Below are 57,324 nucleotides of genomic sequence, written 5' to 3' on the forward strand. Positions count from 1 at the left end.
GTCGTATCGTCTCGCATGGTGGTGGCACCTCTTCTGTCGTCTGAAATCAGTGATTGGTCTTACTAATTTCAGCAGGTGGGTGCCGCCTCCTTCAATCGCTCATACACCAGAAATGAGCGTAGCTCTCACTAGAAGCAGAGTACCTCGAAATCGCTGATCCAGACGCGTTCGCTGATCGCGTTAAGGAAGGGTATATGCCAAACGCCGGGCAGGAAGCTCCATCTGTTATCTCTGTCAACATGCATGCTGCCAGCGCAGTGGTTCTCGAATTCTTGGCGCGCGCATTCCCGTTCCGGCTCGACGGTAACGTCGAGTTCGCTCGGGTCGAGTATGACCTAGCTTCGGAGGAGCGAAACCATGTTTCGGACGGAATTTTTGCTTCTGACTCCTCGAGTCTACTTGGCATAGGACTCCGCAGGCCTTTGCTTGACTTGCCGGCACTGGAGGACCCGGAATGATCGTTCGGCTTAAAGAAATCTTTGAACGGCTTGCAACGTGGTGGCGCGGTGATCTAAAAGTCCTTCAAGCAGAGGGGGATACGCTGCCGAGACGCATACCGCACGGGCGCCTTATTCATATGGTCGATGCGGGCGAGAGTTGGTCTGTAGGTTTTCAATGTCCGTGTGGTTGCGGCGACGTCATTGAGTTGCTCCTACTTAGAGCAGTGAGTCCGCACTGGACCCTCTCGGTAGACGGCCTCCGCCGGCCGACTTTGTACCCGTCTGTTTGGAAGGCCACCGGCTGCAAATCACACTTCTGGCTTAAAAATGGACGGGCAGTTTGGGCAGGGTCCAATCTTTCGGGACACTAGGAGATTGGGTTTAAGCAACTTTTTTAAGTCCGCTTTGGGTCGCTATCGGCCAGAAGCCGCCGTCGTGATAATCGATTCGGGTAGTTTCCAATGATGCTGGACACTCTGGATGGGTGCGCTACGTGATAGCAGGGTATGTTCGAGGCCCGGCTCGGAGTGCCGCTTTGGATTCGAAGAAAGCCTGTAGTCGTAGAGACAATCGACAACTACAGGCATGTTCTCGTCAGGCGGCAAGTTGCCCACCCGGGCCGAAGAACTCGTAATGCAGATCCTGTTCAGGCACGCCGCGTTCTCGCAGCAGGGCATGAACATGCTCAAGCATTGGCGTCGGCCCGCAGAAGTAATAGGCCGCTAGCTGTTCACCGACCATCTCGTCGAGTAGTGTTGCGTCGATCAGGCCCTCACTGTCGTGCAGCCCGGCGGCCCGATCGGCCTCGCGAGGCACGTCGTAGCGTACATGAACGCTGAGGTTCGGATGCTCGGTCTTCAGCGCGTTCAATTCGTCCGAAAAGGCCAGGACGGCGCCGTTGAGCGCGCCTTGAATAAAAATGATCGGACGCGTGCTGTTCGAGTTTTCAACGGCGGCGTGCAGCATCGAGATCACAGGCGTCACCCCCACGCCGCCGGCGATGAACACCAGCGCCTTATTATCGTTATCAGGGATGTCGAGCGTGAATTCGCCACAGGGCGGGCTGAGCTCTACGCGATCGCCGGCATAGATGCGATCGTGCACGTAATTCGAGAAGATGCCGTGCGGTGCCTCCTCCGCGGCTGCGGGCTCGCGCTTGACGCTGATGCGGTAGTAATCGCTGCCAGGCGGATTCGAAAGGCTGTAATTGCGCATGACCGTCTGGCCATTCGCGAGAGTCGCACGAATGGTTATGTACTGCCCCGGCGCATGGGCAGCTAACGGTTGGCCGTCCAGCGGCTTGAGATAGAATGACGCGATGTTGTCGCTGCTTTTCTCGCGCCGATCAACGATGAACGACTTGAAGCCGTGCCAGCCGTATACCGCGTCCTGGGTGCTGTAGATCTGTTTCTCGCGGGCGATAAATATGTCCGCCAGTACGGCGTAAGCCGCTGCCCATGCGTCGATGATGTCGTCGGTCGCGGCTTCGCCGAGCACTTCGCGAATCGAAGCGAGAAGGTTGTCGCCGACGATCGGATAATGCTCGGGCTGGATGCTCAGCGATGCGTGCTTCTGTGCGATCAGTTCGACGGCGTCGCCGAGCACGGCCGGGTTATCGATATGCTGCGCATACGCCAGGATCGCGCCGGCCAGAGCGCGCTGCTGGCTGCCCGAGTGCTGGTGCGCCGGGTTGAAATAGTCACGTACCTCCGGATTGACGCGAAACATCCGTTCGTAGAAATGCCGTGTCAGCGTTTCGCCGTGCGCCTGCAATACCGGTAACGTCTGTTTGACGATCGATTTTTGTTGATCCGTAAGCACCGTTGTCTCCAAAATAGGTAAGTGACATGCCAATTAATAATTGGTATGTTAGTTACCGAATTAAGAAAGTCAAGCCGTCATGCAACTGACCACACATACGGACTATTCCCTGAGGCTGCTGATCTATCTGGCGGTTCGAAAAGAGGGCATGCCGGCGACGGTTCAGGCGGCGGCCGATCGCTATTGTATTTCTGCGAACCATATGGCGAAGGTGGCTCAGACCCTTGTGCTATATGGCTATATCAACAGCCAGCGAGGCCGCGGTGGTGGGCTGTCGCTCGCAAAACCGGCGACCCAGATCAATATCGGTGCGGTGGTTCGTCGTACGGAAAATCTCAGGCTGCTCGAATGCTTTGGCCCGAACTCGACCTGTCCGATCGATCCCGCATGCCGGTTGAAGAATATTCTGGGCCGCGCGCAGACCGCGTTTCTTGAGGTGCTCGATGAGTATTCGCTGGATGCCCTCGTAACCAACGAAGACGAATTACGGATGTTGCTCGGCGGCGCGTAAGCGCCACGGCGGTTTCGGTTCACACCAGGCGGGAGCAGACCATGAGCCAAACACCGGGACAAAAGCGCAAGGAACTGACACCGGATGCCGAGCAGGCGTGGCGAACGTTCAGCAAGGCGGTATTTGCCGAGGGCGAACTCGATGCCAAGACCAAGCAGCTGATTGCCGTCGCTGTGGCGCACGTTACGCAGTGTCCACACTGTATTGAGGCGCATGCTCCGGCGGCCAAGCGAGCCGGCGCGACCCAGGGTCAGGTCATGGAAGCAATCTGGGTGGCCGCAGAAATGCGGGCCGGCGGCGCTGTCGCGCATTCACATCTTGCGCTGGATGCGTACGACAGCGCACCGGATGACGGCTAGATGTACGGCGCCTTGAAAGAACTGTTGGGTATCGAACATCCGATCCTGCTGGCGCCCATGGGCAACGTCTCAGGCGGTGCGTTGGCGGCTGCCGTGAGTCATGCGGGCGGTCTCGGCCTGATCGGCGCGGGTTACGGCGATGCGGACTGGTTGGATCGTGAATTTCAGAAAGCAGGCGAAGCGAGGATCGGTGTCGGCTTCATAACCTGGGCGCTGGCGCGCAATGCGTCTCTGCTTGATCTGGCGCTCGCCTACGAGCCCGAGGCGGTGATGTTCTCGTTCGGCGATTGCACGCCATTTCTACCCGCGGTGCGCAAGGCCGGTGCGAAGATTATCTGTCAGGTCCAGACGTTGGCGCAGGCGCGTGATGCCGCGGCTGCCGGCGCGGATCTGATCGTGGCCCAGGGTACGGAAGCGGGCGGGCACGGTGGGACACGGTCCACATTGACCTTGGTTCCGGCCGTCGTGGACGCCGTGGCGCCAACGCCGGTCGTCGCTGCCGGCGGTATCGCCGACGGGCGTGGACTGGCTGCCGTATGCATGCTCGGGGCTTCGGGTGCGCTGATTGGCACGCGGTTTTTTGCCAGCGAAGAGGCGCTGGGCCATGCCAACGCGAAACGCTATATTGTCGAAAGCCAAGGCGATGCAACAGTAAGAACGCGCGTGTTCGATATTGTGCGCGGCTATCCTTGGCCGGTGCATATCACCGGTCGCGTGCCGCTCAACCGCTTCTCGGAGCAGTGGCATGGGCGTGAAGATGCCTTGTCTGCCGATCTGGCCCATCAGCAGATACGCTACCGCGAAGCCGAAGCCGCGAACGATACCGATACCACGGTTGTGTTTGCCGGCGAGGCTGTGGATTTGATCGATACCATCGAGCCGGCGGCAGCGATCGTCGCGCGGCTCGCAAGCGAGGCGTACCGGCTGATGGGGATTCCTTCTACATCCGACGCGAAAATTGGGAGCGTGCGATGAGCCAGACATTCAAGGTTGGCGATCATGTCGCCTGGAATTCCGAGGCCGGTCAGGTCAGCGGGCGTATCACCAAGGTCCATACGCGCGATTTCGAATACAAGGGCCATATGCGGCGTGCGTCCGTCGACGAACCGCAGTATGAGATCGAAAGCGACAAGACCGATCATATCGCGGCTCACAAGGAATCCGCGTTAACGCGGATCGAGTAAAACAGCGCCGTGTCGAGTTCTGTCTTCTATACCGTCGGCCATTCGACGCGTACGCAGGAAGAGTTGATCGATCTGTTGGGCGTGGGCGGGGTCGATCATGTTGTTGACGTGCGAGCCATGCCGCGTTCGCGCACCAATCCGCAGTTCAATCACGATGTCTTCGCGATGAGACTCGCGGCCTCGGGTATCGGCTATGACCATAGCGAGGCACTGGCCGGTCTGCGCAAACGTTCGAAGACGGTCGCCGACGAGATCAACGGCTTTTGGCGCAACCGCAGCTTTCATAACTACGCGGATTACGCGCTGAGTACGCGCTATCAACAAGCGATCGAATCATTGATCGAACTGGGCCAATGCCATGTCTGTGCGCTCATGTGTGCCGAAGCCGTATGGTGGCGCTGTCATCGACGCATCATTGCTGATCACTTGCTCCATCGCGGCGAGCGCGTCTGTCATCTGATGAACAAGGATCGTATCCAGTCCGCCGAGATGACCTCGGCCGCACGTACCGGCGACAATGGCATGTTGATCTACCCCGCGGCCGAGTGAGTGCCGGGCCGCCTCGCTTATGCGCTAGCACGGCGATACCCATACGCGGGACGCCGAGCACGCACAATTTGATCGCCCGGCAGGCGTACCAAGCGTTGCGTCTGGTCGAACGCCTGCCTACCCTGTGTCGTCGAGGCCACGACCTCTCCCAGCTATGGGCCGGAAACGACCGGGACGACCCGGCACCGCAGGAGAGACGCGTGCCCTGGATCATATTGTTCGCTGCCGGCCTGTTGGAGATCGTCTGGGCGTTCTCAATGAAGCAATCGGCCGGCTTTTCCCGACTCACCCCGTCGGTCGTAACACTCGTTGCGATGGTGGCCAGTTTTGGTCTGCTGGCGATTGCGATGCGCACGCTGCCGCTTGGCACGGCCTATACGATATGGACCGGGATCGGCGCGGTGGGCGCGTTCTTCGTGGGCGTGTTGGTGCTCGGAGAATCGGCAAGCACACTACGCATTCTGGCGCTGATCCTGATCGTGGCTGGTCTTGTTCTGATGAAACTCGCGTCCGAAGGATGATCTATCGCTGAGACGCGGGCGTCCGCTCCGTCTGCTCATCGACTTTGGCGAGTGATTCCAGCGTTTCGTTCAAATCCAGCCGTCGCATCGCGCTGATCGCCACTTCCAGCGCGCCTTCGCCGCATAGCCCGGAGATCGAGGCGTCCTTGTAGCCGGCCAGTGCCGCTTCGATACAGGCATCACGCACGCCCGCGGCGATTGTCAGCTCATCGGTTTTCATGGCTAATCCCTTGGCGCGAGTCGCACCTAGCGATGGCGAGCTTCGGGTTGATCACGCACCTCGAGCACACGCAGCTTGAGCGTATCGCCGCCTGGCACCTGCCACTGGATCATCTGATCGACCGCAAGACCGAGCAAGGCGCTACCCACCGGCGCGAGTATCGATACCTTCCCAGGGCTGCCGTCCATATCCTTCGGATAGACGAGCGCGAGCTCGAAACGTTTTCCGCTGTCGACATTTTCGAACGCGATAGTGGAATTCATCGTCACCACATCGGCCGAGATCCCGTTCGACGCTACGACATGAGCACGGCCAAGTTCAGCCCGCAACTCGCGTATACCGGGCACGCTGTCGCCGGTTTTGTCGAGCAACGCGTCGATACGTTCGTAATCGGTTTCGGTAACGATGATCGGTGGCTGATCCATGAGGTTGTCCAAAGCTTGTCGCCTATCAGCGCGACTCTATGAGTGGGCTAACCCGTTATTAAAGCATAGTACAGGCGGTGCCGGAACAAGTCGTCGACAGGCAGTATCGCGGGCGCCGATTGGTTCTGATCCGTCGGGTTTCGACCGCTGGGGCTGCCATGAGCAGGCTTGCCGAACGTTGGCGTGCCGCATGGCACGTCAGCTCCTTCGCAAGCCGACCGGCGATAGTCTGCTAGGTACCAGGCAAAGCAATGCCGTCTTCATGCATACCGCGCCGATGCGCGGCGATGACCGCGCCGCGATCGATATAGCCCACGAGTTTGCGATCGTCCTCGCGGCTGACGACCGGCAGACGGCCGATATCGTGATAGAGCATTCGGCGTACGGCTTCACGCACCGTTTCGTCGGGATAGGCACGAACGACATCGGTTGTGCATATCGTATGCGCGGTCAACGGATTGGCCGCTGATTCCGACTGAGCGCGGAGCACGTCGCTGCGGGTGAGGATGCCGATCAGGGTCTTGTCGGCGTCGACAACGATCAGTGCATCGCTATGGCTTTGTGCGTCGGCTTCCAGGCCCAGGCGGGTCGCGACCGATGCCAGGGACGCGTTCGCGTCGATCGGCTCGGAGTGCGTCTGCATGACCGAAGCGATATCGGCGCGCTCGAGCGGGTCGACCTCGAATTCCTGGTTCACGCGCAAGCCGCGGCGCGCCAGTTTCTCGGTCATGATCGTGGTGCGCATGTAGAGAATGCTTATTCCGGTCGCGATCACGCAGACCAGCATCAGGGGCAGTATCGCGTCGTAGTTGCGGGTGATCTCGAAGGCGAAAACGATAAGCGCGAAGGTGGCGCGGGAAGCAGACGCAAACAGGGCCGCCATGCCAACCAGCGCAAACGCCGCCGGCTCGAGCGGAGCGCCCGGCAAGAGTGCGTTACCCGCGATTGCGAACAGCGCCCCCAGCGCCGCGCCGGTCATGAACATGGGGGCCAGCAGCCCGCCGGATGTACCCGAACCCAACGACACCAGCAGAGCCGCGGTCTTGAATACGGCGATCGACAGCAGTGCGGCGACCGCGAACTCGTTGTTGAGCACGCCCGTGATCAGGTCGTATCCCACGCCCAGCACCTCGGGCGCGAACAACCCGATCAGCCCAAGGCCCAGCCCACCCAGGGCCGGGCGCCAGATATCGCCGATCGGCAGCGCCTCGAACGCGTCCTCGACCACGAACAGCAGCTTGCTGAAACCCACGGCAACAAACCCGATCAGGATCGCGAACAGGACATACGCCGGTGCGTTGAAGGGCAATCCGAAGTCCACGGCATCCATCGCGAACAGCGGGCCGTCGCCGATGAGGGCATGGCGCAACGCGGTGGCCACGGCCGTGGCGATGACCAGGGGTATGAACGAGCGTGGCCGAAACTCGAAAAGCAACAGTTCGATTGCGAGGATCACGCCCGCGAGCGGGGTGCCGAAGATCGCGGCCATCCCGCCGGCCGCGCCACAAGCCAACAGCACCTTGCGCTCCGCTGCCGTTGTAGAAACCACTTGTCCGAGCAGAGAGCCCAGCGCGCCCCCGGTCTGGATGATCGGCCCTTCGGCGCCAAAGGGCCCGCCGCTCCCGATCGCGACGACCGTAGATATTGGTTTGAAGATCGCTACCCGCAGAGAGATACGGCTGTCGCTGGTCAGCACGGCTTCCATGGCTTCGGGGATGCCGTGGCCCTTGATCTTGGGCGAGCCATAGCGGGCCATCAGCCCGACAAGCAATCCACCGATGGCGGGCACGATGACGATCCACGCGCCAAGGTTATGGTCCGCGACGCTCGGCAGTTCAAACGAAACGGCTTGCATGAACGTGACGTTGAGCGCGAGCGCGATGAGGTTGAACAAGGCGTACGCGACCAGCCCCGCCAGCAAGCCGGCCACGCACGCAAGCACCGACATATGTACCGCGCGCAAACGTTCGTGGCGGCTCATGAAAGATTGATTGTTCACGGCGAGCGTAAGCAGAGGTTGAACGGATCGCAAATTCTGCCGGAGACTGATGTTGATTGCAGGTATTAATCGACGGACCGTAGCGTTGCGTTTCTTATTAAAGGTAGGATGATTGGTTAATAGGTCATATAGGAGAGATCATGAAGTTGGCCCAACTGTCGCGCGGCTCGCTCGTGGAGTTGGTGATAGACAGTCTTCGAGAAGCGATCGAAACGAAGCGGTGGCCCGTCGACGAACGCATTCCGACGGAGTCGGCCTTGTCCGAGCAGTTGGGTGTGAGTCGGAATACGGTCCGAGAGGCCGTACGCGTGCTGGCGCATGTCGGCCTGCTTCAGGTCCGCCAAGGCGATGGCACCTACGTGCGCGCGCAATGCGACCCGGGCGAAACCTTGCGCCGGATTGATCGAGCCGCGCTGCGTGATCGCATCGAAGTGAGGCTGACCCTGGAGGTCGAGGCCGCACGCTTGGCGGCCGCGCGACGCAATGATTCCGACCTGCGGGAGATGCGCTGCACGCTCGATGCCCGCCGCGACGCCGGCATGGATCTGTCTCAGCGCATCGATTACGACGAGCGATTTCATCACGCCGTAGTTGCCAGTGCGCGTAACAGTGCGCTCTCCGATCTTTACGCCTACTTCTCGCGCGCGATTCGGAACACGATCGAACGCACGGAGATCGATCTCGATCTGCCAGAGCCGACCCAGGCCGATCACGAAGCGTTACTGCAGGCGATCGAAGCAGGCGATGCAGAAGCAGCCGAGTCTGCGGCCCGACACCTCTTAACGCCGTCGCTGACGGCTCTGACATCCGAGCGTTAAACCATGCGTCGCTTTATCGATGGGTTCACCATGCTGTTGCTCGGCGCGATCGTGCTCGCCGCTTTTGTGCCCGCACGCGGCGACGCCGCGGACATGATGGGTGTGGCCGGGCAGGTCGCCGTCGCGCTGCTGTTCTTTATTCACGGTGCAGCGCTGTCGCGCGCGTCGGTGCTGACCGGCGCCGCGCACTGGCGGCTGCACCTGTTCATATTCGCGATTACCTTCGTCTGCTTTCCGCTCGTCGTACTGCCCATATCGGGGCTGGCACCAGTTTGGATACCACCCGAACTGGCACTCGGCTTTCTCTACCTTGGCGCCTTGCCGTCGGCGGTTTCTTCGTCGATAGCATTTACGGCAATGGCCGGCGGTAATGTGCCCGCGGCGGTCTGCAGTGCAGCGGCCTCGAACGTCTTCGGCATGATGATGACGCCGTTTCTGTTAATACTTCTTGCGCAGACTGCCGGCGGTGATGCATTCGCCGTGGGTGATGCCTTGCGGGATATCGTTGTGCAGCTTCTCCTGCCCTTTGCCGCGGGCCAGGCCATCAGGCCTTGGGTCGCCGACTTTATGGACCGGCATGAGGCACTTTCGTCACGCTACGATCAAGCAGTGATCCTGATGATCGTCTACGCCGCGTTTTCGAAGTCGGTGGCCAGCGGACTGTGGCACGACCTGCCGCTGGGTGCGATTGCACTCGCAATTGGTCTGTGTGCAGTTTTACTCGCGGCCATGATCGGTATCGCAATGGGCTTGTCACGGAGACTTGGCTTCAACCTCGCGGACGAGACCGCAGCAGTATTTTGCGGCTCGAAGAAGAGCCTGGCGTCGGGTCTACCCATGGCGAATGTTCTGTTTGCCAGCAATCCAGCGCTCGGTATGATCGTGCTGCCCATCATGGTCTACAACCAGATTCAGATCGTGGTCGGTGCGTTACTGGCCAAAGCTTATGCGAAACGCTTGCGACGCCAGACGGTGAAGGAGCCGGACACATAAGTCTCGTACGGTACGCTTGTGTGAAGAACTTATCCAAGAGGTATGTCCGCTTTGGGTCGCTACCTGATCACGGGTAATCGGTCGGATATTGACGGTTCCGGTCATCAAAAAGGAATCGTCATGGAGTATATCGACCAATGGAAAGGCACTTCTTCTAAAGGGTCCATCATTCCGTGGAACAAAGGCCGCCTAGTTGGTCCAAAGCCACCGCTAAAGCTCAAGGAGATCTGGGGCATTCGGGTACGGCTACAGCTTGCGACCCAGACGCGGGATCTCGCACTGTTCAACCTCGCGATCGACAGCAAGCTACGCGGGTGTGATCTGGTTAGGCTGAAGGTTCAAGACGTCGCGCACGGTGGCCGCGTACTGTCCCGCGCCGCGATTGTTCAGCAGAAAACGGGCCGACCTGTACAGTTCGAATTGACAGAGCAAACGCGTACCTCAATCGAAGCATGGATAAGCGCCGTCGCGCTGCGACCCAATGATTATTTGTTTCCGAGCCGGCGTCGGGTTCTCCACATCTATCCACGCGGCAATACGCCCGAGTCGTTAAATCGTGGGTTGAGAGCATCGGCCTTGATCCTCTCGAGTACGGCACGCACTCGATGCGTCGCACGAAAGCGACGCTGATATATAGTCGAACGCGCAATTTACGCGCCGTGCAGCTCTTGCTGGGACATACGAAGCTGGAAAGTACGGTGCGCTATCTGGGCATCGAGGTCGATGATGCGCTCGAGATGTCGGAGCAGACAGAAGTATAAAGGGCATCGCTGCCGAACGAGTTAGCTCTAGGCTCGTTCGGCGCGTACGCCTACCGGCCAAAAGCGGACTTATCGGTTACTCTTTTGTATCTAGGGAGAGCGACGGTTTGCGCTTGCATTATTCAATTTAACGGGACCGTGCCAGCTAGGGCTGCTCGAACCATTTTGTCCACTTCCAGTCTAGTTTGGCTTTGGTTCTTAAATATCGAATTGAAGGTGGTAAGCAGGATCGCCGACTAAGCACTTGAAGCGAGATGTTTTTTGTCGTCTACGTTGGCCTGGCTTGAAGTGCTTGAGCGTCAAGTGTCTGTTCGAACGCGTCGATGAAATGCGAGCGGCTGCGCTCGTTGCTGTGGATACGCCATAGCGGACGCGTTAGTTCCAGCGTGCTCAGCGGCACCGCCTGGATATCGCCGCGTGTGATGGCGGGCTGTGTTGCGAGCGAGGTTACATAGGCCAGGCCTGCGCCCGCGGCCACGGCGCGCAGCAGGCCTTCGGGCTCGTCCATGACGAATTCGGGGTGCGGCGGGGCGTGGCCTGCCATGGCTATGCCGTGCTCGAAGACCGCACGCGTGCCCGAGCCGCGCTCACGGCCGATCCACGGCCGCTGTGTGAGTTCGGCGAGTGAGACGCTGTCGAGATTCCAGTTCGCCGGGGCAATGATCTGGACGTGGTCGGTCTGCCAGTGTTCGGCATCGATATCGTCGCGTGTCGGCGGGCCTTCGATGAAGCCGACGTCGGCTTCGCCGGCGGCCACCCGGCGCTCGGCCTCCACGCTGTTGCCCGAGCGCATATGCACCCCGAGGCGCGGATGCGCGGCGCGCAGATCAGCCAGAATCGATGGCAGCAGATAGCGGGCGAGCGTGGTTGAGGCGGCAACGCGTACCTTGCCCACCAGATCGTCCGATCGCACCTGCAAGCGATCGGGCAGCGCGTCGAGCTGTGCCAACGGGTTTTCGATGAAGCCGCGTAGCCGACGCGCGTCGGCCGTGGGTTCGAGCCAGCGGCCGCGACGCTCGAACAGGGGAGTGTTCAGTCCGTCGGCGAGCTCGCGTAGCGTCTGGCTGACCGCGGCTTCACTGAGATGCACCCGCTCGGCCGTACGCCTGACCTGGCCAGTTTCCATCATGACGGCGAAGACGTGGAGCTGTCGGAGGGTGAACTTCACTTAAGTCATTCCTAAGTGTCATACAAGCAAGGTTTGATTGTAATGCATTGGGCGCCGGATCAAGGTAGAGCCTAGAAATCTAACGATCGACCGAATCACACGGTCTGTTTTCACCATGTCGACCGCGCCTCTGACGCACCTCAGCCACCCGCGTGAACTGATCCGTCATTTCACGCCGAACTGGTTCACCGCCACGATGGGCACCGGGATTCTCGCTTTGGCGCTGGCCGCGTTTCCGTGGGCGATACCGGGGCTCGCGGCGCTCGCCGAGGGCCTGTGGTTTTTCAATATCGGCCTGTTCGTGCTGTGCACGCTGCTTTACGCCGCGCGGTGGATTTTCTTTTTCGATAGCGCGGTTCGTATTCTTAACCACGGCGTGGCCTGCATGTTCTTCGGCGCCATCCCGATGGGTCTGATTACGCTGGTCAACGGGTTTCTAGTATTCGGCATCAATCACTGGGGCGATACGGCGGTGCGTATCGCGGCTGATCTGTGGTGGCTCGACGCCTTCATGGCGCTGGCCTGTGCCTGGTTCGTGCCGCTTTTGATGTTCACGCGCCAGGAACACGCGCTCGAGAATATGACGGCGGTGTGGCTGCTGCCCATTGTGGCCGCGGAGGTCACGGCCGGCTCGGGCGGGCTGGTGGCGCCGCATCTCGGCGCCACGGATGAAGCGCGCGCCATGATCTTTTTCAGCTATGCGCTGTGGGCGACGTCGGTCCTTCCGGCGATGGGTATTCTGGTCGTCCTGTTTCTGCGCATGGTCCTGCACAAGCTGCCGGGCAAGGACATGGCCGTCTCGAGCTGGCTGTCGCTCGGGCCACTGGGCACCGGCACCCTCGGTCTGCTCACACTCGGCAGCGCCGCGCCCGAAGTGCTCTCGCAACCCGCCATTGCCGATGCCGCCTACGGTTTCGGCATCATCGGCGGCGTCATTCTCTGGGGCTACGGGCTGTGGTGGCTGGTCGTGGCCATGCTCACCACGCTCGTGCAGCTGCCCATGGGACTGCCGTTCAACATGGGCTGGTGGGGGTTCACCTTTCCGCTGGGCGTGTATTCGGTCGCCACGCTCAAGCTCGCCGAGCTGACCGGCATTGCGTTCTACGAGGTGTTGGGCGGGCTGTTCGTGATCCTGCTCGCCGGTTTCTGGCTGCTGGTGACCGCCCGCACCGTGCCCGGCATCTATCACGGCTATCTCTTCCAGGCGCCGTGCCTGTCAAACGAAACCGGGCTGCACGATCCGGACGCGCCTGAGGCCGCGCGGTGATGCCTGTGCGCCACGCACGTGCTGTGCCGTACACGGCGGCGCATGAGCGCGGCTATGACTTCAGTTTTCGGCCGGCGTTTCCCGGGTGCCGGCACGGCGCGGCGCCCGCGGCCCGCTCTTTTCCGCTCTCTCAATACAAGAACAATCAGGCATCGCCTGCGCGATCTGATCGTCGAGAAAGCCTATGCTGAACGAAAATTCCGATACCGAACGTCCCATGCCCCGCTGGGCCAAGGTGCTCGACCAAACCACCTGTATCGGCTGTCATGCCTGCACCACGGCCTGCAAGGCCGAGAACGAGGTGCCGCTGGGTGTCTCGCGGACCTATGTGAAGTCGGTCGACGTCGGCGAGCATCCCGATGCGCGCCGGGCCTTCCAGGTCACGCGTTGCAACCAGTGTGTGGATTCGCCCTGCACGGATGCCTGTCCGACCGGCGCCATGCACACTCGCCCCGACGGCATCGTGGATTTCAACAAGGACATCTGCATCGGCTGCAAGGCCTGTATCGCGGCCTGTCCGTATGACGCGATCTTCATCAACCCGGAAGACAACTCGGCCGAGAAGTGCAACTTCTGCTCGCACCGGATCGACTCCGGGCTGGAGCCGGCCTGTGTGTCGGTCTGCCCGACCCAGTCGATCATGGTCGGGGACTTGAACGACCCGGAATCCCGCGTCGCCCAGATGGTCAACCGGGATCCGGTATCCGTACGTAAGCCGGAAAAAGGCACCCAGCCCAAGATGTTCTACAAGGGCGCGCATCAGGCCACCCTCGACCCACTCGCCGCGGCTCGTCCCGATGGGCCGAACTATGCCTGGGCGCAGGCGCCGCAGAATTCGGGTGCGTTTAACGACGGCACGGTGCCCGCGGGTAACCCCCTCGGTGGCAATTCCTCGGCCGCGGCCAAGCTATCCTACGACCAGCCGCACAAGCGACCCTGGGACTGGCGCGTCTCGGCTTATACCTGGACCAAGAACGTCGGCAGCGGAATTTATCTGCTGGCACTGATGCTGGTAGCGACCGGGCTGATCGAGCCGAGTAACCCGCTCTGGCGCTGGGTCGCACCCATTGGCGGCGGCTTCTTCGTGGCCGTGACCTGTCTGCTGCTTGTGGCCGATCTGTCCCATCCGTTCCGGTTCTGGCTGATCTTCTGGCGCCCGCAATGGAACAGCTGGCTGGTGAAGGGCGGGGTGATTCTCGTGGCCTACAGCACGCTGCTGGCTGTCCATTTCGTGCTGAGCATCTTGGGTTTCAATACCGTAACTGCTTGGCTCGGCCTCATCGGCGCGCCGTTGGCCGTGGCCAGCTCGATCTATACCGCCTGGCTGTTCGGCCAAGCCAAGGCCCGCGATCTATGGCAGAACCCGATGCTGGCCCCGCACCTGCTCACCCAGGCGATGGCCGCCGGCTCGGCGATCGCGGTGCCGTTTGCCATGATCTTCGCCAATGAGGCGGCCGTGGATTTTGCCTGCTGGTGGACAGCCGGCGCCACACTGCTGCATCTCGCGTTCGTGGCCAGCGATTTCGCCTCGCCATCGCCCAGCGAACATGCTCGAGTGGCCCACTACGAGATGACGCGCGGGCGCTTTTCACGGTTTTTCGCTGCCGGCGTGGCGCTGTCGGTGATCGGCCTGGCCGCGCCTTGGCTGGGCGTCTGGGTCTGTGCCTTCGCATTCCTCGGTCCGCTGGCCTATGAGCATGCTTTCGTCCAGGGCGGCCAGGCCGTGCCGCTGGCCTGATTGTTCGGAGTAAAGACGATGAAACCAAGCCATCTCATCAAGACGCTCAACAAGCGTATTGCGGCCTTTCGGGCTGATACGGAGGCCCGCGGCGAGACGTTCTATCAGGGACCGAGCCGGATCAACCTGGCCGGTTTCCCGCCCAAGGAACACTGGGACGACTGGATCGCGCTCGAGCCCGTCAAGGGCACAGGCAAGCGCCGCGAGAAGCACTATATGCTCGTGCCGACCACCTGCTTCAACTGCCAGTCCTCGTGTGGCCTGCTGGCCTACGTGGATCGAGAGACGATGGAAGTCCGCAAGTTCGAGGGCAACCCCGAACATGCTGCCTCTCGTGGGCGCAACTGTGCCAAGGGGCCAGCCACGCTCAACCAGATCACCGACCCGGACCGCATCCTCTACCCCATGCAGCGCGTGGGCGAGCGCGGGGAAGGGCGCTGGAAGCGCATATCCTGGGACGAGGCACTCGACCAGCTGGCTACGCGCATCCGTGCGGCGATCGTCGAGGATCGCAAGCAGGAGGTGATGTATCACGTCGGCCGCGAGGGCGAGGATGGATTCACCGAGTCCATTTTCCAGGCCTGGGGCATGGATAGCATCAACACCCATACCAATATCTGCTCGGCGGCCGGGCGCACGGGGCATCAGTACTGGATGGGGTTTGATCGGCCGTCCAACGACTTCGCCAATGCCGAAGTCATCCTTCTGACCAGCGCGCATCTGGAATCCGGCCATTATTTCAACCCGCATGCCCAGCGCATCATCGAGGCCAAGAAGCGCGGCGCGCGGCTCATCGTGGTCGATGTGCGGATGTCCAATTCGACCACGCATGCCGATCACTGGGTCTCGCCGTATCCGGGCAGCGAGGCCGCGATCTTCCTGTCGATCGCCCGGCATCTGATCGAAACCCGAACCTACAACCGGGATTTCGTCGCCCGCTGGTGGAACTGGCGCGAGTTCATGGCGGCGCGATATCCCGATGATCCCGACACCTTTGAAGCGTTCGAGGCGCGGCTGGCGGAAACCTACGCCGAATACACCTTCGAGTATGCCGCCGCCGAGGCACGTATCGATGTCCGCCAGTTGGTGGCGGTGGCCGAGACGGTGGCCGGCGCCGGCACCAAGCTCTGTACCCAGAACTGGCGTTCGGCTGCGGCCGGCAATCTCGGCGGCTGGCAGGTGCCACGCACCTTGTTCCTGCTCAATGCGCTGATGGGTGCGGTGGCCACCGAGGGCGGCATGGCGCCGAACGCCTGGAACAAGTTCGTGCCCAAAAACCCGATGGACACCGAACATCCGGACTGGTGGAACGATCTCATCTTCCCGGGCGATTTCCCGTTATCGGTCAACGAGATGTCGTTCCTGTTGCCGCATTTCCTGAAACAGGGCCGCGGCAAGCTCGATACTTATTTCACCCGCGTTTATAACCCGGTCTGGACCAACCCGGGCGGCTTTGACTGGGTCGAGGCGCTGTCGGACGAGTCCAAGGTGGGCCTGCACGCCGCCCTCACCCCCACCTGGAACGAGACCGCCCACTTCGCCGATCTGGTGTTGCCGATGGGTCATGCCTCCGAGCGCCATGATCTGGTGTCGATGGAAACCCACGACGGCCGCTGGATCTCGTTCCGCCAGCCGGTGGCGAGAGCGGCCCGCGTGCGGCTTGGCGAGACCATCACCGACACGCGCGAGACCAATCCCGGCGAAGTCTGGGAAGAAAACGAATTCTGGTTCGATCTCACCTGGCGAATCGACCACGACGGTAGCCTGGGCATCCGCCAGCACGTCGTCTCCAAGACCGACCCCGACCGGCCGATGACCCAGGACGAATACTACGCCTGGATCTTCGAAAACTCGGTGCCGGGCCTGCCCGAGGCCGCCGAGGCCGAGGGGCTGTCGCCGTTGGCCTATATGCGTCGCTATGGCAATTTCCAGGTCGGCCTGGGCCCGGATCAGCACTATGAAGACGAAATCGTAGGCGACGCGCTGGGCGAGGCATACACCGATGGACGCGGGCGCGTCTTTACCACGGCGGCGGTCGATTATGGCGACGGCCCGACGCCGGAAGCCGACGCCAAAGGGCGTTTGCCGGTCGGCGTAGAGATCGACGGCGCGGTACGGCGCGGTTTCCCCACGCCGAGCGGGCGGCTGGAGTTCTATTCGGCCACACTGGCCGCCTGGGGCTGGCCGGAATATGCGCTGCCCGCCTATATCAAGAGTCATATCCACGCCGACAACCTGGCGTCCGACCAGATGCCGCTGGTGCCGACGTTCCGCCTGCCCACCCAGATCCATACCCGCGGGGCGAACTCGAAGTGGCTGGACGAGCTGGCCCACAACAATCCCGTCTGGATGAACCCGGACGACGGCAAGCGCTTGGACGTGGCCGACGGGGATCTCATCCGGGTGCACGCCGATTTGGGCTATTTCGTCGGCCAGGCGTGGATCACGCCCGGTATCCGCCCCGGCGTGATCGCCTGTAGTCATCACATGGGGCGCTGGCAGTTCACGCCCGGCGGCAATCGTGAACAGCGCACCATGGAAACCGATATCGCCCGCGCCGGCGACGATTGGACGCTCACACCCGTGGCCGATCACTCGCCCATGGCGCCGCAGGAAGGCCAGGATGCCGCCCGGGTCTGGTGGACGGCCGTGGGCGTACACCAGAACCTGACCTTCGGCGTGCATCCGGATCCGATCTCCGGCCAGCACTGCTGGCACCAGGGCGTGCGCGTGACGAAGGCAGAAAGCGGCGACCAGCCCGGCCAGGTCCATGTCGATCGGTCGAAATCCACCGATGTCTTCTACGAGTGGATGGGGCGTACGCGGCCGGTGGTCACGGTATCGCCGGACGGCAACCGTCGCCCGCGCTGGATGCTGCGCCCGATGAAGCCTCGCGGGGATGCCTACAAGCTGCCCGAGGGGTCGGCATGAATCCCTTGAGTGCGCCCTCGGCCGATCTCTGGCGGCTGCTGGCCCGTGCGATGGATACGCCGACCCGCGAACATATCGGGCTGTTCGACGCACTCGGCCTGGCCGCACCCGAGGCGCTCGAGGCCCTGCAGGCGGCCCACGCCGAGGCGTTTGTCACCCAGTGCGCGCCTTATGTGTCGGTCTATGTCGGCGAGACCGGCCAGATCGGCGGCGAGGCCGCTGCCCGTGTGGCCGATTTCCGGCGCCTGCTCGGAGCCGAGGTCGACGCCGATGCCTCGGATGCCATCGCCGACGTGCTGGCCGACTATGCCGATCTCGTGGCACTGGCCGCCGACGATGCCCAAGCCGCGCATGCCCGAGTGGCCCTATTTTGGGAACACATCGCCCCCTGGGCCGGCGTATTCGCCGATGCACTGATCCGCAGCGCGCCGGCGCCCTACGATGGCTGGGCCGGGCTGTTCCAGGCCGCTCTGGGCGCCGAGGCCGTGAATCTGCCTGCACCTACGGCGCTGGCGCTGCACCTGCGGGCGGCGCCCGGATGGCAACCGCCCGCAGACGACGCCACCCACGCCGATGTCGCGCGTGCGCTGCTCGTGCCCGTGACCACCGGCGTCGTACTCACCCGCGCGGATCTGGCCACGGCCGGTGCCGAGCTTGGCATCGCCTTGCCGGTCGGCGGGCGGGCGTTTTTGCTCGAGACCCTGTTCCGCGCCGATACGCCGGCCACTGAAGCCTGGCTGGCTGGCGAAGCGGCGCGTCAGGCCGACGCGCGGGCCGTCGACGTCGAAACCTTGGGCGAGACGGCGCGTTTCTGGGTCGAACGGGCCTTTGCCGCGGAAGAGCGCCTGTCCGCGGCCGGCGATCGTCGTCTCGGCCCGCGCGCCGCGCACCGAAACACGCGCGGGCACGGAAACGCCTCCAATGAAGCGTCAACGCCCGGCCATGAGGAATTGATGTCATGAGTGAATCCGAGTCCGGAAAGCGGGATACGCAAGAACACGAGCCGGATTACCGCTTCACCCTGGCCAACGAGCGCACCTTTCTGGCCTGGATTCGCACTGCGCTGGCGCTGCTGGCCGGCGCGGTCGCGGTGGTGCATCTGGTGCCCAGCTTCGCGTTCGACTGGACGCGCGAGGCCCTCGGCGGTTTGCTCGGCATCATCAGCGTGGGCGTGATCGCTGGCAGCGCACTGCGCTGGCGGGCGGCCCAGAATGCCATGCGCCGGGATGCACCGCTGCCTTCGACCCTGATGCCCTGGCTGCTGGCTGGGGCCGTGATTCTGGTCGGGCTGATCGTACTCGGGCTCATGATTGCCGTGGTGGCCACGAAACAATGAGCGCGCCGCAGCACGCCGGGGGTTCGGAGGGTTCGTCCATCGCCGACCGGGCCGGTCTGCAAGCCGAACGGACCGACCTGTCTTGGGTGCGCACGGGGCTGGCTGTCCTGGCGAATGGTGGCCTGCTGATGCTGCGCCAGGACACAACGCATCCCAGCACGCTGCAATTGATCGCCGGCGCGATCGCGCTGGTGCTCGCCCTGCTGACACTGGCGATCGGCTGGTGCCGAAAACGCGCGCTCGGTGCGCGGCCGTTGCCTAGCGCCTTGGCGGCGTCGGTCGAAGTGGCCCTGCTCGCTGCGGGCGCCGTACTCCTCGTGGGTGCCAGCCTGATCGCGCTTTTGTGTTAGTGAGAATATGGATTGGCGATGACAAGAACCGGACATCGACGCTGGTAACGCAGCGAACCGGCGTGGAACGTAGGCGGCTTCATTGGGACGCGGATGTGCCGTCGGCGCAAACAGAAGCCGGCAAGGCTACGAGCAATATAAAAGGGAGGAAAATCATGAAAGACGATCACAATACAACCGACTTGCAGCGCCGTGCGCTATTGCGTGGCGCGGGTTGGGGCGTGCTCGGCGCTGCAGCCATCGGGCTGGGACCGGGTCGCGCTTCGGCGGCCGTGTCGAGCCAGACCGGCGAAGCCATGCCGGCCTATATCGGCCCGCAGGCGAACCCGCACTGGAATTCGATCGGCCCCTACGTGGCTTATCCGCAGAAGCGCCCGCTGCTGCGGCTGACCGACCGGCCGGTGCAGATCGAGACCCCGCGTGCCTATTTCGACCGGGCGTTTACGCCCAACGACGCTATGTTCGTGCGTTATCACCTGCCGGGCGAACCCAATCATGTGGATCTCGCCAAATGGCGGCTGGAGATTTCCGGCCAGGTCGACAAGTCCATGTCGCTGTCGCTCGCGGATCTGCTCGGCCAATACGAGCCGCACGACGTGGCGGCCGTGCTGCAGTGCTCGGGCAACAGTCGCAGCTATTTCACGCCGCGCGTGGGCGGTGGCCAATGGGGCAACGGCGCCATGGCCAACGCCAAATGGACCGGTGTGCGTCTGCGCGATCTGTTGGACGCCGCCGGCATCACCGACAAAGCAGTACAGATCCAGTTCCAGGGGCTGGATTTCGGCAAGGGCCCGGCCGGCTACGGCTCGCATGCCTTTTTGAAGTCCTGGAATATCGATGATCCGGTGTTGGACAAGGCGATCGTGGCCTATGCCATGAACGACGCGCCGCTGCCCATGCTCAACGGCTTTCCGGTGCGCATGGTGTTTCCCGGCAAGTTCGCCACCTACTGGGTCAAGCACGTGACCTGGATCCGTGTGCTCGACCACGAGGACACCAATTTCTGGATGGCCAAGGCCTACAAGATTCCGGATACCGAAGATGGCGCGACCACGCCGGAGGCGGTGGCCAAGGGCGAGGTCAACATGGTGCCGATCGGCGTGGCTGAGCTGCCGGTGCGTTCGTTTATCGCCACACCCGACGGCGCCACCAAGGCCGTGGCCGGCCTGCCAGTGACCGCACGCGGCGTGGCGTTTTCCGGCACCGGGCCGGTCACCCAAGTGGAGTTTTCCACCGACGGCGGCAAGCACTGGCAGGCCGCCACACTCGGCACGGACCACGGCCCCTACAGCTTCCGCGAGTGGCATGCCGTATTCACGCCCGACAAGCCCGGCGAATACGAGCTCGCCGTGCGCGCGACCGACGCCGCCGGCCATGTGCAGCCGGATCACGGGTTGTGGAATCCCGGCGGTTATCTCTGGAACAAGATCGAAACCCAGACGCTGACCGTCGGACCGGCCGTTTAAACAAGGGGAGAAACATCATGATGACAAAACGCGATTTCTTCGCGGGCCTGGGACTGGCTGTAGCGCTGGTCGGGCTTGCCTCGGCCGCCTGGGCCTACGAATCCGATGAAGCCGGTGCCAATCTCAACGCGCCGGACTATGTCAGCGAGGGCCAGTACGAGACCGGCCGTCTTGGCGAGGTCGACCAGCCGCAGCCGCAAGGCTTCGATACCGGCTCCAGCTACGGCATCAACGGCGCCTGGCCAACCTATGTGCCGGCGCTCGCCGACGGGGCAGGCAAGCAGAAGGTCCAGGCCTACTGCTCGGTGTGCCACAACACCACCTATATCAGCATGCAGCCGCCGTTACCGAGTGAAAAATGGGCCGAAACGGTGCACAAAATGCTCAACACCTTCGGCGCCAAGCAATATATCCCGAGCGAGGCGGGGCCCGAGATCATCGATTATCTGCAGGCGCACTACACGCCGGAGACGATCGGCAACAACACCTATAGCGACGACACGCAAGGTGGTGATTCGGCCGGCGACTCCAAGCCCAATGGCGCCGACAAATCGAAGACAAATGCGGCAGATGCGGCCGTGGCCCCGGCTGACAGCGACTCGCAGGGCGCCAAGATCTACGCGCAGAACTGCGCGGCCTGCCACCAGGCCAACGGCGCCGGTATTCCGGGTGCCTTTCCGCCCCAGGCCGGACACACGCCCGCGCTGCTGGCGGCCGACGGCGGACGCGACTACCTGGCCCATGTGCTGCTGTTCGGGCTGAACGGGCGGATCACGATCGAGGGCAAGACCTACAACGGACAGATGCCGGCTTGGGGTGCTGCGCTCGACGATGCCGACATCGCGAAGGTGCTTAACTATGTGTTGACGGCCTGGGACAATAACGAGTCACTGCCGTCCGGATTCAAGGCTTATGACGCCGCCGAGATCGCCACGGCACGCAAGACAAAGCTCTCTGGAAAGGATGTACACAACGCGCGCAGCGAGCTTGGGTTGGATGGCGCCGGTAGCGCTGAATCGACAACGTCTCACAAGCAGGCGCCAAGCAAGCCTTCACAGGCGCAAGTCTCGCTTACCACGGCCGTGCCCGAGCCGGTGTACGCGACGTTGCAAAACAGCAGCGCGGTCCAGGGTTTGGGGACAGACAGGCGATGGTCGGATATAGGCAGCGCACATTACGATGCCATTGGCCCGAATGGCCGCGAGTTGCTGGTCGGCAATATAGATACCGGTGCGGTTTATCTTCTGGATACTGCGACTGGCCGTAAGCGAGTGACTTTCGACCTTGGTCAGCCGACTCAGGGCGTTAAAATTTCGCCTGACGGAACGCGTGGCCTCGCTATCGTTCCAGGCGCCGGGATCGCTGCGGTATTTGATCTCAAAGCCGGAAAGTTGATCAAAAAGATCAAGGTCGGAAAAACACCACACAATGCAAAATTCTCCGCCGATGGCTCGACGGCATACGTCACGTTACAAGGTGGCGGCGCGATTGCCACGATCGACATGGAGAGCCTGCAAAAGACCGGTGAGATACCGGTCGCCGGCATGGCTCAGCCGCATAATCTTGATTTGTCGGCCGACGGCAAGCGCCTTTGGGTACGCGACTTCATCGGGCATGTGGCGGTAGTCAACATCGCTAGTGCCGAAGTGCTGGCACGGATCGATATCGGCCCAAGCCACGGCGGTATCGATGTCGTGCCCGGTGGTCGTCTAGTGGCCACCGATGCTATCGGCGGCCGTAGCGTCGTTCTTATCAATGCCCAGACTTACGAAAAGGTTGCAACTATCGACGTCGGTCAAGGCCCACATGGCGTGCGCGCGAGCGCCGACGGACGTTGGCTTTATGTCGGCGTTACCGGCGAAAACAAGGTAGCGGTCATTGATCTTGCGAAACACAGTGTCGTGAGGGATATCGGGACCGACGGCGAGTTTCCATTTTGGCTCGCGGTTGCTGGCAATTCATGAAACGGCCAACCGATATTAGTTAATTGAGTCTGTATAGCGCGTGCGAAGGAAATGCCGGTATGTTCTTGAAGTACCGGCCTCGACGGTAGCTTAGTGGAAAACTTTGAAGTGCTCGGTGGTGGTAGCATCCTATTCACGATCGTCGATATAGAAAATTGAAGATATAGAGCAGCGTTTTTACAAAGAAGGTCAAGTGCGCTTATTGACCCTGGTAGTCGATAGTAAATGTCCGCTTTGGGTCGAAAGCCGACCATCTCTAGATAACTGCCCACGTTCAAGCAGCGACCGTTGAGAGAGGTATCTGTAAGAACAGGCCAAATACTTGTGTAGCTAAATTTTTTGTCAGCGAAACGGCCGGTGTCGAGGGCTGGTTCTTCGAGCCTCAGCGATTATTCAGAGCGTGAATCAGCCCTTGAAAGGCAATCTCACGATCAGTTGTCCGGGTGACCGTGCCGGCGGTGATTAGGCCAGCGATAACCGGCGTCACCTCATGTAGCGTGGCTTCCACAACTCTGTCAGCGAAAACGCGCAGGTCTTCGTAATCCTCGAGCAACCCGTAAGCACCGCCGTGTAGAAGTGCAGAGCGACCTTTGCCGTATACCTCTTTCACGATCATAACTACGGTCGATTCTGGGGTGGTGTCGAGCGCGGCGTGGAGAAAATCCTTGATGTATTTATCTTTGCTCATGTGTCCGGACATCACGTCCAGGGCTGCGCCGTAAGCGACTACAGCGTGGCTATCCGATAACTGGCGACGTGCGCTGCCGAGCCAATTCAGGGCATTCGCCCAGTGCTCAACCAAAGGGTTGGCGGTATCTTCTGCGCGGCCCTCGACATATTCCGTTAGCAGTTCGCCCGCCGTATCAAGAAATCTTTGCTGGTCGTTCAAGTTAGACCGAATTTGGTTAGGCGCAGCACCAATTCCAGGGCGAGGCGACTTCATCGACCATAGCTTCTTGCCATCGCTGAGCGTGGAGAGATCATTTGCCGGCTGTAGATAATTCCGACCTGCCATAACAAGATTTGCGGCGTTCGATGAATTAAAGCAGAGACCGATCACGTCGAGCGCGAGAGACACGACAGTGCGGGCCTTTGTCACTGCTCTTTTAGGGTCGTGCTGATCGAAGGTCACGGAAGCAACCCAGTCATAGCCCCGTAGGAAGCGTATGTATCTGGCCGCGTCATGTCTTGCTCTAGGGTCTTCAGCAAACACTTGGAGTCCGTCTAAAGACATCTGATCGATGTGCCTTCTTGTCTGGGCGTCGTTCACGAATTCCGCGAGCCAATCGGAGACACGTCGAAAGGTCACGGGTCCGATGGAGAGCGGGTCAACGCCATGCTCGCCTCGGAAGAGGACGACCGGAATATGTTGCGTTACATCGTGCAACATCGCTTCGAGCTGTTCTTCGAGTATTCGACAATGCTCATGAAGTAGAAGATCGAGTCCGTTGTCGCCGTCTGGGAGGTGCGGGTTCCGGCATTGCTCGTAGAACGTCTGACCCATCGCGAGCAAACAGAAAAACTCGAAGGTGGCTTTCTCAAGGTTGGCATGAGGAAATCGTCCTGACGCCCAGTACCGACCGACTAGCTCTAGTGCGGCAAGGTACCCATCCTCCGTGACCGGATAGCTTTGATCGTCGGGAACCGGGATTTTGCGCGACTCCATGAGTGTCACATCGGGGTCTGTCTCGCGCTTGGCATTATCCTGTTGTTCGACTACGCCGTTATAAACCCGTTCGAGTAGATTTCGATCGATAACGCTTGCCATCTGTGTTTATGCCACGGTGCACTGGAAAAGGGATCAAAATCTCACATTCCAGAGGCCTAGTGCTACAACGACAAGACTTGGCCTCGGAACCTGCGCTTAACCTTAATTACTTAGCGCTGCATCGCGGCGGATCGGACAATGAACGCCCACATGAGTCGATGATATCGACGTACGGTTCCAGCATCGCATCGTAGGTCGCGCACTGAGCCTGGTTCGACGCCAACGCATCGATCAACACGTCATCGAAAATGATGTCCTCGAAGGTGAGGAGATCGCTCAAGGTTCGTGAGATGTGCGGAAGCTGCGACGCACCCTGTAGACGACACGCCGTGCGTAGGCGATCGACGGTCTGCCGGGCCCGAGACATAGCCGGGCAATGATCATCGTGCGATTTCTTGTTCCGGGTTCGCCGCGCTGGATCAAAAAAGGTGACGCGATCGGCCCGCGTCTCTGCATGTGGCCGCGTACTGGCGGTGACTTCGGCCTGGCGCCGCGCTCTTATCTGCTCGATCCGGCGTATGAGCTGGGCACAGGGCAGGATCAGTCGTGCGATCAGGGTGCGTAGTGCCTGGCGATCGGTGTCCAGGTCTGCGATGAGCGTGTCAGCGGCCCGTTGATACCCTGTCGCTACCTGTCGACCGCGGCGCATCTGGTCTTCGGCACGTCTGATCGAGCGTGGCACGAGCCAACCGAAACACCGGGAACGCTCGTAGAGTGCCGCCCGGCCGGGGCTGTTCGCGGCCCAGTCGAGATATTTCCCCGCCGGCCCACGTATCGCGTGCAGGCTCTGGTGTCCCTTCGCCCGCAGAGTGCCTATATGGCGCCGTGCGCGCAGTTCGAAGCCATCAGCACGGGTCAGTGCGTCCAGTGGCGGCAGTCGCAGGGTGTGGAGTGATCGCGAAAGGGATTCGAGGGGCATGTTTTCTGCGTCGCTCAGCAGGACTCCGAGATCCTGAAAGTAGCGATCGATCAGGCGTTGCCACTGCCGCAATCGTTCAGGCGAGGGCAGAGGTTGGCCCAGCGTCCCGCTGAGATCATCAACGGGCAGAGTGTCCAGCCGATCGATGAGGCGGCGCGGTACGTTGTTCGCCTTCGAGATAGCGGGCGCCCCATTGGAAGTGCCGGCGCCCCTGGGGGCGCCGTGCTCTTGTGGTGGGAGCGCAGAGCGGACGCGATTATCAAGGTGTGTCATGGACATGGTCATGCCGCCTTGGTGGCCTGCTCTGCGGCCTCCATCAGTTCGCGGTTCAACACCTTCTGACGTTCGAGCAAGGTTTCGAGCAGGTCTTGATCCTCGAAATCCCGGCCTTGCTGAGTGATCAGACCGGCGTGCTCCTGTTCGAGCGAGTCGATACGGGCCTGAATGCGCGCGCCGCGCTGGTTAAGGCTGTCGAGCAGATCGTTGAGCACCGCCCACGCTCGCTCGCCGCTTCGGCCAATGACCTCGTAGAGCGGTACCGCGCCGTCGAGGATCAGGCGGTAGCCCTTGCGGTACTCGCTGGTAAGTCCGTGCTCGATACGCCACTCGAAGCCTCCGAACGTGCCGAGATACAGGCTGGTGCTGTGACCCCGTAGCGCGTCCTTGCCGAAGGCGCGAACCGCCTTTTGTGCGGTGTCCGCGTCCTGCACGCGCTGGCCGTTGGCCAGTTCGAGCACGCGTTCGCCCGAAAGCACGTTCATATCCTGCTGGTGGCCGTGCAAACGCCGCTGTGCGTCGTCGAGGTGATAAGCGATTTCGCTTAGGCGTCGATCAATACGGGCCTGCGAGTTGCGGTGGTAGCGATAACGCAGCTTGAGACGGTCTACGCGATCATCGATTTCGACCTTCTCGCGGATGCGCGGATCGCCCGACGCCAGCGCCATGATTTCGGCATATTTCGGCTCGACGGTATCGGCAATCCGACGCTGTGCTTTGTCCGGCGAGGTCAGCGCTTGGGTGATGAATCCGGCCTTGCGCTTCAACGTCTCCCACATAAATTCGGCGTAACTGTCCCGCGTTACATAGGTGTGGATTCGTACCGAATCGTGCTCGTTACCTTGCCGCAGGCCGCGCCCGTCGCGCTGGTCGATATCGGCAGGGCGCCACGGTGCATCGACGTGGTGAATATCGCTGATCTTGTCCTGGGCGTTCATGCCCATGCCCATCTTCGCGGTCGAGCCAAGCACGACCCGCAGCTGCCCGGCGCGCGCAGCGGCATAGAGCTGCTGGCGCTGGGCGTCGGTCTTGTAGTCCTGCGCGAACGCGATTTCCTCGGCGGGCAGGCCGGCGTCGATCAGCAGCGTGCGCAGTTCCGTGTAGATCGAGAAGCGGTGCGACTTCGGCGTTCCCAGATCGCAGAACACCAGCTGCACGTTGTCACCGCCACGCACGTAGTAGTGATCAATCGTCTCGGCGACCTGACGAAGCATGCTTCCGGGGTCGTCGTTGGCTGCCGGGTCGATCAGCCGCATGTCGAGGCTGGCATGCCGCCCGTCATTGGCGATTTTCAGTATGTTGTCGTCGCGCTTATCCACCGCACCCGATCGGCATAGCGCCGCGCGTTCGCCTAGCACCTTCATGTACGCGATAAGTGCATCACTCGGCTCGGCTACGTGGTGGTGACGGTCGGCCTCCGGCGTCGGCAGATCGAGGTCGTCAGCCATTTTCACATCGGCGAAAGAGCGGAACAGCCGAACCAGCTCTGGGACGTTCACAAATCTGCTAAATCGAGAATGGACGCGGTATCCGCTACCTTCCGGGGCACGTTCGAGAGCGGCAACCACCTCGCCGAAAGCAGCGGCCCAGGAATCGAAATGAGCAATGTCGTGCTCGGCGCAGAGGTTGGGGGCCAGATACTTGAGATTGGTATACAGCTCGGTCATTGAGTTGGAAATCGGCGTACCCGATGCGAACACGATGTTGCGCTGCTCGTGCGGCGACTGGGCCATGACCCAGCGGGTTTTCATAAACAGATCGAGCGCGCGCTGAGAGGCCGCATTTGTCACGCCGGGGATCGATCCCATGCGGCTTCGAATTTCGAGATTTTTGAACAAATGCGATTCGTCAATCAGCAGCATATCCACGCCGAGAGCTTCGAAGCACAGGCCGGCGTGGTCGCGCGCCTCCTGGTTGGCGAGCTTGTCGAGACGTGCCTCAAGCCGCCGTTTTGCCATTTCGAGGTTCTTGATCGAGATACGGTCGCCGTTGTTGGCTCTCGTCTCGTTAATCAAGTCTTCGTACTCGGCGATTTCGTTACGGATGAACTGCTCGACGTACTGATCAGACAACGGCACGCGACCAAACGACTCGTGCGTCATCACGATCAAGTCCCAATTCCGCGAGCTAACTTTCGCGAGGAACTGACGGCGACCGTGCTTGGAAATATCTTCCTTGCGCGCGATTAATACATTGGCGCCCGGATAGAAGCGCAGGGCTTCGGCGGCGAAGTCATAGAGTAGGTTGTTAGGCACTACCACCATTGGCTTGCGAGCCAGCCCGAGGCGCTTGGATTCCATCGCGGCGGCGACCATCGAGCCGGTCTTGCCCGAACCCACGACATGCGCGGCGTAGGTGTTGCCGGACTCGACTACGCGCCATGCGAAGTTCGCCTGATGCGGGCGCAGCGTGCGCGACAGCGACAGGCCGGGGAACGTCAGGTGCGACCCGTCATAGATGCGTTCAACGCGGTTGTTGAAACGCTCGTTGTAGATCGAGCATAGATGATCGGTGCGCTGTCCTTCCGACCATAGCCACTCAGCGAAGGCTTCCTTGATTGAGGCGAGCTTTTCCTGTGCCTCGTTGCTCGCATCGAAATCCTTGACCTTGTTTCCGTGGGTGTCGTACGTCCAGACCACCGGCAATTTCTGATTCAGCGCGTGTTTGATCAGCTCAATAGGCGAGAAATTCGGGGTGCCATACTGGGCAAAGGTCGAGCGGTCGCAGTGGTACTCGGATATATCGACTTCCCAGAGGCCAAGCGCCGGAGTGAAGCTGACAGCGCCATACGGCACGTGCCGATACGCCGGCACACCCCGGTTGTTCCGATTGCCCGGTGCGGCTTCCATGCCGAGCAAATGGCCGGCGAACTGGTGATAGACCCACTCAGGCACCCATGGCGCGCCCAGGTTGACGTCGATTTCCCCGGCGCCCAACGGCTCCGGCTGGATCGCCTGCAGGGCATCGACGTTTTCGCGGTAGTCGCCGTCTGAAAGGGCGGCTTCGCGTGCTTCGGCGAGCTTGACCACGACATTGCCCGACAGGTAGCGGCTGGCCGTCTCCCATTCATCACTACGCGGGTTGCGATAGATCGAGCCGCGCAATTCTTCGCGAATCTCCGGCCATTCCTGATCGAGCAGGGCGCACAGGCGATCGGGCAGCACCCGCCCGTGCTCGTTCAAGCTGACAGCGAGGGCGTCATGCGGCGTCTTGGCGCGTTCGACACGCTCGGGCAGGCCGATGGTGCGCTCGGTAAAAATCTCGGTCTTCGTCGCCGTCTGCGTCTTCTCGTCGTAGTGCTCCAGCGACAGCAGCACGGCAATAGCCGGATCGTTGCACATGGCGCGACGATTGGCGGGTTTGCTGATCGGTCCGTAGCGCTTGGTCATGGCGTCATAAGCCCGGTGCAACTTCGCCTGCGCGGCGTGCAGATCGACAAGCGGCGCCTGCTTCACCTGCGTTGCGATGACCTCGTAGGCGGCATCACGTACCGGAATCATCAGGGCGATGCGCTTTTCGGCGGTCTTGGAGACCTTCACGACTTCGAGCACGCCTTCGGCCCCAACGACGCAAAGCGCGCCGTTATCTTCGAAGGTGAAGGCGCCGACCTGAATGCTCGAAAGGCCATCACCGCCCAGCTGAACCGTTTGTTTCTCGATCTGCTGTTCGACCGCATCGGCGGCCTCGACATAGACGCCCTGCGGCAACTGGTCAGCCATAGCCTGATAGCCGTGCGAGGAGTCGGCGCGTACCAGCAGCTCCGGGCCAAAGCGACCCTGACCGATGACGCGCTCGCCGAGCACCGCTTCGGGGTGTTCGTCGAAATAGGTGTTCTGCTGGATCGATCGGCCGTTGTCGGCCCAGTCGTCCACGTTGACCCAGGCCAGCTCGCCCGGATCGTCCATACGGGCTTGATCGCGCTTCTGCAGGAACAGAACGTCTGCGGCGACCTGTGTATTGGCGCTGTCCTTGAATGCCGAACTGGGCAGGCGAAAGGCGCCGCAGAGGTCGGCACGCTTGGCAATCTCGCGGCGCACACGGTTATCTACCTTGTCGAGCGTACCGTGGGTCGTCACGAACGCGATCAGGCCACCCGGACGTATCTTGTCCAGCGTCTTGAGAAAGTAGTAATCGTGAATGCGCAGGCTCGCGAAGCGACCCCCGGTATAGGCGCTATCCGTCACGCCGAAGTCACCGAAGGGTACGTTGCTGATTGCCAGATCGAAGCGATTGTTCGGCAGGCGCACGGATTCGTATCTGTCGGCATGCACCGTGGCGGAGGGATAGAGACGCGACGCGATTGCGGCCGCTTTGGGTTCGCACTCAACGGCGGTGAACTCGCAGGCCAGATCATTAGGGCGTCGGCCAATGAAATGCCCGATGCCTGCGGCAGGCTCAAGCACCCGGCCACCCGTGAAACCGAGCTTACGAACGCCCGACCAGATCGCATCAATCAGCGCTTCGCTGGTGTAGTAGGCGGTCAGCACGCTACCCGTGATCGCCGGCCAGTCGGCGCCATCGATATAGGTACGCAGCGTGTCGCGCGTCTGGGCGTACTTGATGCGATTTGCAGGCGTGACTTCGTCGAGCACATTCGCCAGTCCGCCCCAGCCCACGTAGCCCAACAGAGCGTTTCGCACCGAATCCGACAGGGCATCGCCCTCGCGATCAGCCTCCGCGTCGAGCGCGGCCAGCGCATCGAGGTTCGCCTTGAGACGATCGGCGTCCTGCCATGCCCCCTGATCGATCATGCCGTCCGGCAGGCAGACGTTGTGATCTTCGCTCGTATCGATCGATACGACGGTTGCACGGCGCTTGCTGGCCCGTGCCTGGGCCTGCTGCGCCATGACCTCGGCGTGAGCTACTTGGATTGCGGCAACAATGGCGGCGCCGTCGTCGTCGAACAGGGAAAGTTGGCTTGCGGTCTGTGTCATTTCTAGCGCTTCGGTGTGTTCCGATAGAGCTAGACTCGGGCGCGCTACGAGCGCCGCAAGCGGTTATTTCGTGATGCGTTGTATGCTTTGAGAAGCGCAGAAATTTCACGCCCTGTCAGGGTGTTATCGTCGTATCGCGGGAACCATGAAAGTATTTTTGACAACCTTCGTCATCGTCACGCCGATCGCATACATGGTCTGGAGCGGGGCGGATAATCCCACTGTCGCGGCGGCAATCACCGGGCTGGTAGTCGGCGCCGGCATGTCGGTTGTGTACGCGCAGAACCCGTAGCGCGCCCGACCCCACACAAAGAAAAGGGGCGGTCATCACGACCACCCCTTGAGGTATGCCTACTCGGCGTTATCGCTGTCGCACACGGGCCGGCGTCATGCAGCGTTCTCGACCGTAAGCTGGCCGTGCTCGTCGAAGCTGACGGTGAACCGCTTGTTACGGATCGTATCGAGCGACGAGATACTGCTCTCGCCCAGAGTGGCAGCGACCACACGGCTCATGTCGTCGCAGTAGATCGCGCGAACTTGGGCAATCAATTCGCTCGTCATCGCATTGAAGTAGTCAGGGTCGAACGTGTCGTTTTCGCTATCCCAGAAGCTGATAAACGTCTGGAAGGCATCATCGTTGACCGTGGCCGGCAACAGCACTGGCTTGCCGTCCGCCTGTGGAAGCGCCCAGTCATCGAAACGAACGGTGCCCAGTGGGCCATCCATCTCGACGGCCTCGCAGATGCTGGCCCGGAAGCGATAATGGATTGACTGCAAGGTCTCGGTCACGACTCGGCCAGTCGCCCGATAGCTCAGGCTCGTGTTATCGAACTCGCTCAGCATCGGGTGAATCCAGTGCCCAGCGTCGTACTCCGATGTTTCTATTACCACCGTGTTGAAGTGGGCCAGATAGATGATGGTCGGGCTGACCATTTCGTCGTCCTGGTGTTCTTCTTCGAGTGTGTCGCAAAGGGCGTTGTATTGGGCCCGTGAGATCACGAGATCGGCCGCCTCGATCTCTTCCTTCGTCACCATGGGTCGGTGCGGCCAGTAGCGTCGCGCGTCGTCAGTATTCGAGCGCAGAATCGCGCTTTCGTCCAGCGTCATCCATTCACATTTTTCGGATGCGAGCAGAGGGATGTCGTTGAGTAGATCGAGACAGCCTACCCGCTCCAACAACTCAATATCGAAGCGTGATGCGAACGCCGCGGCGTCCAGTACAGACTTCATCCGGCGCACATACGCACCCAAGAGCGCGCGGATCACCGGCGCGATCAAAGCTGCCGATTCACGCATGTCGAGCAGCTGTGCCCGATCAGGCAGGCGGGCCTTGAAGCGCCGGCTATCGAGGTGGACAACATGACCGTAGTCGAGGCCCGCGTCCGTGGTCTTCAAGATTGCTTTGGCCGTCTCGTAATCATCGGAGTCTGCGACCAGGGCGCGGCGCGACGGGCCGGTTACGGGCAACCCCTGTAGGTAATACGTCGGTCTGACATTGCGCGTGGCCAATGCGACCCTGCCCACCGGGCTATCAACGAAACGCTCGTCGTCATCCGCGTCCGGGCGCTCGAGTTCTTCGCCGTTGAGCGTGACCGGCAGTGGAAAACCCCGCACGAACGAGCGCAAGTCCGATTCGAGGTGTTTCGACGACACCGTGATTCCCGACAACCCGATCGTCGTACCCGCGACAGACGATGGCTCGGCGGTGACGGGGGTGGGCTGGCGCGATAGCAGCAATTCGGTATTGCAGCACATCCGGTCGCCGTTCGATACGACATCAATGAATTCGGCCGCACAAAGCGCGCTGAGAAAGCCGATTCCGAACGGCTTGTCGTCAGCCATGGTCTCGGCATCCCAGCCTGACTCGCAGATGGACACGAGGCCCGACCAGTCGCGGATGCCGCTGCCGTTATCGACTACGGTCAGACGAGAGCCGTCCTCGTAGTCCTCGATCGTGAAATCGATACGTGTCGCGTCGGCGCGGCGAGCGTTCTGCAGCAGTTCGCCGAGAAACGTCGTGGAGTTCGTGAAGGAGTTGCGAAGCAGGTCGAGGAGGCGGTCTTCGTTGACGCCCATGGTGACGGTCTGGCTCATGTCTGTAGTCCTGAGTGGTGTGTATCGAGCCACTTCAGGTTCGGCCCTGTGGGGTGCGCCGCAAGGGAAAATCACACATGAGGGCAGGCGCAAGAACAGCGTCGTAGGGTCTCGCGACCGGCCAGATGACGGTGGTGCCGCGGGCCGCCAACATAACGGCGAGCGTGTTGTGATGGGGTCAGTCGCCCGACAAGACGGAGGCTCGCGGGCAGGGCACCCGCAAGCCTCTTTCGGTCTCAACTACTCGCAGTCGAGATAGAGGTTGCGATCGCTGGAATTAACACGCCAGGACGAAGGCGTGCTGGAGGACGCGCTTGTCCAGCCACCCCGGTACTCGTTCCTGCCGTCATCGTTCTCGTTGTAGAGCCGGCACTTTGTAAGCCCGCCACCGGAGGCCGCCGCAGTCGCCATCCGCACGCCGTATTCCGAGCCGATGTCCGACGAATCGGCAGCGAAGGCGGGTACAGCCGCTGCCATCGAAAGCACAACAAATACCCCAAGACCATTCATTCTCATAGCACACCAGTACAACTATCTTGATGGCCTAACCGCTTCCAATAGTAGGGAAGCGAAATGACGCCATGATGACGATCCGGTGAAATTTTTTGTGACACCTTCATGACGGTGTGAGCGGGCGCCGGCTCTCGGGCGAGTGCCTGAGTCACACGACCACTGGCACATCGAAACGGCCGCCCGTGCTCGAGCGCAGCGGGAACGCGGCACTGCGGAGCACCTTCAACACATGACGTGACCGCCCGGCATGAAACAGACGGCGGATCGTGTAGTTGCTAAGTGCGGAAATCCGCTCGCTCGCGACCATGTCCACCAGCTCGTCCACGCTACCGGCCTTGGGCATCAGGATCTCCAAGATATCGATGAAGTCGCGCAGCTGGGCCTGTGCATCGGGGGTGAGCCGCGCCTCGGGGTCGTAGATCACCCGGGCCGGCAGACCGGTCAGATCACCCAGGAAGCCCAGACTCACACCGAGCATTCGCGCGAGGGCATAGATATCGATGTCGTTGTCGACGTAGGCGTTCTGATCGAAGTTCAGGGGCAGGGTTTTCGTTGTCATCGCGGAACTCTCGTTTGGTGATGCCGGCAGGCGCTGGCGGTAAGAGCAGGCTGATCCAGCTGTTGAGCGCCGCAAGGTGTTCGTCGCTGTTGCGAATCCGAACGGATGGCATAAGCTGTATATCCATACAGTAAACGCAGACGACATGAACACCTGGCAGAGAATGATTTGCCTTTGGGATGGGAACGCTTTTTTCGCGGCGATCGCTCAGATGGACAACCCGACGTTGCGTGGTCGTCCGATTGCGATAACCAATGGCATGAAGGGCACCGCGATAATCACCTGCTCATACGAAGCGCGGGCTTATGGCATCACCACGGGCATGCGTCTTCGTGAGGCGCGCAAGTTGTGCCCGGAGTTGATCCAGGTGCCGTCGCAGCCGGAGCGATACGCCGAAGTCTCAACCGCGATCATGGACGCGCTCCAAGTGGTATCCCCGGATACGGCCCGATTCTCGGTGGACGAGGGCTTCATCGACCTCACGCGAGTACAGCGACTCCATCGTATGGATGCATACGGCTTCGGCCGCTGGATCAAGCGCGTGATTTTCGACGCGTCGGGGTTGCTGTGTTCGGTGGGCATCAGCGGTGACAAGACGACGGCGAAATACGCCGCGAAGCTGCAGAAGCCGGACGGGCTCACCGTCATCGAGCCCGATGTGGCAGAGGCGAGGCTGGCCGATGTGCCGGTGACTGACCTGTGCGGCATCAGCGACGGGATCGGCGCATTTCTCGCCGCCCGCGGCGTCCATCGCTGCGGCCAGATGAAAAACATTCCAATTTCCGCGCTCGCGCAACGCTTTGGCAATCCTGGCCGGCGCCTCTGGCTCATGGCCCAGGCGAAAGACCCGGAGCCGGTGATGGAAGACACACGCCCGGCCAAGACGATCGGGCACGGCAAGGTGGTGCCGCCGGATACCCGCTCGCGTGAACTCATCGAGACCTACCTCATGCACATGGCCGAGAAAGTCGGGCGGCGGCTGCGGCGCAACGTGCTGGAGGCTCAGACCTTCAGCATCGGCTTGCGTACCGACTTGGGCACGATCGGCGCCAAGGCGCGGAGTGTGACCCCGACCGACGATGGCGCCGCGATCTATGCCTTGGCCCGTGGCTTCTTGTCGTCGCGCTGGGATGGCCAGGGTGTCTCGCAGGTACAGATCAACGCGCTCGATCCGCGGCCCCGCTCGCAACAAGCCGACCTCTTCGCTGAAGGCGCACACGCCAATGCGCCCCTGAATACCGCGATCGACGAGATCAACGCGCGCTTCGGTGGCTTCACGGTTCACCGTGCGCCGTTGTTGGCGCGCTCAGAAACCCCGGACGTCATCGCCCCGAGTTGGCAGCCCGGCGGTTCGCGAGACTCGATCGGCCACTGATGAGCTGGGCGGTACGTTTCATTCATGACGGGCGTGAGCTGGTCAGCCGGTTCCCGTCGGGCAAAGCCCTGTTGCCGGTGTCTACACGGTGCGGCGCGCAGATGGTGCTTGGACGGTGGGGCCGGCGCCCCGGCGAGACCGGTGTGTTACCGCTCGGCGGCTGGGCCCATCGCACGCATCTGCAGGCTGATGTCTGGGCGCCCTACGCGCCGCGATCGGCATTGCTGCCCGTGGTGGGCTTCGCGGAGCGGGACGTCACCGGGCGCGAGCGATGGTTCGAGGTAACGCGCGGTACCTACATCCAAGGGGTGGTCGCACGAGTGGACCGGGAGTGTCGGATCTATATCGTCACGTTGGACTGCGCCCCCGACGAGACGGAGTTCGAGCGATGGCCGCGCCTGGTGACCTGGGTACCGCGCTAGCGCAAGGGCGCTGCGCTACCCCTGATGCTGGTCATGTCGATCGCGATCGAATGCCGCGGTATCGCTATCCGGGTCGAAGAATGCGAGGGATTTCACGCGGCTGATGGCGCGCCGGTAGGGGAGATTCTCACGCCAGCCTTTCCAGTATTGCTCGAACGAGAACGGCCGCACGTTGTATGCCTCGGTTGTCAGAACCCGACCAACCGCGTCCACTAGGGCGTCCCATCGCGCTTCGAAGGGATTGCCGAGATAGTCACGTACCAATTCGCGTAGACCAGGGCTCTGCCCGTGATGACGTTTCACGTACTCGTCGAGGCACCGGGCACGTTCGATCGATCTTGAGCGGTGCGACGCGGACAGGAACGCTTCAGCGATTTTTCGGACGAGATCCGTTTGCGTCTTGTCGATGGCCGCCATGTCTTGCAGAGCCTGCCAGTCGGCATCGTGACCCGGCGCAGTTTCGTTGGCGCGCTCGAAGCTGTTGGCGAGATTGCCGAGCACATGCAATGCGACATCGACGAGCTCGTTCTCGTCGCTGCTCAGATAGGTGCGTAGCGGATTGTCCTGCTCAAGCTCGGGAATCGCACGCTTGACCGCATCGTGTCCGCGTTTCAGCCGCGAGTTGATCAGGGCGCCGGCACGAACCTTCTTGATCGCCATGTCTTCGGTGCGAAATGCGCCGCTCATCACCTGGGACCGGGGGGTGGACCTGCGCCCGTAGCACGTCTTTTCATGGTCGCAGATGCGCCGACATACCCAGTGGTAGTTGTCCGGGTCGTACGCGTAATCGGTATTGGCGTCGATGACCATGAGGCAGCCGCACTCTGGACAGCTTGGACGTGCATCGGTCAAATCCGCCATTAAAAAACCTCGCGCTGAGTTATCGGCATGCCTGCATAATGCAGACACGGGTATCAAAAAAATCCCTAGCTAGGTCAACAACATAACGCAGCATCCGCTGCGAACGCGATGTGCATCAGCAGGGAGGAACGAAGATGCCGTATGCGACCGTCAGTTCAAGGGATGGATCGCTGCAATCTGGGCAAAAAATAAAATGGCGGCGTCGGGTGAAGCCCACGAAACGCCCGACGCCGCCTGTTGCCGGGGCCTGTGGCCTCTACGACAACGGGTGGAGCGGCCGGCATCCACCAACCACCGGCAGTAGCGCTGCGAAACACAGCGCTGGGCACCATACGCGATTGGAAGAGAAGGTCGCTCACACCCCTATAAAGGGGGTGGAGAGGAGTCTCTCCAAAATCGGCATTAAGCGTCGGCGTTGTTCGCTTTCTTGATGCCGCGTTTGACCAGGTCTGCCTCGACGGCGTCGCGCATCTCGGCGGTCAGTTCGTTATCGGGGATGGGTGTCGCCTCACCGAAACGGGTCAGTGACATGCTGTCGTCTTCTTCGATCTTATAGACCAAAAGCTCGCCAGCAGCGCGCACGACGCCGAGGTCATTGGGTAATCCGGTTCGCGTTACATCCGACATCATGGGCTCCTTCTAGGCCGCCTGCTCAGCGTACTGGCTCAGCGGGTTATCGAGAAAACTGGTGTTGGGCAGGACTTCGCGCACGCGACGCTGAACGTCATCAGCGTCGTCGGTTTCTGCCACCTCGTTGAGTGCGGCCACGATTTGTTCGACGGTGGTGGTCACTTGGCCATCGGCGTTGCACGGCAGGGACTCGACCTGATCCATGCCCGGTCGCCACCAGCGAATTGCGCTGTCGTATTCGTACTTCTGCTCCGCGCGTGCGTCGAAGGGCGTGCCGAGCGCGATCAGCACCGCCTCAGTGGTTTGCATCTCGCCGTAGCGCGCCTGTGCGTCGTACAGGATCACGAGATCGTCATCCGAGAGGTTGATGCCGAACTCGCCGCAATCGATGTCATCGAATGTATCGAGATCGGATGAGTCGATGCTGAACTCGGCAGTGATGTGATCGCGCAGCTGTGCATGGGCGAGGGCGTGGCGCGGAAAGGTTATTTCGCCGTAGAAACGATCAGCCATGTGAATACTCCTGCTCGGTGCCTGATTGGGTGAGATAACAGCTTCGGCCCCCGCTCAGGCGCCGCAAGCGCTATCCGCGGCGAACGTACCGGCGAAATCTTGCGTCATGGAGAACCCGGCAGCGTGGCGAAGCCGTTCTGCACCGCCGCGGATGTATTCGCCGTAACGCTCGCAGGCCAGCCAGCGCCGGCCGAGGCGTTCCGCTGCCACAGGCAGTGTCTGCGACCCGGCCATGATGTCGACCGCCAGATCACCCGGCTCGCTGAGGAATTCCACGAGGAAAGTCGCGAGAGAGACGGGAAACGGCGCGCCGTGGCAGGGCAGGCCAAGCGAGACGGCCTCACGCTTATAGCGCTGCTGATCGGTGCAGCGATGCCCGAGCGACAGCACGTTGCGCGGGATGCGCCCCGGTGTGACGTTGGCGAACGAACGGCCCGGCCGCAGCCGATAGGCGCCGTCCTGGCTACAGGTCTCGCGGACCTCGCCGCCGGCGGCCATGAGTGCGGTATGGCGAGCACTGTGAGGCTGGAGCACGCGGCGGTTGTCGGCGCGTACCTGATCGGGATCGTTGGTCAGCCAGAGCAATGTCTCGTAGCCGGCGTTGAGTTGGACCCGCTGTTTCGACGCGTACTGAACGGGTCCGGGTGCCTTCGAGGGGTTGTGCCAGATCAATGCGTCCATCTTCCACAGGCCCAGTCGGTCGATGAGCGCGAGCGTCAGGCGTTCGATATAGGGCACACGCGCCGCACAGCCATTCTCGAAGACCTCGTTGCCGAGTACGAGCACGATGCTGCCGCCGGGCGCCAGACGCGCGACGACACCTTCGAGAACGCCGCACAGCCAATCGACATACTGCTCAGCGGCGATTCGGCCATAGGCGCGGCCCTTCGCGATCGGGTAGGGCGGCGAGGTCACGCATAGGGTCACGGGTTCGTCGATACGGGCGATGACGTCGCGGCAGTCACCCCATACCGCCACGCCGAGATCGGTCGAGAAGGCGACCAGGTGCATCCCTCGAACCGGGCGGCGCAGCTTGTGCTTGCCCTCGGCCGTGATCCGCCAGCGTCCGCGGTCAACCCGCTCGATCAGCCCCTGGGTCTTGAGCGTCTGCTGGGACCAGCGCGCCGCGCGGGCATTGGCGTTGTAATCGCGACCCTCGCTAGCGCCGGTGAACAGTTCCATCTGAAGCCCCAGATCCTCGGCGACGGCTTCATATAGCTCAGCGTTGGTCAGCGCCCCGCCGTGCTCGGCGTACGTGCGTGTGACGGCCGTATCGATCGCCGAGCGTTCGATGTCATGTGCCGATATTGATCCGGTCATGGTGAACCTCGGTTGATCTTGCAGCCGGCCGTGCCAGCGCGGCCACTATCACCTGGGTATGGCTTGGGTGTCTTGACGGGTAAGCGCATCAGCCTGGAAGCTCGACCCGCATCGATCGGCCCTGCTGGCGGATGCCGTGCGTCACGCGGGCCTTGTCCGCTGCATCCGCGAAGTCGACCTCGTAGACCTCCGTGGCTGCGTCCTCAGCCATGAAGGCCACCCGGACACGCTCGCGACCGTCATCAATCACCGGCCATACCCGCACCGCGACATCGCGTTTCTTCCAGCCCCTCACCAGGAACGGCCAATCGACACGGGCATGGTCGATCGGGTACCAGCCCAGATGATCCCGAGCACACAAGCGGGCCGTCATGCCGAGGCGCCGGATAGCAGCCAGATCGAGCGGCGTCGCACGGTCAGTCGATCGCACGTAATGCACCGCGAGTGCCGCCGATGCCTCGCAGCTGATCGACCCAGCGGCACAATCAAATGCGAACGCCATACGCTCGCACAGCGAGGTCATGGCGTAATCCGCATGCGCCTTCGACACGGCCGACTCGACATCGGCAGTCATTGGCGGCGCGATCTCGAAGGCTGCATCGCTGTCGCATCGCTCGACGGCACTGGGCTTGGCTACCTTGCCCTTCGACGCATGGGTGATCTCGCTTGTCTGGCTCAGGCCCAGACGATCGACGGTTTCGTTCACCGCACGTTCGATTTCAGCCATGGCATGGGCGGACAGCTTGGCCGTCGAGATGCAGGCGACGGTCAGCGACCGGCGGACCCAACACGTATCGTCCTCGCTCAGGCAATGTGCCGCGCGCGCTGCGTCGAGCATGTCCTGGGTGATGTCTTCACGGTGGGCGACTTCAAAGAAGTTGCACAGCGACGCCGTGACCCGCACGAGGAACGGGCCATCGTGGTCCACGTAGTCGCAGCCCAGCTGATCGCTCTCGATCGAGTCGTCGGTCAGGTAGTGCAGCTGCTCCAGCGGCAGGCGTAGCACGCTCGGCGTCGCATCGAACACGTGGGTATCGATGGTCTCGGCGTAGTCATGCTTGGGGCCGACCCATCGCTGGGCGACGAACTCAATCGTAATGTGGCGGCTGGCGTAGTCGTGGTGCGTCGTCATGGTGTCGTTTCCGTGTGGTCGGTGAGCACGGACAGGTTCGGGCGCCGCGCGCGCGCCGCAAGCCGCGCGATCAGGCAGGCGATGGTCGGGGCAGCCGCAGATCGACCCGGAAGTTGGATGTCAGCGTCGCGAGGTCGTGGTCGAAAAGCGCGCGCCAGTTCATAGGATCATTGGACCTGAGAAGCGCGCTAAGACTTCTGGGCCTGCCTTCCTGCTGTCGATTGATCGAGAGCGTGGTGGGGCGCATTACCCACATGAGGTCGCCCGCACTGAAGTCCCCGACCACATGCCAGAGCAGCTTGAGACGATTATTCGCGTACAAGCGCTCGATCGCCGCATGAACTCGACGCGCGTGGGCGATATCGGCCTCGAAGCTGACAAAGGGGCATGCGATCAGGTGTTCGCCCTTGCTATGGCCTTGGCAGCTTGAAAACGGCGCGACGCCCTCGAAGCTGTCGAGTAGTTCGACCAGAGGCAGCACCTTGGGATCGATCGTTTCGGTGCCGATGACATCGCCGGGTTGGCCTGTGCCGCGCGATTCCTCGGCGTGTAGCAGGAAGGGTTTCATACTCGATAAAGCCCCGCCGTGTGTAGCACCTCAATGGACTTCCGTAACTGTCAGTGCCTTGAGCTACAGCGGCTGTGCGGCCCTACGCGGCACGCAATGCTTGGCCAGAGCCTCCTTTCATGCGGGGAAGCCCATATCGAGTTCATGAGGATGGCGGGACAACAGAAGTCACAGTGGAGCCACGGTCAGCTGTGCGAGATCGCGGCGCGCTGGCTCAAGCGACCCCACAGCAAGGGCGGGCCAGGCTGCAAGCTGGCTCTCATCGAGCCACGCAGCGGATATGACGGCGAAGCACCGGATGCGATCGGGTGGCGAAGTGCCGGCTTCCTGGACGGCACCTATCTGGTCGAGGCAAAGACCTCGCGCGCCGACTTCCTCGCCGACGCACGCAAGACCCATCGATTGGCCTCCTCCGAGCAATCCGCGCTGGGGAACTGGCGGTTTTACCTGTGCCCGGAAGGTCTCATCGATCCGGGGGAACTACCGCCCCAATGGGGTCTGCTCTGGGCAACCAGGCGCGGCGGGATTCAATCGGTCGTCAATCCATTGGATATTCGAAACACCCTCGAAATGCGTGAGGCAGTTGCGTCGCACCGTCTCGAATCCAACCGCGAGCGAGAGCTGTTCATCTTGGTCGGGATGCTGTCTCGTATTGAAACGCCCGAACGTCTCAACGACTTGCTGCGGGTAGCGAACCGAACGAATGCGAGCCTGCAGCGGGAACTCGATCGAGAGCGAAAAGCCAACCGCCGCTTACGCGAACGACTGGTGGAGCGGCTGCAGGAGCAGCCTGAATGGGCCACGAGCCCGATAGCACGGCGTGTGTCTCGTCACGGCGGAGGGTAGTGTGCGTCACGTGCGCGGTGCGACATTGTAAGTGCGCCGGATTGAACGTCTATTGTTGATATTTTCGTCCTGTTGTTATGTAAGGCGATACGAACAGAAGCCGCGTGGTTCAGCCGTTGTCCGGTCGTGACGCGGCCGCATTGGTCATGAGCTGCATCATCAACGCACGCCGCTGCGCTTCAGGCACTGGGGTGCCGTTGATCACGATCTCGTCTGCTGCTGCACTGATGCGCGATACAACGCGGTCGCCTTCGATCCTGGCAAACCCCTGATCCACCATCTGTTGGACCTTGGCCAGCGCGAGGTCGGCGTTCGGCGCTATGCCGGACCACGCCCGAATCAGGCTGATATCGAACGCAAGATCGAGATCGATGTGAAGCCGTTGTATCAGGCTCACCATGGGCGGGGTCTTTGAAATGGCCACAGGCGCCTCGGCCTGATCCAGGCTCATTGTCACGCTCGCATTCATGCCGCCGCTGCGGGCATCGAACTCAGGGATAGCCAGCGTCATGGAAGGGGTGCCGGCCACGAAGGCTTTCAGGGTATTGCCAAAGGCCTCGGCGATCGCCTGCGAGCGCAGCTGCTCGCTCATGGCGGATTGCTCGGCTTGGGTGATCCGTTTCGACAGACCTCTCAGCGCGTCGATACTGATGCCGTCGAGGCGATACTCGATCGTGCCCTCATTCAAAGCGAGATTGGCCGGGGGTGGCCCGGGCAGCTGCATCGTGACGTCGGAGAAGTTGAACGCGGTGCGTGAGCCGAACGTCACGTCGTCGTCGTTGATATGCACATCGTTGTTGATGCGCGCGGAGAAGCCGATCCGGGTGTCCTGGCTGGAGTCGGCGATGTCGACGCGATCAAGGGTAATGATCGCGGTCTGATCCCACACGCCGGGGTTGGGTTTATCCGGATCGAAGGCGACGCCTTCTGCTTTGATAGATCCACCCTTGAAGGCGGCGTTCACGGGCCCGTCAATGATCGTCAGGCCGGGAATCGTGAATTGCATATCCACCACGTCGCCATCGGATTCGAGCGTACCCTCCAGCCCGTCCCAGCGAACGTCGGCCGCGCCATCGACCACGCCGCGCGTTTGCGGCGAGAAGAAGGTCATTTTCATGTGGCCGAAGAGCGGGACGGTCGCGGTGTAGCTGAGCGGCGGTCCGTCAAAGAAGTCCGTCAACGTCTGCATCGAGCCATTCGTTGACGTGACGCTCTCGAGGTAGCCCTCCATCGAAGCCCAGTTGAGCGCCGGCAACGGGCCATGATGAATATCGTAGACCGAGCGCATTGTCACGGCCCCGTTCCGAGCGGTGACGCGGGCCTGTGAACTGAACCAGCCCCGTTGGTACTCGGATACTTCCATCGACATGCCCGCGGTTTCGCCCCATGCCACCGCGTGCTCTTTGAACACATCCTCGATATGCATGCCGACGAAATAGGGCGTCACCAATCCGCCGACGACCAAGACACCCGCGACTGCGGGCAATACAACTTTCTTGTCCACTCCGATCCCCCTTATTTCGTCGTGATTGAGCCGAGCCTAAACGACCGGAAGACGGTATGCCGAGACTTGGCCGATACCCATGAAAGGGCTGTCGACCAAGCGATGCGGTCGCAAGGCCCAGACAGCTTGTGGTTCAGTGCGTGGCTTGCTTAGAGACGACCCGTGGCGAGCGTGCTTTCGAGTGTCCAGTCGTAGAGGTCAGCCACCTCCCACGCGATCGCCAGTTCACGACGCGCGGCCTCCGGGTCACTTTCGTAGAGCGTGTTGAGGCATACCGGGTCATGCCCGTCCTTCTGCTCCTTCGCCACAATGACTTCGTGCGCCGGCCCCTTCGCGTTGCGAACCGCTGAGTGGGGCTTGACCTTGTAAACCATGATTTCCTGCGTGTCTCGAAACTTGATCGCCATCTTGGCGTCCGGCCCGCATAGGTTTTTCGCGCGCCGCTTGACGTCGCTACGCACAAGATCGACCGCGACCATGTGGCCGATCAGCAGATCGAGATCCAGCGGCACTGACATATCTTTGCCGAGTTCGACCTGCTTCTGGCGCGCGAGGAATTCTGTCGCCTTGGCCAGCAAGTGTTGCTTGCCCTCGATCGGGCGCAGAGCGACCGGCTCGCCATGCCCTCGGTTCGAAGCCGTTGCCGCGCGCTTGCCGTCGATATAAACGCTGCCGGTGAACGCGTTGGTCTCTTCCGACAGGCTCGTATGGTGTTTCACGCCTTTGAGTTCGATTTTCATGCGGTCTGCCCTGTGTGTGAGTGCGGTTGCTACGGGGCTAGACTCAGACGCGCAACGCGCGCCGCAACCCTTTTCCGAGCCGCTGTCAGAACAGACTCCGCTGGGCCGGCTTGTGGTTGATGATCGAGGCCAGCGATTGACCGCTGGCGTGCATCGTGTACCCGGTCTCGTCCTCCAGCTGCATGTACTCGGTGGCGAGGTCGGGATGCACGCGTGCTGCGTGGCGTAGGTCGTTATACGAGCCCATGATGCAAAACTGGCACGACAATCGTTCATTACCGCCCGCGTAGGCGGGGTGGGGCGACTGCCCGGCCGCGCGAATGGTGTCGAACACGCGTGATTTCGACCAGCCGTGAATCGGCAGGTGGTCGTACCAGGTGCGCCGTCCGTTGGTCTGCGACGCATTGACCGACCAAATCGGGCGCTTTCGTCGGGCCGGCGACTCATCGGCACGAAAGCCCAAGCAGTTCACAACGGTCGTGAAGCCGTGTTTCGTGGCGTATCGGCGGACTTCTCGCGCGATCGGCCCGCGCTTGAGATCGCTCGTGCATTGGCGCTGCGCCGGAGATGGCCAGGAGGGCACGTCGGGCCGGCGAGCGTGGCGCCGGCGCACCATGTCGAACAGCGTCTTGTTGGCGCGCGCCACGATGAAGGGCAGTGCCGCGGACTGGGCCTGGCCTTGCGCCAGCGCTTGCGCGCCAGGCCACTCGATCGCGCCCAGGCTCGCGTGTACGACGAGCAGTTGCTCGGCGGGTATGTCGGCCTGGAGTAGGGAGATCAGCATCGATTGCGAGTCAGCGCCGCCACTATGACTGGCCACCACGAGTGCGCCCGACGAGACGAGATCCGCGAGCGACTCGGGTATTGCGTGAGCCGGAGTTGAAGCCATGACCTTGCAGCGTTGATGGGAACGCTATGCAGTCTCCGCCGGCGCGAGCGCGCCGCAACACGGCATCTTCGATGACGGTCGATCGACTGCTGGTTTCAGGGTAGAAAGCCCGCCGGGCTAGGGGGGTAGCCCGGCGGGAATAGAACGGAACGGTGCGCTGGGGGGCGCGTTCCGAGAAGCACGAGAGCTTTGAGATCGATGTTCACAGGCATGGGGGACCGCGTTGTGACCATCTGGCCGACGCCCGTTGAGCGTCGCTTACCCCCTTAAAGGGGGTAGGAGTGGAGCACCCTCAGCTATTCGTCCGAAAAGGGTTGTTCAACCACTCTGAGAATCCCTCGCGTAAGTCGAGATCGTCGGTTGAGAACTGCGCTAGCGCCGCAATCTGGTCAGGGGACAAGGCGCACCACAGCAGCTCATCCCGCTTTGCTTGATTGAGGTCGAAGGCGAGTGCGCCCCTGGCTCCCACCGTGCTCGTGCTCGCAAGAACGCGCAGCGTCGGGGGAACATCACGAAGCCTCGTGTACGCGAGGTCGCCGAGAGGTTCGCTCGTCAGTCTCTGGGCGATGTGATCGCCATGCTGATAGGTGTTATGCACGAGCTGCGTGATGCGATCGCGACAGCGCGTATCGCCGACCCGATAGAGCAGGGTCAGGGCGTCGGCCTGCCAACAGAGCCACCGGATGATCCGCCCGCCGTCTGCACTAAGACGTGGCGTAGCGATCAGGCCGATAGGCGCTCGAATGATGGGCGTGTTGACCATCCTGTCGCGCCGTCCGAGCGAGGCGCGTAGCGTGGTCGCGGCACGCTCGAACAAGATCGCGATATGTGCCTGATCGGGTGCTTCGCCGATCAGCATGGCCAGATCACCGGTCTGCGCCTCGACGGTGCGGCGTTGCTGGGCGAATAGATCCGGCTTGAGCCTCGGAGCCGAACGGGCACGCTCAAGCCATAGATTCACCGCGCCGCGTTCCGTGAAGTCTTCTCGTCGTGGTGGGCTTGCCGTCGATGCAACGCGCTGTGCGGGAGCCTCGTGACGTTCCCAGACGATCAGTTCGCGTGGGTTACCACGCTCGAACACCCCCCGTTCGATCTCGGGCCCGGTCGCGGGCTCGGCGATGAGCCCATCCGCGGCCAATTTCGTCGTCATGCGTTCGACCCACGGCGTCGGCCACGGCCATGCCGCGAGCGTGTCGTCGTCGGGTGCGTGGTAGATCACCAGCCGCGCGTGATTGTCGATGGCCACGCGTATGACCGCCTCCGGGGCGAGCGCGCATGCCTGAAGCCATGTCGCGACTTGAGCGGGTGGCGGGGCCTGGTTCACGGTGACAAGGCGGCTGCAGTCCCTGGCCATCCCGCAGGCTTCGAGTGCCTGGGCAATACGTGAGGCCGCGGTAACGATGGCACGCCCCGATCCGCGCGCCGCCGTGCTCCATCGCCGGCCCCGCGCGGCGAGCAAGACGGCACGAGTGGCGTGCTCGCGTGCAGTGTCACAGACGCTGCCAGCCACCGCGTCAATCAGTGGTTGGGCGTCCGCTTCGGCTTGGCGCAGGTGATGGTAGGCCCGGATCAATACCGGCATGACCACCTCGTACCGCTCGCGAGCCTCTCGTGAGTACAGCCGCGGTTCGATGTCCGCCGCGGTCAGACCATCGAGCACGAGCAGGTGATAGCCCAGGCTCATGCGGCCGCGGTCACGATCGAGCTGAAGCATGGCAGTGGTATTGCGGGTACCGCATGTGGCGTGACTGAAACCCTCGACGCGCAGGCGCACAGCGGCATGCCCTTTATGCTGACACACGGTAGCGATCGAGCAGCGCTCGGTCGCGTGTCGAATCTGGTCTGGCTGACGGTGGACGGGATTGGTAAAGCAGTGCGGTGCGGTATCGACATCGATCAGGGCAGGCCAGTATCCCGACACTGTCGCCTCGGGCGCGAGACGGGCGAACTGATCGGCGAACAATCGACCCAGGGGCACGGCGTCCCGACCCAGCAGTCGCGTGTCGTCGTCATCGGCAATGAAATCGAAGATCGCGGCCTGGACATCCGTATCGAGCAGATTCAATCGGCCGTGCAGTGCTTCGAGGTCGAAGTGCCCGAACAGCGCGTCACGGTCGTAGAGACCCCACAGCAATATGAGCAGGCGCTTATACATCAGCGCGATCGAGTCCTGACGATCACGGCTATCGGCATAGTTCACGTCGTCGAGCGTGATTCGCTCGCCGTCGATGCCCTGGAACGGACGATCCATGTCATCGCTCGTCGGGAACAGGCGCGGCAGATAGTCGAGCGGGGAGAACACCGCATCGACACGATCACCGTCGCGTACCAGCAGGAACACCGCCGCGTTGTAGCCGTTGTAGACCATGTTCGCGAGGGTGTCGTTGTAGTCGCGCCGGTGGCGCCGGTAGCGCATCGCAGCGATACAGCGTGTTTCGGGCAACAGGCGATCCCGAAGCTCGGTATCGTCGCGCAACAGGGCCGCGAAGGCGCCGAGGTCACGGAAGTCTGCACCGCCGAACTCGACGTTGATCAGCGATTCCTCGTCCATGAACAGGCAGCGCTGGCGTATCGCGTAGGCACCGTGATCGGGGCTGCGATCGCCCTCGACCAGTGTTTCAACAGCCACGTCCTTGCCGGTATAGAGCTCGAGTGTCGATAAGGCGTCGAACACCTTCTTGGCGTCGGCGACCATTGCCTTGGCTTGGGCCGACATCGCGGCCGCGCGCTCCAGATGAAACGGCGAGATGGCTTTGGCCAACCGCTGCAGCTCGTGACTTTCTCGGGTGATCAGCTCCGCACGCGCACTGACCAGCGCGACCTGATTGCCGGCCGCGGCCTGAAGCTGTGCGAGTTGGTCCGGGCTGACAGCCTCCAGCGAGTTTGACGTCGCCCCCGGTGCCGGCAGGCCGGCGACCGGTTGGTATCCGGCAGCCAGCTCCGAATCCGGGTTGTCTCGTCGTTCGGCCTCGATCGCGGCAATCACCGCGGTCGAGTCGCTCGATAGGGTTTCGATGCGGGTCTTTGAGGCGAGGATCTGACCCTCGATCTCGGCGATCTCGGCATCGCGGATGGCTTGCGCCTGTTCGGCATCGATCGGCTCGAAGCCATCCAGGAACTCACGCAGCAACAGGCGACGGCTGTGGTGTGAACTCTCGCTGGGATGATGGCGCAGAACGACCGTGTGAGGGACATCGTCAACGATCTTGATCTCGTCGATCATGAGCATACGACCCGCCGGAATCGTCACGCGGTCCCGGGCCCGATGGTCGCGCGTCGCCCGCCAGTACGCCCCAGGCGCCAGGTTGTATTCACGCTCGATACGGGCGACACGAGCGGCTGACGGCATCAGATCCTGTGGCATGGCGGTATTTGGTGGCTTATAGGGAGAAACAGCCCTGCAGCGATGCCGCAGGGCCGGAGGTATCTCGAGAGCCGCCTATTCGGGCGGCGGAGTCACGGATGCGGTCGAGCCGTGCTCGAGCGCGTCGAGCCGGATGGCTTCCGCCAGCCAGAGCAGGGCTTGGCGGGTGCGGCTGTTGCGGCCGCCGCCGGCGCGTGTACGAATACGAATGCTTGGGAGCGGGTTGGGCTCATCGTCCGGTATCTGCTCCCAGTCCTGCATCATCAGGTGCACGTCGCTGTCAGCCGGCGAGACCATCACGCGCAGCCAAGAGCCGCCTTTGCGGCCCTTGTCGTCGCACAGCACCTCGTAGCTGGCGCCGGCGACGACGCCCTCGGGCCAGTGCGGGCGAAGCACGTTATCGGAGGTCGGCGGTTCGTGATCGTCCAGGTTGGGCAGGTTGTTGGGCGAATCGAGCATGAGTTGGCTCCACGGGTGGGTATGTCCTGTAAAGCCACCCTCGGACCAGTGGTGCGCGCCGCAACCCTGTTCTCGCGGCCATAAAAAAACCCGACACGATTGGCTCGTGTCGGGCAGTTGGTATTAGATTTGGTCGATCTGCGTGCTTGGATTAGAACGAGCTAAGTCTCGTTCCACTTCATGGCGTTGTGTCTCCAGCCTTCCTCGTCCTGGGGGTCGATCCCAGCCGCTAATTCGTTGCAGCTATCGCAGAGCCCATTGGTGAAATTTTGGGGTTCATCGTACTCATTACAGCCAGGGGTAGCGCATTTTTCTAATTCGGAATAATGCTCTATAAAGCAGGAGTCACAAATTACTTGGCGATCTACTAGCCAGAACTGGCTGGTCTTAACGTTATGATTTTCGTGGGTACACAATATCGGAACGGGGGAAGGTTTGTGTATTTCTTCAACCTCTGACATAGAAGCCTCCTGTTTCGTGCAGCGTTTTGAGAATGCGGCGGAGCAAGCTGATCTCAGAAACGGTCGTCCAGCCTACTCGCTAGACTGCTTTCTAGCCTAGCCCGCACCTCCAGTAGCGCAACCTGGTTGACAGGTCGGCTACTGGAACGCCCGCGAGTCGCACAGGCTATGTGGGCATATACGCCTTGCCCTGTGCGTTCCAGGGGCTGGGAACGAGGCCACCGGGCAGGTAGAGCGGATGCTCCGGGTGGCCTTCTTTCGTCACTCGCAGGGCGGTCCAATGATTGGTGAGTGCCGCGACCTCACGAAAGCGCTGCGCGGCGAGCCGGCGGGTGGCCGCCTTCCCCTTGGGGGTGCCCCAGCAGGCCAACAGAATGCCGTCGTGCTCGCGACAGTAGCGAACGGCCGCTTGGATCGCTTCATCGTTATGAGTGCCTACGGGGTCGCTCATGACGGCGAGGTCGTCCGGGTAGGGCGATACCGCCGCGAACGTATTGACCTTGATCAGCATGCTGCAGTCGAGCATTTCCGCCAACGTCACCTCGCGGGTGATGGTGGGGTCGTTTCGCGCTTCCGCTGCGACGCTGGGGTTGTAGCCACACGAGACCAGCGGCCGGTCGCCGAACATCGAGATCGGACGGCAGAGGGTGTAGCGGTGTCTGCGATCGGGCGAGAAATTCGCCGCCGCCAGAATATCCACGAGCGCCTAATCCTCGGTCAGAGCTGACCAGCAAAACAGCCGGTGCAGCAGAGCGTGATACGCGCACATGAACTGACGCTCCCAGCGGTTGGCTTCGACAACACCGGGCTGGCGGCCCGACAGACACGAAAAGGCGCTGGGGGTGCACAGCTCAGCCACCCAGCCATCGCGAGAGCACTCGCTACAGAACTCGCCCTGAGAGTCGCGCGCGACGTAGGTGCGGCCGTGGTGCTGGCAGAAATCGCGGCAAGTACAGGAAACGCTCATGGCACGGTCACAACAAGCCCAGAACCGTCGCGAGCATGATTCCGATCACGGTGCCCGCAGCCAAAGCCCACAGCCGTCTGGGTGCGCTTGAGACCGAAATCGATACGCCTTGCGTGGTGGCCATCGCGGTTACTCGTTCGCCATGGCCCGGTGATGACCATCAGCGGCAGAACCATCACTGATATGAAGACGAGGGTGTTGAACATCCGTCACTCTCAGGTCGAACAGGATCAGGGCTCAATCGAGCCCTGTCGTTGCTGTCGTGTTTTGTCTGGGGTTACACGCTCCCCGGATCAAAAGGGATGTCATCATCCAAATCGTCGTCGAACCCAGGGTCTTGCCCGGTAGCGGCAGGGGCAGGCGCCTGCTGCTGCGATGGCGTCGGCGCCGGCGCGCTACCGCGACTGCCTGCGGCGTAGTCTCGCGCTGAAGATGGCGTGCCCTGCTGGCGGCCGCCGCCCGAGCTGCCGCCATCGCGATTACCGCCGGCGGAGTCGAGCATCTGCATCTCGTTGGCTACGATCTCGGTGGTGTAGACGTCTTGGCCTTCCTTGTTCTGCCACTTGCGCGTCTGGATACGGCCTTCGACGTAGATCTTGGAGCCCTTGCGCAGGTATTCGCCGGCGACCTCGGCCAGCCGCGCGAAGAACACCACGCGGTGCCATTCGGTACGTTCCTGCATCTCGCCGCTGGACTTATCGCGCCAGGTATCGGAGGTGGCCAGATTGACGTTGGTCACGGCGGTGCCGCCGGCGGTATAACGCGTCTCAGGATCAGCGCCTAAGTTACCGATTAATATGGCTTTGTTGATTCCACGAGACGCCATAACCTATTCCTTTTAAGGGCGGCCTGAAGTGGCAGGCCGGTGATAGAGGTGGTCGTTCATCGACCGTTGTGATTCATCATCGACCGTCAGCTGCGCGCCGCAAGTGCGGCGTCCATGCGATCGGCATGGCCGAGGCCCAGGGCGTAGCCGGTGGCGGTATTCAGGTCGAAGTAGTGGCGAACCTTCCAGAGCTCGTCCAGGGCGTTGCGTATCGCTGCGACATCGACCGTCGATCGATCGGACGCGCGCAGTCTGTCGTGGGCGAACTGGCCTGCAAGCATCGCGCCGGTAAAGTGAACGTCGCTGCCCTCGATCATCTCCCGGTGACCACCGCAACGGATGAGCTTCATTGCGTGTTTGGCGCTCGATTGCCCGCCGAGGCGTGCGCTGCGTAGCAAGCTGCCCAGCTTCGGGTCGTGGATAGCGTCGCGGTTTCCCATACCCCATGAAAGGGTCGCTTGGGTGAGCGATCTCGGCTGGTGAGCGTAATTAGCGCTTTTCGCACAGGCGAATACGGCGCTAGGTGGTATGCGTGGCGGGGTTCGCGGGTAATGCCCAGGTGCTCAGCACCCTCTGGGTCGTCGCCGGCATCGCTTGTTTCTCCCGTGTTGGCACGGTTGCCGAGATCAGTCGTCCTCTGGGATTTCTTCCAGCAGCGCAAAAACGAAGGCCGGGACGCGGTACCCCTCTGAGCGCAGCATCCTGAGCGTCTGGATACAGCTCTGCTCGTCGGGAGCATGGAACGACCCGCCGTCGTGAGGGCCGCCGATCATTTCGCGCGGCGCGTTATGAATCACCTCTCGCTGCTCCCGGTAGGCATCCAGATACGCCTGCGATCCGACCGAACCGATACGCGGCAATTTGGGTATGTCGGCAGCGATTCGATTCTTGGCCACCTCGATCGCATAACCGCCGCCGATGGCTTCGTAGCAGTAGACGTCACAAGCCCAGTTCGCGGAGCTGAATCTGCAGATGCTCATGCTGGGGTTTCCTAGTTCGTCCGCAAGAATTTCGCATTCTTGGTGTTGATCAGGCCGCCCGGAGTGCTGTTGTAGATCGTGGTGCCGCCCATCGGGTCAATGAACTGACCGCCGCCAATCGATTCATAGCGCTTGCCGGTCTTGGTGTCGATGCGATCGGGCACGCGTGCCGGCACGGATGGCGCGTTGTCGGGCGGCTGACGGCTGGCTTCGCGCCGGGCTCGTCGCTCGGCCATACGCTCCGAGACGCTTGGCATGTCGGAGTAACGGGTTTCTCGTCGGCGAATATCCGCCAAGGCCCGTTGGGCGCCGGGTTGGCGCGCGCGAGGTCGAGGCCGCGGCTGGGCACGACGCTGGTGTTGGTACCGGGCGACATCGGCCGGCTCGATCGCCCGCGTTGTATTCGGCTCAAGACGAGCCTCGGATAGTGTCTCGATCACGTTCGGACATGCCTTGTCCGAATACCGAAGTGAGCCATCGGCCTGCCGACATTTGTAGACCTGGGCCTGTGTCGCAGTGGCGAAGACGCTCAGGCCAATGATGACCAACCATCGCTGACGCATGGCTTGCCTCCCTGTCTGTCGTATGGGCCTTCAGCAGACGAGACTGAAGGCGTTCAGTTCTTCGTCGAGGCGCGCTTCGAGCGTACGCAGGGCTTCATCCCGTCCCTCCGGCGAGGGCCACGGCTTGCGCCAGCAGCCATAGCGTGCGATCGCGTCCAATCGGTTGGATACGTCCGCCGGGTGGTCGGCCAAGCGCGCGAAACGGTTGCCACGGGCGTCGAGAAGTCCGACATGCGCGACACGGCTGGTAATGATCTCCAGCCGCACACGCTGGTTCCGGCGCGAACTGAAAAGGCGTCGATCTCGGGTGGCCATGAGAAACAGCACCGAGTCGCCGGCAACAACCTGCGTGCCGCAGTTGATCGTGTGCTCCTCACTGGCGGCTATCAGCCCGGCCATATCGCACACGAAATGGCGGTTCAGGTTCGCGGTCTGGCATCGCTTGACCGCGGCGCCGAAGTCGGCGGTAAGAGCGGGTGTCGCGGTAGAAAGAATCATCGGCATATCGGTGTCTTCGAGGTGTGGTTCTAGCCTCGTCTGATGGATGCGCGCCGCAACCCCTTATGACTTAGCGAGTTAGCGTAGTTCTTCCGCCAGTATCGGCACGTCGGCCATGCAGTGAACCCGGCGTGCCGCGACCCCGCGATTCCACGGGCGATCCATCAATACCGTGCGGTCGCTGGCCCCATGGCCGGTCGCGGCCAGGTGGCCCGCGTTGTCGTCGACGAGAAAGGCAACGTCCGCTCGCTCGGCGAGGAGCGTCGCCTTGGACTCCCCCTGACCGAACAACACGATGTCGTTGGCGCCGATGCCCAGGGGCGCCAGGGTGTGTGCCGTGATCTCGCGTGCCCGTGGATGGAACTGTCGAGCGGTCCATGCCTCGATGCGATAGCCCATTGCCCGCAGCTGCTCGACGCTGTCGCGGGCGTCCGGCTCGAGCGCAATGTGTTCGAGCACTTCATGTTCGATCAGCAGCGTCAGAAAACGCGCGAGCGGTAACTTGAAGCGCTCATGGATCACATAGTCGGTCCAATGGCGCCAGTCCACGTCGACCGCCAGCTCTCGCGAGATCATCGCGGCTATGGGATCACGCAGATTCGCCAGCGTGTCGTCGACATCGAGCGCGATCGTGCGCTTCGCCGGGTCGACAGCGCTCATGAGGATGCCTTGACGTGGTCACGATAGACCGCGTTGCCGAGCACGCCGAAAACCATGGGCAGGGTCAGCACCATCAAGGACAGCATCGTGCCGCTGAGGAACAAATGATGTAGCTCGGGTGTGTCGTAGATGATGAACAAAACCATCTGCGCGCCGACCGTCATCATCGCGAGAACGTGAAGGGTCACACCGACCACCAGCAGATTGAATGCAAAGCTCGGCAGCTTTGCGATAACGCCGCGGCCGTCGCGCCCGCGTTGGTAGGCGCCGAACATGGCACGGCTGATCGCCAAGACCACGATAAGGCCGATGGCGAGTCGCAACAGCAGCCATGTGCTGAGACCAGGGGTGACGATCATCTGAAGCTCCAGGCCGAATTGAAAGAAGGGCCAGGCCACCACAACCCGGCCCCTCCGAGGGTCTAGCGCACCCATGACGTGGGATGCGGTTGCCGTGGCCGATTCACCCCGGCGGCAACACAGGGGACTCAATGAGTACCGACCGACTCACTCCTGCGCATCTTCAACCCGCGGAGTCACGGGCGGAGACCTTGGCGATACGCTGCCACTGCACTTTATCTCTACAGCTATAAAGCAATACAGGAGAAGCGTTTCCCTGTTTGGTCCGAATATCGGGTCATGCGGATACCGGTTCCTGCTCGAGGTCACCGTTGACCAGCAGCAATTCGCTCGATTCCGGTGTGTAAGTCACGCCACAGCCCGGGCAATCGTCGTCGACTTCGCAGTACCAGCAGTCCGTCCACGACTCGTTGCAGTCCTCGCAGTGGTAGGCGTTTTCGAGCCAGCGTTCTTCGTTGGCGTAGATGCCCGAGAAGGGGTTGCACATGGTCTGGTCCTGCTCCGTTGTTTCGATGGAGTCAGGTTCGCGCCCCGGCAGTGCGCCGCAAGCCCTTTTCACGTGTTTACACGACGACAGTCTCGACGTGCTGGAAGTGGCGATAGTTGTCGCGGTCACGCCGCGCGTTGAGCGTGCCCTGGACGAACGCAATCTGCCCATCATCGAGCAGGTAGCAGCGGTTCAGCATGTCGTGGTACTTGCCGCGCCCACTTGATTGCACGTCGCCCACGACGCGCTTGTCGCGCAGAGCCTCCGAGAACTCCGCGTAGGTCAGACTCACGAGGCTGTCGAGCACGCTCTTTTCGTTGCCACGTATGCGCCAGATGAGAAACCCCGCGAGGATATTGCCGGCCAGTATGGCGACACCGAAGCGGATAACTTCCGGCAGCTTTTCGCGTACGACATCCCAGTCACCCGTGCCTGTGATCGCGGAGTAGGCCAGCAGGCCGAGATACAACAGGGCCGCGAGATCGGCGAAAAAGGTCACGCCGAAGACCGGCGCAAAGACGAGTTTAAGAACGGTATTGATATAGCGCGTGCGCTTGAGTCGCCTGATCGTCTTTGTCGTCGGCATCGTGGTTTGTCTCTTTGTTGTTGACGCGTCGTGGTCAGGGCCCTGGGCGGGCTCAGATCGCGGAGTGTTCGTGGAGGAAGTCGAAAAGCGCGTCCGGATCGTGCCGGGCGTAGCGTTGAAAGAGCATCAGCTTTGCGGGCACGCAGGGCATGTCGGCCAGCGCATCCGACCAGCTCATCTTCAATGAGGACCGCTGGAAGCGTGAGAGAACGTGGGGCAGGTCACGCGGACTGAACTCCACCCCTTTGTCGGGGCTGCGGCGCAGAATGTCGTCGGGTCGGTATCCGTGGCCTGAGTGCCAGATCAGCGTTTCGCGCTCCAGGCGCAATCTGTTCGAGGACAACACCATCGGAATAAAGCAGGTTTCGATGGCGCGCTCTTCAGCCGGATGAATGAAGTAGATGCCCGCGCCAGAGGCAGTCATGCCGCGTATGTGGATACGGGCACGGGCGGTCTCGGAGATCGCCTCGGGTCGGAGCTCAGGGTCACGTTCGAGGAGCCAGGCGAGAGCCATGTCGAGTCTTTCGAAGTTCTGGGAGGCCTGCGTTCCCATGAGTACCCTGAAGGCGCGCTCACCGTTGTGGAAAGCTAGGTGCTCCACGACCGCGCCTTGGCCGGCGGCGACGCCGCTCCAGATCGGGCGTGTATGGGCAATCAGGCTTTCGTAGATAGCATGGCGCTGCACAAGCGCGTCATCGACAGGGTAGGGCATGAGCAGTGAAGTCTGTTTCGAGCCAGCTGGTGGCAGGCGAAAAAAAGCGCCGTAGCCAACCAGGGTGATCGGCTTACGGCGCTAGAAATGAACCGGCTTTCACCGGACGAGGGTCTTGTTCCGCGTTGGTCACAGGCTAGCTGGTGAGCAACAGGATCAAGACGATGATCAGCACAGCGGACATCTGAATTACCTATCGGTTTTGAAGTGGCCTATTCAGACTGCCCCGCGCGTAGCGCGCCGCAAGTGGTATTTCGAACTTTTTTCGATCGCCTCACACGAGGTCCAAAAGCGCCTGCTGAGTCGCTCGCGGCGCGTTGTCCGCGAGGTGCGCGCGCGGTGTGGCCTCGGCCTGCCAGACAGCCAGGCTCTCCTCGGTAACCCCAGGCAGCGCGCTCTGAAGGCTCGGCGCCACGTTCGCCAGGCGCTGTGCCCGAACGTCTTCGTAGAACAGATCGCACCCCACGAACGAACGCCCTTCAGCCTTGGCGACCGCGGTAGTCGTGCCGGACCCATCGAACACGTCAACAACAAGTTCGCCCGGATGGGTATAGAGCAGGATCGCGCGGCGGGCGAGCATTGTCGGATACTGCGCCGGGTGGCCGCCGCCGGCGGCACGATCCGGGTGGTTGTGGCCGACGTTGCCGATATCGGCCCATACATCGCTGGGGTGGGCGCCTAACGGATTGCCCGATAATGCGCCTTTGTTGGCGCCTTTGAACGCCCGTTTGCCCGGTTGCTTCTGGGGCACGCGCGCGGCATTCGCGTTGAAGTGCTTCGGCTCGCCTTTGCTGAGTACCAGCGCGACCTCATGGCGGCCAGAGAGGCGATGCTTGGGCGTCAGGCCGTGCGGCACCGTCCAGACGACGCGGTTCTGAAAGGTCAGGCCCATGGCCCGCAGATGTTCCAGCAGCACGCAGTCCAGTGGCATGAGACCGCCATCGTCCATGCGCGTCGATCCGACCTGGAGGAACAGCACGCCGCCGGGGGCCAACGTGCGTGTCATCTCCGACAGGGTCTGGAGCATGAAGCCGAGATAGAAGTGGTGGCGCCGGCGGTCGATGGTGTCGCTGCCCCCATAGGCCTTGCCGACGTTGTAGGGAATCGAGGTCAGGTGCAGCTGTACGCAGTTGTCGGGCATCCCGTCGAGGAAGTCGAGCACGTCCGCCTTGTGCGAAGCCTGAAGCACTTCAGCCAGGAAGGCCTGCTGGCGCGCGGCGCGCTCACGGCGTCGCTCCTGGATACGCACTTCGTGTTTGCGTGCGCCCAGTCGGACCGCCGCGTTGTAGACGCGGCCCCGTGAAACACCGTGGGACGCAGCAACGTCGGCATAGGTCATCTGGGCAAGGGCTTCGACGAGTGTGTGGTCATCGACGGTGGGGAGGGCGGCGGCAGTCATGAATAGCTCCAAGGTGAGATAGGGCAGTTCTCGCGCCAGCTCAGAAGGCCAGCGGGCCGGGACCGTCCATGACGGCCGGGTCGATACGCACGCGGCGGGGAAGCACCGCGAGTATGTTCTCGCCCTGTCGGCTCGGAATGATCGAACGCTCGTCGCTCTTGGCTTGCTTGAGGATGCGTCGGGCAAACTCGCCCGAGACCGAGCTTCGCGGCAGGTCTTCACGCTCGCAGAGCTGGCGACCGGGCGCGTAGTGAAAGCTGCGCCTGCGGTACATAACGCTGGTCGAGCGGGTCGCGGCGACTGTGACGATCTCGATGGC

Annotated in this window: 56 protein-coding genes and 1 pseudogene (1 of these 57 only partly in view); 21 read left to right on the top strand and 36 right to left on the bottom strand. The window is 61.8% G+C overall.

The features are described 5' to 3' along the window. Positions 1-1,034: 1,034 nt before the first annotated feature. Positions 1,035-2,261: an NO-inducible flavohemoprotein gene (gene hmpA, locus J7355_RS15315; protein WP_209064246.1), complete on the bottom strand. Its 1,227-nt coding sequence runs from the start codon at positions 2,259-2,261 to the stop codon at positions 1,035-1,037. A 79-nt stretch (positions 2,262-2,340) separates the two neighbouring features. Between hmpA and J7355_RS15320 the strand changes: the two genes are divergently transcribed. The 6 genes from J7355_RS15320 to sugE all read left to right on the top strand — a co-directional run bounded on the left by J7355_RS15320 (position 2,341) and on the right by sugE (position 5,385). Beyond that, the gene (locus J7355_RS15320; protein WP_209064249.1) at positions 2,341-2,772 is read left to right on the top strand and encodes an Rrf2 family transcriptional regulator; all 432 of its coding nucleotides are present in this window, start codon (positions 2,341-2,343) and stop codon (positions 2,770-2,772) included. 41 nt (positions 2,773-2,813) lie between these two features. Beyond that, positions 2,814-3,131, top strand: a complete 318-nt coding sequence (locus tag J7355_RS15325) for a carboxymuconolactone decarboxylase family protein (protein ID WP_123592102.1) — start codon at positions 2,814-2,816, stop codon at positions 3,129-3,131. 12 nt (positions 3,132-3,143) lie between these two features. Beyond that, positions 3,144-4,106, top strand: coding sequence for a nitronate monooxygenase (locus tag J7355_RS15330; RefSeq protein WP_247740031.1), 963 nt, complete (start codon positions 3,144-3,146; stop codon positions 4,104-4,106). Continuing rightward, complete coding sequence (locus J7355_RS15335; protein ID WP_123592104.1) at positions 4,103-4,315, top strand: DUF2945 domain-containing protein; 213 nt, start codon at positions 4,103-4,105, stop codon at positions 4,313-4,315. The genes J7355_RS15330 and J7355_RS15335 overlap by 4 nt, the downstream gene beginning before the upstream one ends. Before the next feature lie 9 nt (positions 4,316-4,324). Further along, a complete protein-coding gene (locus J7355_RS15340; RefSeq protein WP_209064254.1) occupies positions 4,325-4,864 on the top strand; it encodes a DUF488 domain-containing protein in 540 nt (179 codons plus the stop codon). Positions 4,865-5,064: 200 nt separating this feature from the next. Next, positions 5,065-5,385: a quaternary ammonium compound efflux SMR transporter SugE gene (sugE, locus tag J7355_RS15345; protein WP_209064257.1), complete on the top strand. Its 321-nt coding sequence runs from the start codon at positions 5,065-5,067 to the stop codon at positions 5,383-5,385. Position 5,386: 1 nt separating this feature from the next. On the opposite strand, the gene J7355_RS15350 is transcribed toward sugE, so the two are convergent. From J7355_RS15350 to J7355_RS15360, 3 genes are all read right to left on the bottom strand, one after another. Beyond that, positions 5,387-5,605: a hypothetical protein gene (locus J7355_RS15350; RefSeq protein WP_209064260.1), complete on the bottom strand. Its 219-nt coding sequence runs from the start codon at positions 5,603-5,605 to the stop codon at positions 5,387-5,389. Between the two features lie 26 nt (positions 5,606-5,631). Next, on the bottom strand, positions 5,632-6,030 hold the full coding sequence (rnk, locus tag J7355_RS15355) for a nucleoside diphosphate kinase regulator (RefSeq protein WP_209064263.1): 399 nt from the start codon (positions 6,028-6,030) through the stop codon (positions 5,632-5,634). Positions 6,031-6,262: 232 nt separating this feature from the next. After that, positions 6,263-8,011, bottom strand: coding sequence for a chloride channel protein (locus tag J7355_RS15360; protein ID WP_209064266.1), 1,749 nt, complete (start codon positions 8,009-8,011; stop codon positions 6,263-6,265). 158 nt (positions 8,012-8,169) lie between these two features. Here J7355_RS15360 and J7355_RS15365 point away from each other — a divergent pair, with 158 nt between their 5' ends. The 3 genes and pseudogenes from J7355_RS15365 to J7355_RS15375 all read left to right on the top strand — a co-directional run bounded on the left by J7355_RS15365 (position 8,170) and on the right by J7355_RS15375 (position 10,601). Beyond that, positions 8,170-8,847 (top strand): FCD domain-containing protein, encoded by a 678-nt coding sequence (locus tag J7355_RS15365; protein ID WP_209064267.1) that lies wholly within the window; start codon positions 8,170-8,172, stop codon positions 8,845-8,847. Between the two features lie 3 nt (positions 8,848-8,850). Then, a complete protein-coding gene (locus J7355_RS15370; protein ID WP_209064269.1) occupies positions 8,851-9,840 on the top strand; it encodes a bile acid:sodium symporter family protein in 990 nt (329 codons plus the stop codon). A gap of 165 nt (positions 9,841-10,005) precedes the next feature. Next, positions 10,006-10,601 (top strand): annotated as a pseudogene (locus J7355_RS15375) (tyrosine-type recombinase/integrase). 268 nt (positions 10,602-10,869) lie between these two features. Here J7355_RS15375 and J7355_RS15380 read toward each other — a convergent pair. After that, the gene (locus tag J7355_RS15380; protein ID WP_209064270.1) at positions 10,870-11,769 is read right to left on the bottom strand and encodes a LysR family transcriptional regulator; all 900 of its coding nucleotides are present in this window, start codon (positions 11,767-11,769) and stop codon (positions 10,870-10,872) included. Positions 11,770-11,884: 115 nt separating this feature from the next. Between J7355_RS15380 and J7355_RS15385 the strand changes: the two genes are divergently transcribed. The 8 genes from J7355_RS15385 to J7355_RS15420 all read left to right on the top strand — a co-directional run bounded on the left by J7355_RS15385 (position 11,885) and on the right by J7355_RS15420 (position 22,821). After that, positions 11,885-13,036, top strand: a complete 1,152-nt coding sequence (locus J7355_RS15385) for a TDT family transporter (RefSeq protein WP_209064272.1) — start codon at positions 11,885-11,887, stop codon at positions 13,034-13,036. A 184-nt stretch (positions 13,037-13,220) separates the two neighbouring features. After that, positions 13,221-14,774, top strand: a complete 1,554-nt coding sequence (locus tag J7355_RS15390) for a 4Fe-4S dicluster domain-containing protein (protein ID WP_209064274.1) — start codon at positions 13,221-13,223, stop codon at positions 14,772-14,774. An 18-nt stretch (positions 14,775-14,792) separates the two neighbouring features. Then, positions 14,793-17,705: a molybdopterin-dependent oxidoreductase gene (locus tag J7355_RS15395; RefSeq protein WP_209064276.1), complete on the top strand. Its 2,913-nt coding sequence runs from the start codon at positions 14,793-14,795 to the stop codon at positions 17,703-17,705. Next, positions 17,702-18,667, top strand: coding sequence for a molecular chaperone TorD family protein (locus J7355_RS15400; RefSeq protein ID WP_209064278.1), 966 nt, complete (start codon positions 17,702-17,704; stop codon positions 18,665-18,667). Before J7355_RS15395 ends, J7355_RS15400 begins: the two co-directional genes overlap by 4 nt. After that, positions 18,664-19,041, top strand: a complete 378-nt coding sequence (locus tag J7355_RS15405) for a DUF202 domain-containing protein (protein ID WP_209064280.1) — start codon at positions 18,664-18,666, stop codon at positions 19,039-19,041. Before J7355_RS15400 ends, J7355_RS15405 begins: the two co-directional genes overlap by 4 nt. Further along, positions 19,038-19,391, top strand: coding sequence for a DUF202 domain-containing protein (locus J7355_RS15410; protein WP_209064282.1), 354 nt, complete (start codon positions 19,038-19,040; stop codon positions 19,389-19,391). The genes J7355_RS15405 and J7355_RS15410 overlap by 4 nt, the downstream gene beginning before the upstream one ends. A 155-nt stretch (positions 19,392-19,546) precedes the next feature. Further along, entirely contained in the window at positions 19,547-20,857 is a 1,311-nt protein-coding gene (locus tag J7355_RS15415) for a molybdopterin-dependent oxidoreductase (RefSeq protein ID WP_209064283.1), read from the top strand. Between the two features lie 17 nt (positions 20,858-20,874). Next, the gene (locus J7355_RS15420; protein ID WP_209064285.1) at positions 20,875-22,821 is read left to right on the top strand and encodes a c-type cytochrome; all 1,947 of its coding nucleotides are present in this window, start codon (positions 20,875-20,877) and stop codon (positions 22,819-22,821) included. Positions 22,822-23,203: 382 nt separating this feature from the next. Here the strand turns inward: J7355_RS15420 and J7355_RS15425 are convergent, their stop codons facing one another. The 3 genes from J7355_RS15425 to J7355_RS15435 all read right to left on the bottom strand — a co-directional run bounded on the left by J7355_RS15425 (position 23,204) and on the right by J7355_RS15435 (position 30,718). Then, positions 23,204-24,589, bottom strand: coding sequence for a hypothetical protein (locus J7355_RS15425; RefSeq protein WP_209064287.1), 1,386 nt, complete (start codon positions 24,587-24,589; stop codon positions 23,204-23,206). A gap of 106 nt (positions 24,590-24,695) precedes the next feature. Continuing rightward, complete coding sequence (locus tag J7355_RS15430; protein ID WP_209064289.1) at positions 24,696-25,793, bottom strand: hypothetical protein; 1,098 nt, start codon at positions 25,791-25,793, stop codon at positions 24,696-24,698. Further along, positions 25,790-30,718: an N-6 DNA methylase gene (locus J7355_RS15435; RefSeq protein WP_209064291.1), complete on the bottom strand. Its 4,929-nt coding sequence runs from the start codon at positions 30,716-30,718 to the stop codon at positions 25,790-25,792. The genes J7355_RS15430 and J7355_RS15435 overlap by 4 nt, the downstream gene beginning before the upstream one ends. Positions 30,719-30,863: 145 nt before the next feature. Between J7355_RS15435 and J7355_RS15440 the strand changes: the two genes are divergently transcribed. After that, positions 30,864-31,010 (top strand): hypothetical protein, encoded by a 147-nt coding sequence (locus J7355_RS15440; protein ID WP_209064293.1) that lies wholly within the window; start codon positions 30,864-30,866, stop codon positions 31,008-31,010. 95 nt (positions 31,011-31,105) lie between these two features. Here J7355_RS15440 and J7355_RS15445 read toward each other — a convergent pair whose 3' ends face one another. From J7355_RS15445 to J7355_RS15455, 3 genes are all read right to left on the bottom strand, one after another. Next, on the bottom strand, positions 31,106-32,812 hold the full coding sequence (locus tag J7355_RS15445; protein WP_209064294.1) for an ATP-binding protein: 1,707 nt from the start codon (positions 32,810-32,812) through the stop codon (positions 31,106-31,108). A gap of 240 nt (positions 32,813-33,052) precedes the next feature. Next, on the bottom strand, positions 33,053-33,289 hold the full coding sequence (locus tag J7355_RS15450; RefSeq protein ID WP_209064295.1) for a hypothetical protein: 237 nt from the start codon (positions 33,287-33,289) through the stop codon (positions 33,053-33,055). Between the two features lie 184 nt (positions 33,290-33,473). Beyond that, positions 33,474-33,884, bottom strand: coding sequence for a hypothetical protein (locus J7355_RS15455; protein WP_209064296.1), 411 nt, complete (start codon positions 33,882-33,884; stop codon positions 33,474-33,476). Positions 33,885-34,029: 145 nt separating this feature from the next. Between J7355_RS15455 and J7355_RS15460 the strand changes: the two genes are divergently transcribed. Then, entirely contained in the window at positions 34,030-35,259 is a 1,230-nt protein-coding gene (locus tag J7355_RS15460) for a DNA polymerase IV (protein WP_209064297.1), read from the top strand. Continuing rightward, the gene (locus tag J7355_RS15465) at positions 35,259-35,681 is read left to right on the top strand and encodes a hypothetical protein (RefSeq protein ID WP_209064298.1); all 423 of its coding nucleotides are present in this window, start codon (positions 35,259-35,261) and stop codon (positions 35,679-35,681) included. The genes J7355_RS15460 and J7355_RS15465 overlap by 1 nt, the downstream gene beginning before the upstream one ends. Positions 35,682-35,696: 15 nt before the next feature. Here the strand turns inward: J7355_RS15465 and J7355_RS15470 are convergent, their stop codons facing one another. The 6 genes from J7355_RS15470 to J7355_RS15495 all read right to left on the bottom strand — a co-directional run bounded on the left by J7355_RS15470 (position 35,697) and on the right by J7355_RS15495 (position 40,705). Beyond that, on the bottom strand, positions 35,697-36,491 hold the full coding sequence (locus tag J7355_RS15470) for a hypothetical protein (protein WP_209064299.1): 795 nt from the start codon (positions 36,489-36,491) through the stop codon (positions 35,697-35,699). 453 nt (positions 36,492-36,944) lie between these two features. After that, positions 36,945-37,169 carry a hypothetical protein gene (locus J7355_RS15475; protein WP_209064301.1) on the bottom strand — a complete coding sequence of 75 codons (225 nt, stop codon included), beginning with the start codon at positions 37,167-37,169 and terminating at the stop codon, positions 36,945-36,947. 12 nt (positions 37,170-37,181) lie between these two features. Further along, the gene (locus tag J7355_RS15480) at positions 37,182-37,685 is read right to left on the bottom strand and encodes a hypothetical protein (protein WP_209064303.1); all 504 of its coding nucleotides are present in this window, start codon (positions 37,683-37,685) and stop codon (positions 37,182-37,184) included. A 54-nt stretch (positions 37,686-37,739) separates the two neighbouring features. Next, positions 37,740-39,005, bottom strand: coding sequence for a site-specific DNA-methyltransferase (locus J7355_RS15485; protein WP_209064305.1), 1,266 nt, complete (start codon positions 39,003-39,005; stop codon positions 37,740-37,742). Positions 39,006-39,093: 88 nt separating this feature from the next. After that, positions 39,094-40,137, bottom strand: coding sequence for a hypothetical protein (locus J7355_RS15490; protein ID WP_209064307.1), 1,044 nt, complete (start codon positions 40,135-40,137; stop codon positions 39,094-39,096). A 70-nt stretch (positions 40,138-40,207) separates the two neighbouring features. Next, positions 40,208-40,705: a hypothetical protein gene (locus tag J7355_RS15495; protein WP_209064309.1), complete on the bottom strand. Its 498-nt coding sequence runs from the start codon at positions 40,703-40,705 to the stop codon at positions 40,208-40,210. 150 nt (positions 40,706-40,855) lie between these two features. Here J7355_RS15495 and J7355_RS15500 point away from each other — a divergent pair, with 150 nt between their 5' ends. After that, positions 40,856-41,551 carry an adenylosuccinate synthase gene (locus J7355_RS15500; RefSeq protein ID WP_209064311.1) on the top strand — a complete coding sequence of 232 codons (696 nt, stop codon included), beginning with the start codon at positions 40,856-40,858 and terminating at the stop codon, positions 41,549-41,551. Between the two features lie 109 nt (positions 41,552-41,660). Here J7355_RS15500 and J7355_RS15505 read toward each other — a convergent pair whose 3' ends face one another. The 19 genes from J7355_RS15505 to J7355_RS15595 form a co-directional block, all read right to left on the bottom strand. Further along, positions 41,661-43,055: a DUF945 family protein gene (locus J7355_RS15505; protein WP_209064313.1), complete on the bottom strand. Its 1,395-nt coding sequence runs from the start codon at positions 43,053-43,055 to the stop codon at positions 41,661-41,663. Between the two features lie 149 nt (positions 43,056-43,204). After that, positions 43,205-43,795, bottom strand: coding sequence for a hypothetical protein (locus tag J7355_RS15510; protein WP_209064315.1), 591 nt, complete (start codon positions 43,793-43,795; stop codon positions 43,205-43,207). A gap of 85 nt (positions 43,796-43,880) precedes the next feature. After that, positions 43,881-44,684, bottom strand: coding sequence for a phosphoadenosine phosphosulfate reductase family protein (locus J7355_RS15515; RefSeq protein ID WP_209064317.1), 804 nt, complete (start codon positions 44,682-44,684; stop codon positions 43,881-43,883). A 292-nt stretch (positions 44,685-44,976) separates the two neighbouring features. Beyond that, on the bottom strand, positions 44,977-48,048 hold the full coding sequence (locus tag J7355_RS15520; RefSeq protein ID WP_209064319.1) for a hypothetical protein: 3,072 nt from the start codon (positions 48,046-48,048) through the stop codon (positions 44,977-44,979). Between the two features lie 75 nt (positions 48,049-48,123). Then, complete coding sequence (locus J7355_RS15525) at positions 48,124-48,507, bottom strand: hypothetical protein (RefSeq protein WP_209064321.1); 384 nt, start codon at positions 48,505-48,507, stop codon at positions 48,124-48,126. 627 nt (positions 48,508-49,134) lie between these two features. After that, positions 49,135-49,668, bottom strand: a complete 534-nt coding sequence (locus J7355_RS15530) for a DUF1643 domain-containing protein (protein ID WP_209064323.1) — start codon at positions 49,666-49,668, stop codon at positions 49,135-49,137. A 263-nt stretch (positions 49,669-49,931) separates the two neighbouring features. Next, entirely contained in the window at positions 49,932-50,141 is a 210-nt protein-coding gene (locus J7355_RS15535) for a hypothetical protein (RefSeq protein WP_209064324.1), read from the bottom strand. A gap of 71 nt (positions 50,142-50,212) precedes the next feature. Then, positions 50,213-50,761: a single-stranded DNA-binding protein gene (gene ssb, locus J7355_RS15540; protein ID WP_209064326.1), complete on the bottom strand. Its 549-nt coding sequence runs from the start codon at positions 50,759-50,761 to the stop codon at positions 50,213-50,215. 86 nt (positions 50,762-50,847) lie between these two features. Continuing rightward, a complete protein-coding gene (locus J7355_RS15545; RefSeq protein WP_209064328.1) occupies positions 50,848-51,111 on the bottom strand; it encodes a hypothetical protein in 264 nt (87 codons plus the stop codon). Positions 51,112-51,387: 276 nt separating this feature from the next. Next, a complete protein-coding gene (locus J7355_RS15550) occupies positions 51,388-51,741 on the bottom strand; it encodes a hypothetical protein (protein WP_209064329.1) in 354 nt (117 codons plus the stop codon). A gap of 11 nt (positions 51,742-51,752) precedes the next feature. Continuing rightward, positions 51,753-52,304 (bottom strand): DUF4124 domain-containing protein, encoded by a 552-nt coding sequence (locus tag J7355_RS15555; protein WP_209064332.1) that lies wholly within the window; start codon positions 52,302-52,304, stop codon positions 51,753-51,755. A gap of 30 nt (positions 52,305-52,334) precedes the next feature. Further along, positions 52,335-52,802 carry a hypothetical protein gene (locus J7355_RS15560; RefSeq protein ID WP_209064334.1) on the bottom strand — a complete coding sequence of 156 codons (468 nt, stop codon included), beginning with the start codon at positions 52,800-52,802 and terminating at the stop codon, positions 52,335-52,337. A 78-nt stretch (positions 52,803-52,880) separates the two neighbouring features. After that, positions 52,881-53,462 (bottom strand): hypothetical protein, encoded by a 582-nt coding sequence (locus J7355_RS15565; protein WP_209064336.1) that lies wholly within the window; start codon positions 53,460-53,462, stop codon positions 52,881-52,883. Then, complete coding sequence (locus tag J7355_RS15570) at positions 53,459-53,860, bottom strand: hypothetical protein (RefSeq protein WP_209064338.1); 402 nt, start codon at positions 53,858-53,860, stop codon at positions 53,459-53,461. Before J7355_RS15570 ends, J7355_RS15565 begins: the two co-directional genes overlap by 4 nt. Before the next feature lie 238 nt (positions 53,861-54,098). Beyond that, positions 54,099-54,308, bottom strand: coding sequence for a hypothetical protein (locus J7355_RS15575; RefSeq protein ID WP_209064340.1), 210 nt, complete (start codon positions 54,306-54,308; stop codon positions 54,099-54,101). Positions 54,309-54,384: 76 nt separating this feature from the next. Further along, a complete protein-coding gene (locus tag J7355_RS15580) occupies positions 54,385-54,894 on the bottom strand; it encodes a hypothetical protein (RefSeq protein WP_209064342.1) in 510 nt (169 codons plus the stop codon). A gap of 52 nt (positions 54,895-54,946) precedes the next feature. Continuing rightward, a complete protein-coding gene (locus tag J7355_RS15585; RefSeq protein ID WP_209064344.1) occupies positions 54,947-55,606 on the bottom strand; it encodes a hypothetical protein in 660 nt (219 codons plus the stop codon). 274 nt (positions 55,607-55,880) lie between these two features. Continuing rightward, positions 55,881-57,005: a site-specific DNA-methyltransferase gene (locus tag J7355_RS15590; protein WP_209064346.1), complete on the bottom strand. Its 1,125-nt coding sequence runs from the start codon at positions 57,003-57,005 to the stop codon at positions 55,881-55,883. Positions 57,006-57,045: 40 nt separating this feature from the next. Next, positions 57,046-57,324, bottom strand: the 3' portion of a protein-coding gene (locus J7355_RS15595; RefSeq protein WP_209064348.1) for a hypothetical protein. The gene runs 375 nt beyond the window's last position; 279 of the gene's 654 nt are visible here — the last part of the coding sequence; its start codon lies beyond the right edge, outside the window; it ends in the stop codon at positions 57,046-57,048.

The organism is Endozoicomonas sp. G2_2 (genome assembly GCF_017744135.1).
Classification (GTDB): domain Bacteria; phylum Pseudomonadota; class Gammaproteobacteria; order Nevskiales; family Salinisphaeraceae; genus Salinisphaera.

Bases quoted from the DNA above. Each gene is read 5' to 3' on its own strand.
- J7355_RS15320 (WP_209064249.1), top strand. From the start codon at position 2,341: ATGCAACTGACCACACATACGGACTATTCCCTGAGGCTGCTGATCTAT.
- J7355_RS15325 (WP_123592102.1), top strand. From the start codon at position 2,814: ATGAGCCAAACACCGGGACAAAAGCGCAAGGAACTGACACCGGATGCC.
- J7355_RS15335 (WP_123592104.1), top strand. From the start codon at position 4,103: ATGAGCCAGACATTCAAGGTTGGCGATCATGTCGCCTGGAATTCCGAG.
- J7355_RS15350 (WP_209064260.1), bottom strand. From the start codon at position 5,605: ATGAAAACCGATGAGCTGACAATCGCCGCGGGCGTGCGTGATGCCTGT.
- rnk (WP_209064263.1), bottom strand. From the start codon at position 6,030: ATGGATCAGCCACCGATCATCGTTACCGAAACCGATTACGAACGTATC.
- J7355_RS15360 (WP_209064266.1), bottom strand. From the start codon at position 8,011: ATGAGCCGCCACGAACGTTTGCGCGCGGTACATATGTCGGTGCTTGCG.
- J7355_RS15365 (WP_209064267.1), top strand. From the start codon at position 8,170: ATGAAGTTGGCCCAACTGTCGCGCGGCTCGCTCGTGGAGTTGGTGATA.
- J7355_RS15370 (WP_209064269.1), top strand. From the start codon at position 8,851: ATGCGTCGCTTTATCGATGGGTTCACCATGCTGTTGCTCGGCGCGATC.
- J7355_RS15385 (WP_209064272.1), top strand. From the start codon at position 11,885: ATGTCGACCGCGCCTCTGACGCACCTCAGCCACCCGCGTGAACTGATC.
- J7355_RS15390 (WP_209064274.1), top strand. From the start codon at position 13,221: ATGCTGAACGAAAATTCCGATACCGAACGTCCCATGCCCCGCTGGGCC.
- J7355_RS15395 (WP_209064276.1), top strand. From the start codon at position 14,793: ATGAAACCAAGCCATCTCATCAAGACGCTCAACAAGCGTATTGCGGCC.
- J7355_RS15400 (WP_209064278.1), top strand. From the start codon at position 17,702: ATGAATCCCTTGAGTGCGCCCTCGGCCGATCTCTGGCGGCTGCTGGCC.
- J7355_RS15405 (WP_209064280.1), top strand. From the start codon at position 18,664: ATGAGTGAATCCGAGTCCGGAAAGCGGGATACGCAAGAACACGAGCCG.
- J7355_RS15410 (WP_209064282.1), top strand. From the start codon at position 19,038: ATGAGCGCGCCGCAGCACGCCGGGGGTTCGGAGGGTTCGTCCATCGCC.
- J7355_RS15415 (WP_209064283.1), top strand. From the start codon at position 19,547: ATGAAAGACGATCACAATACAACCGACTTGCAGCGCCGTGCGCTATTG.
- J7355_RS15420 (WP_209064285.1), top strand. From the start codon at position 20,875: ATGATGACAAAACGCGATTTCTTCGCGGGCCTGGGACTGGCTGTAGCG.
- J7355_RS15425 (WP_209064287.1), bottom strand. From the start codon at position 24,589: ATGGCAAGCGTTATCGATCGAAATCTACTCGAACGGGTTTATAACGGC.
- J7355_RS15430 (WP_209064289.1), bottom strand. From the start codon at position 25,793: ATGACCATGTCCATGACACACCTTGATAATCGCGTCCGCTCTGCGCTC.
- J7355_RS15435 (WP_209064291.1), bottom strand. From the start codon at position 30,718: ATGACACAGACCGCAAGCCAACTTTCCCTGTTCGACGACGACGGCGCC.
- J7355_RS15440 (WP_209064293.1), top strand. From the start codon at position 30,864: ATGAAAGTATTTTTGACAACCTTCGTCATCGTCACGCCGATCGCATAC.
- J7355_RS15445 (WP_209064294.1), bottom strand. From the start codon at position 32,812: ATGAGCCAGACCGTCACCATGGGCGTCAACGAAGACCGCCTCCTCGAC.
- J7355_RS15450 (WP_209064295.1), bottom strand. From the start codon at position 33,289: ATGGCAGCGGCTGTACCCGCCTTCGCTGCCGATTCGTCGGACATCGGC.
- J7355_RS15455 (WP_209064296.1), bottom strand. From the start codon at position 33,884: ATGACAACGAAAACCCTGCCCCTGAACTTCGATCAGAACGCCTACGTC.
- J7355_RS15460 (WP_209064297.1), top strand. From the start codon at position 34,030: ATGAACACCTGGCAGAGAATGATTTGCCTTTGGGATGGGAACGCTTTT.
- J7355_RS15465 (WP_209064298.1), top strand. From the start codon at position 35,259: ATGAGCTGGGCGGTACGTTTCATTCATGACGGGCGTGAGCTGGTCAGC.
- J7355_RS15470 (WP_209064299.1), bottom strand. From the start codon at position 36,491: ATGGTCATCGACGCCAATACCGATTACGCGTACGACCCGGACAACTAC.
- J7355_RS15475 (WP_209064301.1), bottom strand. From the start codon at position 37,169: ATGTCGGATGTAACGCGAACCGGATTACCCAATGACCTCGGCGTCGTG.
- J7355_RS15480 (WP_209064303.1), bottom strand. From the start codon at position 37,685: ATGGCTGATCGTTTCTACGGCGAAATAACCTTTCCGCGCCACGCCCTC.
- J7355_RS15485 (WP_209064305.1), bottom strand. From the start codon at position 39,005: ATGACCGGATCAATATCGGCACATGACATCGAACGCTCGGCGATCGAT.
- J7355_RS15490 (WP_209064307.1), bottom strand. From the start codon at position 40,137: ATGACGACGCACCACGACTACGCCAGCCGCCACATTACGATTGAGTTC.
- J7355_RS15495 (WP_209064309.1), bottom strand. From the start codon at position 40,705: ATGAAACCCTTCCTGCTACACGCCGAGGAATCGCGCGGCACAGGCCAA.
- J7355_RS15500 (WP_209064311.1), top strand. From the start codon at position 40,856: ATGGCGGGACAACAGAAGTCACAGTGGAGCCACGGTCAGCTGTGCGAG.
- J7355_RS15510 (WP_209064315.1), bottom strand. From the start codon at position 43,795: ATGAAAATCGAACTCAAAGGCGTGAAACACCATACGAGCCTGTCGGAA.
- J7355_RS15515 (WP_209064317.1), bottom strand. From the start codon at position 44,684: ATGGCTTCAACTCCGGCTCACGCAATACCCGAGTCGCTCGCGGATCTC.
- J7355_RS15520 (WP_209064319.1), bottom strand. From the start codon at position 48,048: ATGCCACAGGATCTGATGCCGTCAGCCGCTCGTGTCGCCCGTATCGAG.
- J7355_RS15525 (WP_209064321.1), bottom strand. From the start codon at position 48,507: ATGCTCGATTCGCCCAACAACCTGCCCAACCTGGACGATCACGAACCG.
- J7355_RS15535 (WP_209064324.1), bottom strand. From the start codon at position 50,141: ATGTTCAACACCCTCGTCTTCATATCAGTGATGGTTCTGCCGCTGATG.
- ssb (WP_209064326.1), bottom strand. From the start codon at position 50,761: ATGGCGTCTCGTGGAATCAACAAAGCCATATTAATCGGTAACTTAGGC.
- J7355_RS15545 (WP_209064328.1), bottom strand. From the start codon at position 51,111: ATGAAGCTCATCCGTTGCGGTGGTCACCGGGAGATGATCGAGGGCAGC.
- J7355_RS15550 (WP_209064329.1), bottom strand. From the start codon at position 51,741: ATGAGCATCTGCAGATTCAGCTCCGCGAACTGGGCTTGTGACGTCTAC.
- J7355_RS15555 (WP_209064332.1), bottom strand. From the start codon at position 52,304: ATGCGTCAGCGATGGTTGGTCATCATTGGCCTGAGCGTCTTCGCCACT.
- J7355_RS15560 (WP_209064334.1), bottom strand. From the start codon at position 52,802: ATGATTCTTTCTACCGCGACACCCGCTCTTACCGCCGACTTCGGCGCC.
- J7355_RS15565 (WP_209064336.1), bottom strand. From the start codon at position 53,462: ATGAGCGCTGTCGACCCGGCGAAGCGCACGATCGCGCTCGATGTCGAC.
- J7355_RS15575 (WP_209064340.1), bottom strand. From the start codon at position 54,308: ATGTGCAACCCCTTCTCGGGCATCTACGCCAACGAAGAACGCTGGCTC.
- J7355_RS15580 (WP_209064342.1), bottom strand. From the start codon at position 54,894: ATGCCGACGACAAAGACGATCAGGCGACTCAAGCGCACGCGCTATATC.
- J7355_RS15585 (WP_209064344.1), bottom strand. From the start codon at position 55,606: ATGCCCTACCCTGTCGATGACGCGCTTGTGCAGCGCCATGCTATCTAC.
- J7355_RS15590 (WP_209064346.1), bottom strand. From the start codon at position 57,005: ATGACTGCCGCCGCCCTCCCCACCGTCGATGACCACACACTCGTCGAA.